This window comes from Dyadobacter sp. AC419, from assembly GCF_979253085.1.
Window position 1 is genome coordinate 229,204 of the sequence record NZ_CEEDCD010000022.1, and the last position, 54,708, is coordinate 283,911.

General features: G+C 43.6%; 60 protein-coding genes and 11 pseudogenes (2 of these 71 cut by a window edge). 22 read left to right on the forward strand and 49 right to left on the reverse strand.

Annotation, left to right across the window (positions count from 1 at the left end; genetic code table 11):
- From AC0IYG_RS19900 to AC0IYG_RS19925, 6 genes are all read left to right on the forward strand, one after another.
- A protein-coding gene (locus AC0IYG_RS19900) for an FKBP-type peptidyl-prolyl cis-trans isomerase (RefSeq protein WP_471712832.1) crosses the window boundary here: on the forward strand, positions 1-95 show its 3' portion. 76 nt of this gene lie to the left of the window's left edge; only the last 95 of its 171 coding nucleotides appear in the window; its start codon lies beyond the left edge, outside the window; it ends in the stop codon at positions 93-95.
- 83 nt (positions 96-178) lie between these two features.
- Positions 179-631: a non-canonical purine NTP pyrophosphatase gene (locus AC0IYG_RS19905; protein WP_471712833.1), complete on the forward strand. Its 453-nt coding sequence runs from the start codon at positions 179-181 to the stop codon at positions 629-631.
- A complete protein-coding gene (locus AC0IYG_RS19910) occupies positions 597-758 on the forward strand; it encodes a non-canonical purine NTP pyrophosphatase (protein WP_471712834.1) in 162 nt (53 codons plus the stop codon). Before AC0IYG_RS19905 ends, AC0IYG_RS19910 begins: the two co-directional genes overlap by 35 nt.
- 141 nt (positions 759-899) lie before the next feature.
- Complete coding sequence (locus AC0IYG_RS19915) at positions 900-1,382, forward strand: polyphosphate kinase 2 family protein (RefSeq protein ID WP_471712835.1); 483 nt, start codon at positions 900-902, stop codon at positions 1,380-1,382.
- Entirely contained in the window at positions 1,345-1,455 is a 111-nt protein-coding gene (locus AC0IYG_RS19920; RefSeq protein ID WP_471712836.1) for a hypothetical protein, read from the forward strand. Before AC0IYG_RS19915 ends, AC0IYG_RS19920 begins: the two co-directional genes overlap by 38 nt.
- 4 nt (positions 1,456-1,459) lie before the next feature.
- Positions 1,460-1,654, forward strand: a complete 195-nt coding sequence (locus AC0IYG_RS19925; protein WP_471712837.1) for a hypothetical protein — start codon at positions 1,460-1,462, stop codon at positions 1,652-1,654.
- Between the two features lie 95 nt (positions 1,655-1,749).
- On the opposite strand, the gene AC0IYG_RS19930 is transcribed toward AC0IYG_RS19925, so the two are convergent.
- The 41 genes and pseudogenes from AC0IYG_RS19930 to rpsL form a co-directional block, all read right to left on the reverse strand.
- Positions 1,750-2,349 carry a hypothetical protein gene (locus AC0IYG_RS19930; RefSeq protein ID WP_471712838.1) on the reverse strand — a complete coding sequence of 200 codons (600 nt, stop codon included), beginning with the start codon at positions 2,347-2,349 and terminating at the stop codon, positions 1,750-1,752.
- A complete protein-coding gene (locus AC0IYG_RS19935; protein WP_471712839.1) occupies positions 2,343-2,699 on the reverse strand; it encodes a hypothetical protein in 357 nt (118 codons plus the stop codon). The genes AC0IYG_RS19930 and AC0IYG_RS19935 overlap by 7 nt, the downstream gene beginning before the upstream one ends.
- A gap of 1,023 nt (positions 2,700-3,722) precedes the next feature.
- A pseudogene (gpmI, locus tag AC0IYG_RS19940) lies at positions 3,723-5,258 on the reverse strand (2,3-bisphosphoglycerate-independent phosphoglycerate mutase).
- 40 nt (positions 5,259-5,298) lie between these two features.
- Positions 5,299-5,631 (reverse strand): FtsB family cell division protein, encoded by a 333-nt coding sequence (locus AC0IYG_RS19945; protein WP_471712840.1) that lies wholly within the window; start codon positions 5,629-5,631, stop codon positions 5,299-5,301.
- Positions 5,632-5,684: 53 nt separating this feature from the next.
- On the reverse strand, positions 5,685-6,956 hold the full coding sequence (eno, locus tag AC0IYG_RS19950) for a phosphopyruvate hydratase (protein WP_471712841.1): 1,272 nt from the start codon (positions 6,954-6,956) through the stop codon (positions 5,685-5,687).
- Between the two features lie 97 nt (positions 6,957-7,053).
- Positions 7,054-7,194, reverse strand: a complete 141-nt coding sequence (locus tag AC0IYG_RS19955) for a glutamine amidotransferase-related protein (RefSeq protein ID WP_471712842.1) — start codon at positions 7,192-7,194, stop codon at positions 7,054-7,056.
- Complete coding sequence (locus tag AC0IYG_RS19960) at positions 7,191-7,646, reverse strand: glutamine amidotransferase-related protein (protein WP_471712887.1); 456 nt, start codon at positions 7,644-7,646, stop codon at positions 7,191-7,193. Before AC0IYG_RS19960 ends, AC0IYG_RS19955 begins: the two co-directional genes overlap by 4 nt.
- Positions 7,643-8,164 carry a carbamoyl-phosphate synthase domain-containing protein gene (locus tag AC0IYG_RS19965; protein WP_471712843.1) on the reverse strand — a complete coding sequence of 174 codons (522 nt, stop codon included), beginning with the start codon at positions 8,162-8,164 and terminating at the stop codon, positions 7,643-7,645. The genes AC0IYG_RS19960 and AC0IYG_RS19965 overlap by 4 nt, the downstream gene beginning before the upstream one ends.
- A 151-nt stretch (positions 8,165-8,315) precedes the next feature.
- Entirely contained in the window at positions 8,316-8,891 is a 576-nt protein-coding gene (gene rplQ / locus AC0IYG_RS19970; RefSeq protein ID WP_471712844.1) for a 50S ribosomal protein L17, read from the reverse strand.
- Between the two features lie 71 nt (positions 8,892-8,962).
- Positions 8,963-9,953 (reverse strand): annotated as a pseudogene (locus tag AC0IYG_RS19975) (DNA-directed RNA polymerase subunit alpha).
- Between the two features lie 125 nt (positions 9,954-10,078).
- Positions 10,079-10,684 carry a 30S ribosomal protein S4 gene (rpsD, locus tag AC0IYG_RS19980; RefSeq protein WP_026631250.1) on the reverse strand — a complete coding sequence of 202 codons (606 nt, stop codon included), beginning with the start codon at positions 10,682-10,684 and terminating at the stop codon, positions 10,079-10,081.
- Positions 10,685-10,769: 85 nt separating this feature from the next.
- Positions 10,770-11,166, reverse strand: a pseudogene (gene rpsK / locus AC0IYG_RS19985) (30S ribosomal protein S11).
- A gap of 41 nt (positions 11,167-11,207) precedes the next feature.
- On the reverse strand, positions 11,208-11,585 hold the full coding sequence (gene rpsM / locus AC0IYG_RS19990; RefSeq protein ID WP_026631248.1) for a 30S ribosomal protein S13: 378 nt from the start codon (positions 11,583-11,585) through the stop codon (positions 11,208-11,210).
- 5 nt (positions 11,586-11,590) lie between these two features.
- Complete coding sequence (gene ykgO / locus AC0IYG_RS19995) at positions 11,591-11,707, reverse strand: type B 50S ribosomal protein L36 (RefSeq protein ID WP_015813811.1); 117 nt, start codon at positions 11,705-11,707, stop codon at positions 11,591-11,593.
- A 42-nt stretch (positions 11,708-11,749) separates the two neighbouring features.
- Entirely contained in the window at positions 11,750-11,968 is a 219-nt protein-coding gene (gene infA / locus AC0IYG_RS20000) for a translation initiation factor IF-1 (RefSeq protein ID WP_015813810.1), read from the reverse strand.
- 12 nt (positions 11,969-11,980) lie between these two features.
- Positions 11,981-12,778, reverse strand: coding sequence for a type I methionyl aminopeptidase (map, locus tag AC0IYG_RS20005; RefSeq protein ID WP_471712845.1), 798 nt, complete (start codon positions 12,776-12,778; stop codon positions 11,981-11,983).
- Between the two features lie 8 nt (positions 12,779-12,786).
- Positions 12,787-14,100, reverse strand: a pseudogene (gene secY, locus AC0IYG_RS20010) (preprotein translocase subunit SecY).
- A gap of 60 nt (positions 14,101-14,160) precedes the next feature.
- Positions 14,161-14,607: a 50S ribosomal protein L15 gene (gene rplO / locus AC0IYG_RS20015; protein ID WP_471712846.1), complete on the reverse strand. Its 447-nt coding sequence runs from the start codon at positions 14,605-14,607 to the stop codon at positions 14,161-14,163.
- 13 nt (positions 14,608-14,620) lie between these two features.
- On the reverse strand, positions 14,621-14,800 hold the full coding sequence (gene rpmD, locus AC0IYG_RS20020) for a 50S ribosomal protein L30 (RefSeq protein WP_031528736.1): 180 nt from the start codon (positions 14,798-14,800) through the stop codon (positions 14,621-14,623).
- Positions 14,801-14,833: 33 nt separating this feature from the next.
- A complete protein-coding gene (gene rpsE / locus AC0IYG_RS20025; RefSeq protein WP_471712847.1) occupies positions 14,834-15,349 on the reverse strand; it encodes a 30S ribosomal protein S5 in 516 nt (171 codons plus the stop codon).
- A 14-nt stretch (positions 15,350-15,363) separates the two neighbouring features.
- A complete protein-coding gene (gene rplR / locus AC0IYG_RS20030; RefSeq protein ID WP_471712848.1) occupies positions 15,364-15,717 on the reverse strand; it encodes a 50S ribosomal protein L18 in 354 nt (117 codons plus the stop codon).
- A 42-nt stretch (positions 15,718-15,759) separates the two neighbouring features.
- Entirely contained in the window at positions 15,760-16,317 is a 558-nt protein-coding gene (rplF, locus tag AC0IYG_RS20035) for a 50S ribosomal protein L6 (RefSeq protein WP_471712849.1), read from the reverse strand.
- Between the two features lie 21 nt (positions 16,318-16,338).
- A pseudogene (rpsH, locus tag AC0IYG_RS20040) lies at positions 16,339-16,736 on the reverse strand (30S ribosomal protein S8).
- A 76-nt stretch (positions 16,737-16,812) separates the two neighbouring features.
- A complete protein-coding gene (rpsN, locus tag AC0IYG_RS20045; RefSeq protein WP_082217004.1) occupies positions 16,813-17,082 on the reverse strand; it encodes a 30S ribosomal protein S14 in 270 nt (89 codons plus the stop codon).
- A gap of 26 nt (positions 17,083-17,108) precedes the next feature.
- Positions 17,109-17,669 (reverse strand): 50S ribosomal protein L5, encoded by a 561-nt coding sequence (gene rplE, locus AC0IYG_RS20050; RefSeq protein WP_026631239.1) that lies wholly within the window; start codon positions 17,667-17,669, stop codon positions 17,109-17,111.
- A 73-nt stretch (positions 17,670-17,742) separates the two neighbouring features.
- On the reverse strand, positions 17,743-18,084 hold the full coding sequence (rplX, locus tag AC0IYG_RS20055) for a 50S ribosomal protein L24 (RefSeq protein WP_471712850.1): 342 nt from the start codon (positions 18,082-18,084) through the stop codon (positions 17,743-17,745).
- A gap of 49 nt (positions 18,085-18,133) precedes the next feature.
- Positions 18,134-18,501, reverse strand: a pseudogene (gene rplN, locus AC0IYG_RS20060) (50S ribosomal protein L14).
- Positions 18,502-18,503: 2 nt separating this feature from the next.
- Positions 18,504-18,767, reverse strand: coding sequence for a 30S ribosomal protein S17 (rpsQ, locus tag AC0IYG_RS20065; RefSeq protein WP_082217005.1), 264 nt, complete (start codon positions 18,765-18,767; stop codon positions 18,504-18,506).
- Positions 18,768-18,782: 15 nt separating this feature from the next.
- Entirely contained in the window at positions 18,783-18,977 is a 195-nt protein-coding gene (gene rpmC / locus AC0IYG_RS20070) for a 50S ribosomal protein L29 (RefSeq protein WP_026631235.1), read from the reverse strand.
- 36 nt (positions 18,978-19,013) lie between these two features.
- Positions 19,014-19,445, reverse strand: a complete 432-nt coding sequence (rplP, locus tag AC0IYG_RS20075) for a 50S ribosomal protein L16 (RefSeq protein ID WP_026631234.1) — start codon at positions 19,443-19,445, stop codon at positions 19,014-19,016.
- 44 nt (positions 19,446-19,489) lie between these two features.
- Positions 19,490-20,347 carry a 30S ribosomal protein S3 gene (rpsC, locus tag AC0IYG_RS20080; protein ID WP_082217006.1) on the reverse strand — a complete coding sequence of 286 codons (858 nt, stop codon included), beginning with the start codon at positions 20,345-20,347 and terminating at the stop codon, positions 19,490-19,492.
- Between the two features lie 19 nt (positions 20,348-20,366).
- Positions 20,367-20,757: pseudogene (rplV, locus tag AC0IYG_RS20085) on the reverse strand (50S ribosomal protein L22).
- Between the two features lie 53 nt (positions 20,758-20,810).
- Positions 20,811-21,089: a 30S ribosomal protein S19 gene (rpsS, locus tag AC0IYG_RS20090; RefSeq protein ID WP_026631233.1), complete on the reverse strand. Its 279-nt coding sequence runs from the start codon at positions 21,087-21,089 to the stop codon at positions 20,811-20,813.
- Between the two features lie 9 nt (positions 21,090-21,098).
- Positions 21,099-21,923, reverse strand: coding sequence for a 50S ribosomal protein L2 (gene rplB / locus AC0IYG_RS20095; protein ID WP_026631232.1), 825 nt, complete (start codon positions 21,921-21,923; stop codon positions 21,099-21,101).
- Positions 21,924-21,964: 41 nt separating this feature from the next.
- The gene (rplW, locus tag AC0IYG_RS20100; protein ID WP_025764313.1) at positions 21,965-22,252 is read right to left on the reverse strand and encodes a 50S ribosomal protein L23; all 288 of its coding nucleotides are present in this window, start codon (positions 22,250-22,252) and stop codon (positions 21,965-21,967) included.
- 2 nt (positions 22,253-22,254) lie between these two features.
- Positions 22,255-22,884 (reverse strand): 50S ribosomal protein L4, encoded by a 630-nt coding sequence (gene rplD / locus AC0IYG_RS20105; protein ID WP_471712851.1) that lies wholly within the window; start codon positions 22,882-22,884, stop codon positions 22,255-22,257.
- Between the two features lie 5 nt (positions 22,885-22,889).
- Complete coding sequence (rplC, locus tag AC0IYG_RS20110) at positions 22,890-23,510, reverse strand: 50S ribosomal protein L3 (RefSeq protein WP_026631229.1); 621 nt, start codon at positions 23,508-23,510, stop codon at positions 22,890-22,892.
- A gap of 281 nt (positions 23,511-23,791) precedes the next feature.
- Positions 23,792-24,097: a 30S ribosomal protein S10 gene (gene rpsJ, locus AC0IYG_RS20115; protein WP_026631228.1), complete on the reverse strand. Its 306-nt coding sequence runs from the start codon at positions 24,095-24,097 to the stop codon at positions 23,792-23,794.
- 140 nt (positions 24,098-24,237) lie between these two features.
- Positions 24,238-26,359 (reverse strand): annotated as a pseudogene (gene fusA, locus AC0IYG_RS20120) (elongation factor G).
- 225 nt (positions 26,360-26,584) lie between these two features.
- Positions 26,585-27,053, reverse strand: a pseudogene (gene rpsG, locus AC0IYG_RS20125) (30S ribosomal protein S7).
- A 117-nt stretch (positions 27,054-27,170) separates the two neighbouring features.
- Positions 27,171-27,584, reverse strand: a complete 414-nt coding sequence (rpsL, locus tag AC0IYG_RS20130; protein WP_026631225.1) for a 30S ribosomal protein S12 — start codon at positions 27,582-27,584, stop codon at positions 27,171-27,173.
- 329 nt (positions 27,585-27,913) lie between these two features.
- Here rpsL and AC0IYG_RS20135 point away from each other — a divergent pair, with 329 nt between their 5' ends.
- The 12 genes from AC0IYG_RS20135 (at position 27,914) to AC0IYG_RS20190 (ending at position 38,054) form a co-directional block, all read left to right on the forward strand.
- Positions 27,914-29,935 carry a CHU_0125 family OmpA-like outer membrane integrity protein gene (locus tag AC0IYG_RS20135; protein WP_471712852.1) on the forward strand — a complete coding sequence of 674 codons (2,022 nt, stop codon included), beginning with the start codon at positions 27,914-27,916 and terminating at the stop codon, positions 29,933-29,935.
- 129 nt (positions 29,936-30,064) lie between these two features.
- Complete coding sequence (locus AC0IYG_RS20140; protein ID WP_471712853.1) at positions 30,065-31,258, forward strand: deoxyribodipyrimidine photo-lyase; 1,194 nt, start codon at positions 30,065-30,067, stop codon at positions 31,256-31,258.
- A 151-nt stretch (positions 31,259-31,409) separates the two neighbouring features.
- Entirely contained in the window at positions 31,410-31,991 is a 582-nt protein-coding gene (locus AC0IYG_RS20145) for a LemA family protein (protein ID WP_471712854.1), read from the forward strand.
- Positions 31,992-32,025: 34 nt separating this feature from the next.
- Positions 32,026-32,469 (forward strand): TPM domain-containing protein, encoded by a 444-nt coding sequence (locus AC0IYG_RS20150; protein WP_471712855.1) that lies wholly within the window; start codon positions 32,026-32,028, stop codon positions 32,467-32,469.
- A gap of 4 nt (positions 32,470-32,473) precedes the next feature.
- Entirely contained in the window at positions 32,474-33,241 is a 768-nt protein-coding gene (locus AC0IYG_RS20155) for a TPM domain-containing protein (protein WP_471712856.1), read from the forward strand.
- Positions 33,242-33,420: 179 nt separating this feature from the next.
- A complete protein-coding gene (locus AC0IYG_RS20160; RefSeq protein WP_471712857.1) occupies positions 33,421-33,768 on the forward strand; it encodes a hypothetical protein in 348 nt (115 codons plus the stop codon).
- 321 nt (positions 33,769-34,089) lie between these two features.
- Positions 34,090-34,314, forward strand: coding sequence for a hypothetical protein (locus tag AC0IYG_RS20165; protein ID WP_471712858.1), 225 nt, complete (start codon positions 34,090-34,092; stop codon positions 34,312-34,314).
- 174 nt (positions 34,315-34,488) lie between these two features.
- A complete protein-coding gene (locus AC0IYG_RS20170; protein ID WP_471712859.1) occupies positions 34,489-34,761 on the forward strand; it encodes a hypothetical protein in 273 nt (90 codons plus the stop codon).
- Positions 34,762-34,763: 2 nt separating this feature from the next.
- Positions 34,764-35,333, forward strand: a complete 570-nt coding sequence (locus AC0IYG_RS20175; protein ID WP_471712860.1) for a POT-type proton-dependent oligopeptide transporter — start codon at positions 34,764-34,766, stop codon at positions 35,331-35,333.
- Positions 35,308-35,727: a POT-type proton-dependent oligopeptide transporter gene (locus tag AC0IYG_RS20180; protein WP_471712861.1), complete on the forward strand. Its 420-nt coding sequence runs from the start codon at positions 35,308-35,310 to the stop codon at positions 35,725-35,727. Before AC0IYG_RS20175 ends, AC0IYG_RS20180 begins: the two co-directional genes overlap by 26 nt.
- Positions 35,728-35,786: 59 nt before the next feature.
- A complete protein-coding gene (locus tag AC0IYG_RS20185) occupies positions 35,787-35,978 on the forward strand; it encodes a hypothetical protein (RefSeq protein WP_471712862.1) in 192 nt (63 codons plus the stop codon).
- A gap of 48 nt (positions 35,979-36,026) precedes the next feature.
- Positions 36,027-38,054, forward strand: coding sequence for a M13 family metallopeptidase (locus AC0IYG_RS20190; RefSeq protein WP_471712863.1), 2,028 nt, complete (start codon positions 36,027-36,029; stop codon positions 38,052-38,054).
- Here the strand turns inward: AC0IYG_RS20190 and AC0IYG_RS20195 are convergent, their stop codons facing one another.
- The 6 genes and pseudogenes from AC0IYG_RS20195 to AC0IYG_RS20220 all read right to left on the reverse strand — a co-directional run bounded on the left by AC0IYG_RS20195 (position 38,055) and on the right by AC0IYG_RS20220 (position 49,714).
- Positions 38,055-39,215 (reverse strand): XylR family transcriptional regulator, encoded by a 1,161-nt coding sequence (locus AC0IYG_RS20195; protein WP_471712864.1) that lies wholly within the window; start codon positions 39,213-39,215, stop codon positions 38,055-38,057.
- A gap of 40 nt (positions 39,216-39,255) precedes the next feature.
- Positions 39,256-40,504, reverse strand: a pseudogene (locus AC0IYG_RS20200) (sugar MFS transporter).
- 36 nt (positions 40,505-40,540) lie between these two features.
- Complete coding sequence (locus AC0IYG_RS20205) at positions 40,541-40,747, reverse strand: chitobiase/beta-hexosaminidase C-terminal domain-containing protein (RefSeq protein ID WP_471712865.1); 207 nt, start codon at positions 40,745-40,747, stop codon at positions 40,541-40,543.
- Entirely contained in the window at positions 40,728-43,148 is a 2,421-nt protein-coding gene (locus tag AC0IYG_RS20210) for a family 20 glycosylhydrolase (RefSeq protein WP_471712866.1), read from the reverse strand. Before AC0IYG_RS20210 ends, AC0IYG_RS20205 begins: the two co-directional genes overlap by 20 nt.
- A gap of 89 nt (positions 43,149-43,237) precedes the next feature.
- Complete coding sequence (locus AC0IYG_RS20215; RefSeq protein WP_471712867.1) at positions 43,238-44,200, reverse strand: nucleoside hydrolase; 963 nt, start codon at positions 44,198-44,200, stop codon at positions 43,238-43,240.
- 108 nt (positions 44,201-44,308) lie between these two features.
- Positions 44,309-49,714, reverse strand: coding sequence for a S8 family serine peptidase (locus tag AC0IYG_RS20220; RefSeq protein ID WP_471712868.1), 5,406 nt, complete (start codon positions 49,712-49,714; stop codon positions 44,309-44,311).
- A 192-nt stretch (positions 49,715-49,906) separates the two neighbouring features.
- On the opposite strand from AC0IYG_RS20220, the gene AC0IYG_RS20225 reads away from it, so the two are divergent.
- Positions 49,907-50,680 (forward strand): shikimate dehydrogenase family protein, encoded by a 774-nt coding sequence (locus tag AC0IYG_RS20225; RefSeq protein ID WP_471712869.1) that lies wholly within the window; start codon positions 49,907-49,909, stop codon positions 50,678-50,680.
- Here AC0IYG_RS20225 and ribD read toward each other — a convergent pair.
- Positions 50,677-51,744, reverse strand: coding sequence for a bifunctional diaminohydroxyphosphoribosylaminopyrimidine deaminase/5-amino-6-(5-phosphoribosylamino)uracil reductase RibD (gene ribD, locus AC0IYG_RS20230; protein ID WP_471712870.1), 1,068 nt, complete (start codon positions 51,742-51,744; stop codon positions 50,677-50,679). The genes AC0IYG_RS20225 and ribD overlap by 4 nt on opposite strands.
- A 92-nt stretch (positions 51,745-51,836) precedes the next feature.
- Here ribD and prmC point away from each other — a divergent pair, with 92 nt between their 5' ends.
- Both prmC and AC0IYG_RS20240 read left to right on the forward strand, forming a co-directional pair.
- Positions 51,837-52,697, forward strand: a complete 861-nt coding sequence (prmC, locus tag AC0IYG_RS20235) for a peptide chain release factor N(5)-glutamine methyltransferase (RefSeq protein WP_471712871.1) — start codon at positions 51,837-51,839, stop codon at positions 52,695-52,697.
- A 16-nt stretch (positions 52,698-52,713) separates the two neighbouring features.
- A complete protein-coding gene (locus AC0IYG_RS20240) occupies positions 52,714-53,667 on the forward strand; it encodes an AAA family ATPase (protein WP_471712872.1) in 954 nt (317 codons plus the stop codon).
- On the opposite strand, the gene yidD is transcribed toward AC0IYG_RS20240, so the two are convergent.
- Positions 53,664-53,873 (reverse strand): membrane protein insertion efficiency factor YidD, encoded by a 210-nt coding sequence (yidD, locus tag AC0IYG_RS20245; protein WP_471712873.1) that lies wholly within the window; start codon positions 53,871-53,873, stop codon positions 53,664-53,666. The two genes, AC0IYG_RS20240 and yidD, sit on opposite strands and share 4 nt — an antisense overlap.
- A gap of 50 nt (positions 53,874-53,923) precedes the next feature.
- On the opposite strand from yidD, the pseudogene lgt reads away from it, so the two are divergent.
- Positions 53,924-54,708 (forward strand): annotated as a pseudogene (gene lgt / locus AC0IYG_RS20250) (prolipoprotein diacylglyceryl transferase) (it continues 47 nt past the right edge of the window).

Sequence of the window (54,708 nt, forward strand, 5' to 3'; positions counted from 1 at the left end):
GAGCAATTCCTGGAAATTCAGTTTTACTTTTCGACGTTGAACTGATCGATTTTGGAAAAGCGCCAGCTCAACCACAAGGTCCTCCAACAAGATAATGAATATGATTTAATTCAACGGCCGCTTCACAAGAGTGGCCGTTTTTTTGTGTAAAATGCATTTTGAACAAATTATTAAGGGAATGAAACTTTGCTTTGCCACCAACAACATTAATAAACTCAGGGAGATCCAGGCATTGCTGGGTGATCAATTTGAACTGGTCACATTAGCCGACATTGGCTGCGATACGGATATTCCGGAACCTTTTGAAACGATTGCTGAAAACTCACTGGCGAAGGCACAATTTGTCTGGGATAACTATGCGATCAACTGCTTTGCGGACGACACCGGACTGGAAGTGACAGCCTTGAACGGTGAACCAGGCGTTTATTCAGCACGCTATGCAGACCCGCAGCGCAATTCGGATGATAACATTGCTTTACTTCTTCAAAAACTGGCAGATCAAGAAGACAAAGCTGCGCGCTTTGTGACGGTGATTACGCTCGTTATTAATGGTGTTTACCAGCAATTTGAAGGAACTGTCGAAGGAGACATTATCAATGAAAGACGTGGCACAAATGGCTTCTGGTTATGATCCCGTTTTTATCCGAAATGGCGACGATCGCACATTTGCAGAGATCACATTGGAAGAAAAGTCCCAGTTAAGCCACCGCGCACGTGCCTTTGTGCGACTGGTCGAGTTTTTGAAACAGCCATTGTAATGTAATTTCACACAAACAGCCAACCATATGTCCGACTTCAATTCAGACGATTACCGCGTTGACGGGACGCAGTAATTTGAGCTTGAAAAGGCAAAGACCCGTTTTAAGGATATTTATAAGGATAAGGACGAATATGAGGCCATGCAGCTGGATATGGCAAAAGAGCTGGACAAGCTGCAAAGCATGATGTATGCGCATAACCGTTATGGTTTGCTCGTGATATTTCAGGCGATGGATGCTGCGGGAAAGGATGGCACAATAAAACATGTGCTTGCGGGCGTAAATCCTGTGGGCGTGAAAATACATTCATTTAAGCGTCCGACGGAAACTGAGCTTGGACACGATTTCCTTTGGCGAAGCAATCTTGTGCTGCCTCAGCGGGGCACAATTACGATTTTCAACAGAAGTTATTACGTAGAAGTGCTCGTCGCAAAAGTGAATCCGGAGATCATTACGCAGTCTCAACGCCTGCCGGCAGAGCTTACGGAAGACATGGATAAGCTTTGGAAACATCGCTATTCGGACATTCGGAACCTGGAAAAATATCTTTATAGAAACGGCATCAGGGTAATTAAATTTTTCCTGAATGCGTCTAGAAGGAGCGGGCTTCTCGAGGCTTATTGAACGCATTGAAGATCCGTCGAAAAACTGGAAGTTTGAGGAGCAGGACGTTCAAGTGCGCGGCCAGTGGGAATGAACAGATGAAGGCTTACCAGGACTGCATTTCGAACACTGCGACAAAGAAATCTCCCTGGTTTGTAATTCCGGCTGATGACAAAAAGAATCTCAGATTGGTGGTGTCGGAGATCATCGTGGAAGAGTTGAAAAAGATGGATATGTCCTATCCTGAATCTGGTCCGGAGCGGACTGAAGATTTCGTCATTTTATTGATGTGATCAATGCGCAAAACGATCCGGAAGCATAAGACACAAAAAAGGCGGCTGAATGTTCAGCCGCCTTAGATAGTTATGCATGGTGTGAAGTCAAATCTTTATTTCTTGATAGTGAAGTTTCCACCACCAATTTTGTATCCTTCTGCATACAATTCAACATTGTATTTTCCAGGACGGAACTGAGAACTGTTATCATATAGAAGCTCAACTTTCTGGTTGTTGTTCTGATATGCAACTGACTCACGTGTTGTGAATTTTGATGGCGCACCGTCCACTTCAAATTCTCCTGATCCTGTTGCATCGTCTGCTACAACTGCTCCTTCTGGGTCAAGCACACGAACATAAATGTCTTTTGATTCTTGTGCTGTCAACTCATTTTCAGGAAGTGTGAAGACCATTTTGATTTTGTCAACACGACTCGCTTTGTATTCTTCTTTATCTTTCACCTTACCTCTTGAATTAACAGTAAGGATTTTCAGATTCGCAGCTTTCAATGCAGCAGCTTTTGTTACTTTGTCGCTAAGCTCTTTGTTTGCAGCAGTGAATGTTGACCGAGTAGTAAGTTCAGCCTGACGTTGCACTAGTTTTTCACGTTCGCTGGTCAATGATCCAACGTGTGTGCTCAAAGAGTCGTTAGATGCTACCAGATGCTCGTTTTCAAGTTTCAATTGAGCAATCATTTCGTCTTTTTCTACCAAGAGCCCTCGTATTCCTTGATTTTGCCAAGATATTTGTTCGTCTCAACTTTCTTGCTTCTGCTGAAAGCCAATTTATCTGCTTCCAGTTTCTCTTTAACCTTTGTAAGCTCCGTAACATCTCCGCCTAATTTTTCAATTTCAGCGATTTTCGCGTCTAATACTGTCGAAATAGAGTCTAATTTAGTTTTGGTAACCGCCAATTCTCTGGCTTTCTCAACCACCATTGTTTCCTGCTGGGTCAACTCGTTTTTCTGAGTTGTAAACAAGTAGCCAAACATGGCTGTTGCAAGCCCAAGGACAACAACCATTGCCCAGGCTATACTTTGCTTATTTTTCTGTTCTTGTTGCATTGAATTAGAGAATTTATGTGATTTAGTTTACATGTGACAGGTTAAAGATTAATCCGGGTCTACATGGTATTTGGTTACAAAAACTCTAATTCTGTGCCGTTATCGCCAATGTCCATCAAAATCCGTTTTCATTTTTGAATCATTTTATACAAATAATACCAAAAAAGAGCCTCAGCGATTAACTGAGGCTCTTTTCAATTTGAGATATGAATGGCGTAAAATAAAGGCTAAACGGCGGTAAGGCGACGTTACTATTTGAAAATTGGGTAATGTTTACCCAATTTATGGCGTAACGAAACAACTGAAATTCATTTCACAACCCCGCTATAATCCTATTTTTGCTGTAATATTGAAAGACTTAGGATCCATGAATATCAATTTTTGAAATCCGTTGATCGAGTAATTTGATATGCCTAGGAGATTATTCTTACACGTACAATTCAGTTCGATGTTTTTGTGTGATTTGTTCTTCATCCTGTTCTCTGATTGTATAACGGCCTTAACCTGCACAGGCTGCTGGGTTGCGCAGTCTCTGATCATCAAATAGCGAACGGGCAAATTCTGTCCCGCCTTCATTTTGTATTCAAAAAGGGTCGAATCGCCTTTAACAACCGTATAACTTTTGTTGTAAGCAGGCTTGTTAATGTCGGCTTGTGCAAAGAGCTCTAATTCCTTTTTCCAATCAATTGACTTTTCTTGCTGACTTTCCTTTTGCCATTTAAGCTCACTGTTTTTGACACTTTCGGCTTGGTCTCATTCAGATATATGATCTGGTTATCGATAAACCCTTTCAGATCATAGTAGACTTTGGCTCATCACTGACTGTCTCGGGATTATTACATGCACTTAACGAAATGCTGACAATGGTAATCAGCAAGAGGGAATGTAACAGTGAAGATTTGATGCAAAGTCCTTTCAAAATAGCACGCATTGCAATGTAAGCTTGGTCTTAAATGATCGATTAAAAAAAACAGAGAGCCCGTAATGGACTCTCTGAAGCAACATCGTTGTGACTGGTTTAGTTTATAAAATACTAACGCCGGTCATTTCCGCTGGTTGCGGAATTCCCATTAATTCCAAAATCGTTGGCGCAATGTCAGCCAGTTTGCCATCTTTGATCGGGTTTTGGTAATTGTTATCAACCAAAACACACGGAACAAGATTAAGCGAATGTGCTGTGTTCGGCGAACCGTCATCATTTAACATATAATCCGAATTTCCGTGATCTGCGATAATGATAGCTGAATAACCATGCTCCAACCCAGTTGTAACCACCGCCTGAACACATTGATCAACGACTTCGCATGCCTTAACAGCCGCTTCAAAAACGCCTGTATGCCCAACCATATCAGGGTTAGCGAAATTCAGACAAACGAAATCAACTTCTTCCTTGATCAACTCGGGAACAATCGAATCTCTGATTCCAAATGCAGACATTTCCGGTTGAAGATCGTATGTTGCAACCTTAGGTGAAGGGCATAGCAACCGACTTTCGCCCTCAAACGGCTTTTCGCGACCACCTGAAAAAGAAGAATGTCACGTGCGGATATTTCTCTGTTTCAGCAATGCGGATCTGCTTTGTACCTGCAGCTTCCAGCACTTCGCCTAACGTATTGTTCAGATTGTCCTTATCAAAAATTACGTCAACGCCTTGATACGTATCATCATAATTGGTCATTGTGATGTAACGCAGGTTGAGCTTGTGCATGTTTTGTTCATGAAAATCTTGCTGGGTCAAAACCTCAGTGATTTCTCTTCCACGATCCGTCCGGGAGTTGAAACAAAGCACCACGTCACCATCTTCTATCGACAGCAACTGGTGTTCCGTACGGATTTACCGCCACGATCGGCAGGATAAATTCGTCTGTAACACCTGTTTCGTATGACGCTTTTACGGCATTAAGAAGTTCACTTGGTGCAACGTGCGCACCTTCGCCATGCACCATTGCATCATATGCGAGCTTAACACGCTCCCAACGCTTATCACGGTCCATTGCGTAATAGCGGCCTGTAATGCTTGCAATTTGTCCGGTTGTCTGGTCCATTGCCTGCTGCAACTCGGTCAGGAACCCTAATCCGCTTCTCGGATCACAATCGCGTCCATCTGTAAAAGCATGAACGAAGACATTGGAAAGTCCTTTGTGAGCAGCGATTTTGCATAAGCCTTTTAAATGATCAATGTGCGAATGCACACCGCCATCTGAAACGAGGCCAATGAAATGGACTTTTTTACCATTCGTTTTGGCAAATTCCAATGCATTGGTCAAAACCGGTTCGATTACCAAGCGTTCCCTCTGTTACAGCAAGATTGATTTTTACCAAATCCTGATAAACAACACGGCCTGCGCCAAGGTTTGTATGGCCCACTTCTGAATTTCCCATTTGTCCGTCGGGAAGACCAACGGCTAATCCGCTTGCAGCAAGTTTGCTGTGCGGATATTTCTGGATAATGCTGTCGTAAAAAGGAGTGTTTGCAGCTAAAACAGCGGAACGGCTTTCTTCACCGGGTTGGGCGATGCCCCAGCCGTCCATGATTATAAGAATTACTTTTTTGCTCAAAATCTTAAAAATTTAAAATTATGCAGGGATACGTCTCAGGTTAATCTCGTTTTTTACTCTCGACGGGCTGATTATTTTCATCCACTATCACATATACTTCCTCATTAGGCCGGCGCATCATGAAATTTTCCCTAGCCCATTTTTCTAGCATTTTCGGGTTACCGAAAACTTCATTGCGCTCTTTCTTAACGTCTTTGATTTTGCCTAAAAGAATTTCTTTTTCCTGTTGCAGTTCTTTCATCTTCATGCGATTGGAGATCACAATGCGCATGTTGTTGTTATCAAGAAAAATAATCCAGACGAACCAGGCAAGAAACGTGGCTATATAGAAATTTTTGAGCGTTTGGATTGACCAGAATGATCCTTTTTTCATGATAAGGCCTTATACAGAAACCGGAGCGTAAAGCTCCGGTTTCAATGTTATAATCAGAATTTCAATCCTGGGAAGTATGCGTTTTCTCCAAGCTCCTCTTCGATGCGAAGCAATTGGTTGTATTTCGCCATACGGTCTGAACGGGAAGCAGAACCTGTTTTGATCTGTCCTGTGTTCAATGCAACTGCCAAGTCAGCAATTGTTGAGTCTTCTGTTTCACCGGAACGGTGCGACATAATGCTCTTATAACTGTTGCGTTTTGCAAGATTAACTGTGTCGATTGTTTCCGTCAACGAACCGATCTGGTTCACTTTAACAAGCACTGCATTTGCAATTTGAGACTCAATTCCTTGCTGTAAACGTGTTACGTTTGTTACGAACAAATCGTCACCAACCAACTGGATCTTCTTACCAACAGATTGCGTAAGCGTTGCCCAACCAGCCCAGTCGTCTTCATCCATACCATCTTCAATTGAAATGATCGGAGATTTAGCAACCCACTGCGTCCAGTAATCAGCCATTTCATCAGAGCTCAATTTGCGTCCGTCTGATTTTTTAAAGTGATACAATCCGTCTTCATAGAATTCAGAAACAGCAGCGTCCATTGCGATGAAAATATCTTCACCTGGCTTGTAGCCCGCTTTTTCAATTGCTTGAATTACGATTTCGATCGCCTCTTCATTGGACTTAATGTTTGGAGCAAAACCACCTTCGTCACCAACGTTGGTAGAATATCCCTTGCTTTTCAAAACCGTTTTAAGCGTATGGAACACTTCAACGCCCATTCTCAATGATTGAGAGAATGTATCTGCTTTCGCAGGCATGATCATGAATTCCTGAAAATCAATAGAATTATCCGCGTGGCTTCCACCATTCAAGATATTCATCATTGGAACCGGCAAAGTGTTTGCGTTCGTTCCGCCAACATAACGGTAAAGTGGAAGATTTGCTTCCTGAGCAGCAGCTTTTGCGGCAGCCAAAGAAACACCTAGAATTGCGTTTGCGCCTAACTTCGCTTTGTTAGGAGTTCCGTCCAATTCCAGCATGATTTTATCAATCAGATTTTGCTCAAATACTGAACATCCGATTAATTCAGGGAAAATAATATCGTTGACATTCTCAACGGCTTTCAAAACTCCTTTTCCTACGTAAACACTTTTATCGTCATCACGAAGTTCAACGGCCTCATGCTTTCCGGTGGAAGCCCCAGACGGAACAGCAGCGCGTCCTAAATAACCATTTTCGGTACGAATATCTACTTCTATTGTTGGGTTTCCTCTTGAATCCAGAATTTGTCTTGCATGTACTGATTGAATCGTACGCATTGGAAGTGCAGGTTGCGGTTTGATTAAAAATAGAAATATGTTAACGATACAAAATAACACAAAAAAATCCTCTGCATTACAGAGGATTTCGATATTTTCAGCTTGCGCTTAACAATTTAATGAATTCATCAAATAGATATCTCGAATCGTGCGGACCAGGTGAAGCTTCTGGGTGATACTGCACTGAGAATGCAGGATAATCCTTTCTGCGAATTCCCTCGATTGTCTTATCATTCAAATTGACGTGGGTGATTTCAATATCCGGATGATTTTGGATCTTCGTCCTGGATTAACCGCAAAACCATGATTTTGGGAGGTTATTTCGCAGAAACCGGTGATCAGATTCTTAACCGGGTGATTCAGTCCTCTGTGCCCGTGATGCATTTTGTAAGTGTTGATACCGCTTGACAAGGCTAGAAGCTGGTGTCCGAGACAGATCCCGAAAAGCGGCTTACTCGTTTTGATCATTTGATTAACACTTTCAACTGCATACACACAATTGCAGCAGGATCGCCAGGACCATTCGATATAAAAGAAGCCATCCGGTTCCCAGGCCATCACCTCTTCAAACGGTGTTTTAGCTGGGAATGCTTTGCAGTAGCAACCACGTGAGGTCAGATTTTGCAGTATGCTTTTCTTAATTCCATAATCCATTACTGCGATCTTCCATTTGCTTCCCCGCTTCCTCACCAACGTAAGTAAGCACTTTCTGTGGTCACTTCTGATGACAATTCAAGCCCATCCATGGAAGGGATCTTTCTCAGTTCTTCCATCAAAAGCTTCTTATCCAAAATTTCAGACGAAATGATTGCATTCATCACACCTTTTTGTCTTACGTGACGCACAAGGTGTCTGGTGTCAACATTGCTTACGCCTACGATATGCGCTCTTTCAAAATATTCCTGCAAGGAAAAGTCAGCCGTATCTCTCGAATAAATCTGTGAAAATGTGTTACACACCATTCCGCGGATTTTGACAGAAGCTGATTCTTCTTCGTCTTCGAGCTGAACTCCATAGTTCCCTATGTGGGAATTGGTGTTGACAATGATTTGACCATAATAGGAAGGATCCGTATAAATCTCCTGATAGCCCGTCATTCCCGTGTTAAAACAAATTTCTCCGCCGGTGGTTCCGCTCATTCCCAGAGCTAGTCCCCTATAAGCTGTTCCATCTTCCAGTAATAACAGAGCTTCCTTTTTCTGACCCATTTTTATTGTTGAATGTTTTATGCTGTTAATGTTTTGGCAAATAGCTTGCCATATGTCAATCGCGGTGCAAAATTATAAAATTTTACCCATAAAAAAAGGGTTAAACGAAACGTTCAACCCTTTTCCATATATTCTTAATGATTATCCAAGATTATTCCTTTACTGGGGATTCTGGTGAATCATTGTTTTCAGCAGCTTCGTCGTTGGTTGCCGCTGGTTCGTCAGCAACAGGTTCCGCCTCAGCAACTACTGGATGATCTTCTTTCTTCACAGGAGCAGCAACAGCCACTTCTGATCCTTCTTTCTTACCACCTCTTCTGCTACGTCTTGTTTTTGCAGGTTTGTCAGCATTTGCAAGAAGCAATGCGTCGTTGAAGTCTACAAGTTCGATAAGCGCAGTTTCAGCAGCATCACCAAGTCGGTTTCCAAGTTTGATGATCCGGGTGTAACCTCCTGGACGAGATGCAATTTTGTCAGAAACAACACCAAAAAGCTCTTTTGTAGACTCTTTGTCATTCAAATAAGAAAATACAACCCTTCTGTTGTGGGTAGAATCTTCTTTTGCGCGGGTTAGCAAAGGCTCAACGTATTTACGAAGTTCTTTTGCTTTCGCTAGTGTTGTTTCAATTCTTTTGTGGATAATCAATGAAGAAGCCATGTTTGATAGCATCGCTTTGCGGTGAGATGCTGTTCTTCCCAAATGATTATCTTTCTTACCGTGTCTCATTGTTTTGTTGTTTAGTTGCTTCGAGCGGCGGCTAGCGCGCTACAGAATCATACTTATTATGGAATATTTAATTAATCCTCGTCCAAACGATATTTTGCAACATCCATTCCAAACGTAAGTTGTTTGTCAGCTACAAGCTGCTCCAACTCAGTCAATGATTTTTTACCAAAGTTGCGGAATTTCATCATGTCCGAAATCTCCAATCTTACTAAATCACCAAGGGACTTAACATCAGCAGATTTCAAGCAGTTGTATGCACGCACAGAAAGATCTAATTCAGACAATGAAGTCTTCAATAGTTTTCTCATGCGCAACATTTCCTCATCAACCTGGTTATCTTCTTCTGCTTTCTGTTTCTCAAACGTCATTGTTTGATCAGAGAACAGCATAAAGTGTTGAATCAGAAATATTTGCAGCACCTTTCAACGCATCTTCCGGGTGGATTGAACCATCCGTCTGAATGTCGATCAAAAGACGTTCGTAGTCAGTACGTTGTTCTACACGTGTATTTTCAACACTGTATTTTACATTCTTAATAGGTGTATAGATAGAATCCACAGCGATGTATCCGAACGGCAACTCATTTGCACGTGGCTCATCTGCTGGAACGTATCCTCTTCCTTTGTCCAAAAGCAGTTCCATTTCGAACTCTTTCTGGTCATCAATATGGCAAATAACCTGATCTGGATTCAATACTTCAAATGCATTGGTAAACTTGCCAATGTCGCCTGCTGTAATAACAGATACATTTTTAAGGTTAACCACGATCCTGCTTTCATTCAGATCAGAAACTTTTTTAAAACGAACCATTTTAAGGTTCAGGATGATTTCTGTTACATCCTCAACTATACCTTCGATAGAAGAAAACTCATGAAGAACACCAGGGAACTTCACGCTCGTAATGGCATAGCCTTCCAAAGATGAAAGAAGTATTCTACGTAATGCATTACCAATGGTTACGCCGTATCCTTTCTCTAAAGGCTTAAACTCAAACAACCCGTGAAAGTCGTCTGCTTTTTCCATGACGACCTTATCAGGCATTTGGAAAGCTAATATTGACATAGTCCTTGCTCCTTTTATAGTAGTAAATGATAGTTGATCACGCTACCGTTACCTTTGCGATCGCAAAATTGCCGTTTCCGGCTAAAAAGCACGCCTGGTAAACTAGGCGTGCTGTAATGTGAAGATTATTTAGAATACAACTCAACGATAAGCTGTTCGTTGATGTTTTCTGGGATTTGCTCGCGTTCCGGGAAAGTAACAAACTTACCGGTCAATTGCTGACCATCCCACTCCAACCAGTTGAACCCTTTTGAACTGTGACCAGCCAAACTTTCGGAAACTGATTCAAGAGACTTGGATTTCTCACGAACCGTAACGATTTGACCAGGACGTAGAGAATAAGAAGGAATATTTACAATCTCACCATCAACAAGGATGTGTTTGTGAGAAACGAGCTGGCGTGCAGCACGTCTTGTAGGAGCGATACCCAAACGATAAACTGTGTTATCAAGGCGGGCCTCGCAGTATTTCAATAGGTTTTCACCAGTGATACCTTCTTTAACAGAAGCTTTCTCGAAAAGGTTACGGAATTGTCTTTCAAGAATACCGTAAATGAATTTCACCTTTTGCTTTTCCATCAACTGTAAAGCATACTCAGATTTTTTTGAGCGGCGACCCTTTCCATGAACTCCTGGAGGGTAATTTTTCTTAGCAAGCGCTTTGCTCGGGCCCATGATGGGTTCTCCGTAACGTCTTGCGATCTTTGATTTGGGACCTGTATAACGTGCCATTAAAAACTTTTTGTTTTACTTAAATTTATTGAAAACCATTCTGTAACCCCAGTGTCCAAATTACGAATGGGCCTTAAATGAGATACTAGACTCTCCGACGTTTTGGAGGACGGCAACCGTTGTGCGGAAGCGGAGTAATATCTCTAATTGTCGTTACTTCGATTCCAGCATTCTGAATCGTACGAATCGCAGACTCGCGACCGGATCCAGGACCCTTAACGAACACCTCAGCCTTACGCATGCCTAAGTCAAATGCCACTTGTGCACAGCTTTGAGCAGCAGTTTGTGCTGCGTATGGAGTGTTCTTTTTAGAACCGCGGAATCCCATTTTACCAGCAGAATCCCCAAGAAATTACTTGGCCGTTGTTGTTGGTAATGGAGATGATAATATTATTAAAGGAAGCTTTGATGTGTACCTGGCCTACCGACTCAACTACAACAACCCTCTTTTTTGCTTTATCTTTTCTTTTATTTTGTGCCATTGCTTATGGAATAAGATGTGGTGTCACCCACCGCTCACTGATTATTTAGTAGCCTTTTTCTTGTTCGCGATCGTTTTACGTTTACCCTTACGAGTACGAGAGTTATTCTTTGTTCTCTGTCCACGTAATGGCAATCCTTTACGATGACGAAGACCTCTATAACAAGCGATGTCCATTAAGCGCTTAATGCTAAGTTGCACTTCTGATTTAAGTGCACCTTCTACTTTATATTCACCCGCTATAACCGCACGAACCGCACCAGACTCTTCATCGTTCCAGTCAATCACCTTTTTATTGATGTCAACTCCTGCTTTTTCTAGAATTTTTTTCGCTGAACTGCGACCAATTCCGAAAATATAAGTTAGTGAGATTTCGCCCCTTTTACGGTCGGGAATATCAACTCCTGAAATACGTGCCATAATGATTAACCTTGTCTTTGTTTATACCGTGGGTTCTTCTTGTTAATAACATACACTTTACCCTTTCGGCGTATAACCTTGCAGTCCTCACTGCGCTTCTTTACTGATGCTTTGACTTTCATCTCGAAATGTTACTTGTTGTTAATAATGAGGTGGTCTTCTCCTTATTTATACCGGTATGTAATTCTTGCCTTTGATAAGTCGTAAGGAGACATTTCCAACTTAACACGGTCACCGGGTAATATTTTTATATAGTGCATTCTCATCTTTCCGGAAATATGCGCAATTACTTCATGCTTGTTTTCTAAAACTACACGGAACATTGCATTGGAAAGCGCTTCTAAAATAACTCCGTCTTGTTCGATTGATGCTTGTTTTGCCATTCGTAGCTTTAATTACTTAACTTCAACCATAAGGCTGGTATTGGCCGTCACTTTTTCTATGTGTTCGAATGTTGTCAGAATTTCCGCTTTACCTTTGCGAACAACTACTGTATGTTCAAAGTGTGCCGAGTATTTCCTATCTGTCGTTCTGATCGTCCAACCGTCTCGTTCCTGCATCACCGTCTTCACTCCCAAATTGATCATTGGCTCAATTGCCAAAACCATTCCTTCTTTTAAACGAATTCCCTTACCACGTTTGCCGTAGTTAGGGACCTCTGGACTTTCATGAAGATCTCGCCCGACACCGTGGCCTACAAGTTCTCGAACAACAGTGTAACCCTTGTCTTCAACATAGTTTTGGACTGCAAAACCTATGTCACCTACTCTTAATCCATCTACCGCTTGTTCAATCCCTTTGTATAAGGATTTCTTAGTAGCGGTCAACAAGTTCATCACTTCCGAACTAACTTCACCTACCGGATAAGTGTAAGCGCTATCACTGTGAAAACCATTCAATTTGACACCGCAATCGATAGAAACGATATCGCCTTCTTTAACTGCATAGTTTCCAGGAATGCCATGAACAACAACTTCGTTCACAGATATACACAATGACGCAGGAAACTTATTAAATCCCTTAAAAGAAGGGATACCTCCATTATCTCTTATATATTCCTCAGCGACGGCGTCTAATTTTTGAGTCGTAACACCAGGTTTTATCCAAAGCGCAACTTCTGCATGAGCCTTACCCAAAACCTGGGCACTTTTCTTAATCAGCTCAATCTCTTCTTCCGTCTTTAAATAAATCATTACACTAATTAAATAGCAACGCTCTCCGTTCTTCCTTTCACGCGACCTGACTTCATCAGGCCTTCATACCTGCGCATTAACAGATAACTTTCAACTTGCTGCAAAGTATCTAGAACAACTCCAACCATAATTAACAGAGATGTTCCCCCGAAAAAGTGAGCAAAATCTGTTGAGACCCCTAGCAAGCTAGCAAAGGCAGGCAATGTTGCAACAATAGCAAGCATTATAGAGCCAGGGAATGTAATACGATCCAAAATGGAGCTTATGTACTCCGAAGTTTGCTGTCCAGGTTTAACACCTGGAATAAAACCTCCACCCCTTTTCATATCATCAGCAATCTGTTGCGGGTTAACCGAAATCGCAGTGTAAAAGAATGTGAAAACAATGATTAGAAAAGCAAACAACAAGTTATACTGCCATGTCGTGTAGTTCGCAAAAATTGTAGCGACATTACTCGCGAAATCACTCTTCTCCGCAAAGTAAGATGCGCCCAATGAAGGGATGAACATCAACGCTTGCGCAAAAATGATTGGCATTACGCCAGCTGCATTAAGTTTTAACGGCAAATATTGACGTTGCCCTCCCATAACTCTGTTGCCTACAACCTGCTTCGCATACTGAATCGGAATACGTCTTACAGCTTGCGTTAACATGACTGCACCCATTATTACAAAATAAAGTGCAACGATCTAAAGTACAAATAGCAAGATACCTCCACTTCCACGAGACACGAATTCTTTATAAATAGCACCAGGAAATCTTGAAACGATACCGATCATTATCAACATCGAAATACCATTTCCAATCCCCTTATCTGTAATTCTCTCGCCCAACCACATGCAGAACATTGTTCCAGCGGTCAAAACGAAAACAGATGAGATAGAAAAAAGACTTCTGGAAACTAATAAAGCTTCATCCGGCACAGTTGTGTTCAGATAAGCCGTTCCCTGTACCAGCGTAACAACAATTGTCGATACGCGTGTAATTTGATTTAGTTTCTTCCTTCCAGACTCTCCTTCTTTTTGCATCTTCTGAAAATACGGCAAAGCCATAGTAAGAAGTTGAATTGCAATAGAAGCTGAAATATAGGGCATAATGCCCAGCGCAAAAATAGACGCCTTACTGAATGCGCCTCCCAAGAAGGTATCCAACAAACCCAGCAATCCCTGAGTGGAAACGTTCATTTGATCCGGCTCAACGCCAGGCAAAGCCACGTAAGACCCCAAACGGAAAATCGTTATAAACAAAAGAGTGTTGAGAATACGTGTTCTCAACTCTTCAATTGCAAATATGTGTTTTATAGTCTCTAAAAATCGTTTCATGTCGTGGGCTTACAATAGCTATTTGTAATAAACAACTTGTGTTTAACTCAAACAGCTAAACTACAATTTAACTACCTTGCCTCCAGCTTTTTCAATCGATTCGATAGCAGCAGTTGAAAAAGCATTCGCTTGAACTTCAACAGCCGATGAAATCTGACCTCTATTTAGGATTTTAACCAAATCCTTTTTTGCAGATAATCCATTCTCACGGATCAAATCCAAAGTGATCAACGATGCACCTGTCTTTTCAGCTAATGCTTGAATTGCGTCGAGATTAAGTGCTTTGTATTCTACCCGGTTAATATTATTAAATCCGAATTTTGGAAGACGTCTTTGAAGAGGCATCTGACCACCTTCAAATCCAACCTTGCGACTGTAACCCGAACGGGATTGAGCTCCTTTATGTCCACGTGCAGAAGTGCCTCCTTTTCCAGAGCCCTGACCACGTCCAACCCTCTTTCCTGTCTTAACAGAGCCAGCAGCTGGTTTTAACGAACTAAGATTCATACTTTAATATATGTTAAATTTCCTCTACTTTAACCAGATGACTTACCTTGCGGATCATGCCCGCAATGGCGTCGCTATTCTCCTTCTCAACTGATCTGTTCAACTTCCCAAGACCAAGAGCCTTAATAGTAAGTTTCTGCCTTTCGGGACGATCAATCGTGCTTTTAACTTGTGTAATACGTACTTTTGACATGGTCACTTCAGGATAAGGGGACAATCCAACGGATTATCCATTGAATACTTTGTCTAACTTAACTCCACGCTGGAATGCTACTTGATGCGGCGCTCTCATTTTAAGAAGCGCATCAATTGTAGCCTTAATAACATTGTGTGGGTTAGATGAGCCTTTTAGATTTTGCAAGTACATCCTTAATGCCCGCACTCTCAGTACCGCACGCATTGGACCACCAGCAAGAACTCCTGTTCCGGGAGCAGCTGGCTTGATCAGCACGAATCCTCCGCTAAACTTTCCTTCCATTTGATGTGGGACAGTATGCTTAAGCATTGGAATCTGAATCAAATTCTTTTTAGCGTCATCGATTCCCTTCGCTATCGCGTCAGTAACCTCATTTGCTTTGCCCAAGCCGTATCCAACAACTCCATTTCCGTCACCTACAACAACGATGGCCGAAAAGCTAAAACGACGACCACCTTTTACCACTTTTGCTACCCGATTGATTGCTACAACGCGCTCTTTCAAGTCAGATTCGTTAACCTTTGAAGGTTTTGTATTTGTAGACATAGTCTTTGTTATACTTAGAATTTCAGGCCACCCTCGCGAGCTCCTTCGGCCAATGCTTTTACTTTACCGTGGTACAAGTATCCATTTCTGTCAAATACGACCGCTTGTATACCTGCTTCTTGCGCCTTCTCGGCAATCTTTTTACCAACTTGAAGGGCCGTCTCTATGTTAGAGTTCTCTTTCCTTCCTCCTAAATCGACTGATGATGCACTAGCAAGTGTAACACCATTGATGTCATCTATGATCTGCGCATAAATACTGGTGTTAGAGCGAAAAACTGATAGTCTTGGGCGCTCAGAACTACCTTTCACCTTCTTGCGAATGTGATATTTAAGGCGTTGTCTTCTATCTACTTTTGCGGTAGCCATTTTTAACTTGTCTTACTTGTTATAAACTAATTCCGTGACTTACTACTTTTTAGAAGCAGATTTTCCAGCCTTACGACGAACAACCTCACCAACGAAACGAATACCTTTACCTTTGTAAGGCTCAACCTTACGCAGCGATTTGATTTTCGCAGCTACGGAACCAATAAGTTCCTTATCAATGCCTTCTAAAATAACTTTCGGATTTTGTCCTTTTTCGGAAGTAGTTGTAAGCTTAATTTCCTCCGGAATAGCCATAAAAATATTGTGAGAATAACCTAGCTGAAGTTCAAGTACATTATTCGCTGCACTTGCCTTATATCCAACCCCAATAATCTCCAACTCCTTTTTATATCCTGCATCTACACCGATAACCATATTGTTTATCAATGATCGGTACAAACCGTGTAGTGCTTTATGACGCTTTTGTTCAGTTGGACGGCTTACTTTCAATTCGCTTCCTTCGATTTCAACACTGATATCGCTGTCAACAACTTGCGTAAGTGTTCCTTTTGGTCCTTTAACCGACACCACATTACCTTCTGCAACTGACACAGAAACGCTTGAAGGCAAAACGATAATTTTATTTCCTATACGTGACATTTCCTGAATAACTTTTAAATATTAATACACGAAACATAACACTTCTCCACCCACATTAAGCGTCTTAGCTTCCTTGTCAGTCATAACTCCTTTTGAAGTCGAAATGATGACAGTTCCTAATCCACCCAAACGCGTGGCAGCGTTGATGAACCTGAATATTTACGAAGTCCAGGCTTACTAACCCTCTCCAATTTCACAATTGCAGATTGCTTTGTCACAGGATTGTATTTCAAAGCTATTTTGATTACACCCTGAGGACCTACTTCGTCAAATTTATAACTCTGAATATACCCTTTATCAAAAAGTACTTTAGTTATTTCTTTTTTTATGTTGGATGCAGGTATCTCAACAACCCTGTGCTTCGCTTTGATAGCGTTTCTGAGTCTCGTCAGATAATCTGCTATGGGATCCGTTAACATTTTTATGCCTAGTTTAAACACCCCTTTGAAACGGGAGTGCAAAGTTAAGTAATTGAAATCAGAATTGAAAGTATTCTTACCAACTTGATTTTGTAACACCCGGAATCTTGCCGTCAGACGCCATATCCCGGAACAGAACTCTGGAAATTCCGAACTTCCGCATGTAACCCCGAGGCCTTCCCGTGATTTTGCACCTATTATGTAGACGAACAGGAGAAGAGTTACGTGGTAATTTATCCAAACCAACCCAGTCACCAGCAGCTTTTAATTTTGTACGCTTTTCAGCAAATTTAGCTACAAGTGCCTCTCTTTTTCTCTCCCGTGCTTTAACTGATTCTTTTGCCATTGTCGGTAAATATCTTATATTAAGAATTATCCTTGTTTGTTCGCATTTGTAAATGGCATACCAAGTGCCTTCAACAACTCATAACTTTCTTCGTCAGAATTAGTTGAAGTAACAAATGTGATATCCATACCGGTAATTTTATTTACCTTTTCTATACTAATCTCAGGGAAAATGATTTGTTCTTTAACACCGAACGTATAATTTCCACGTCCGTCAAATCCTTTGTCACTGATACCTTTGAAGTCCCTTACACGAGGCATTGCAATTGCAGTCAAACGATCAAGAAACTCATACATACGATCGCCACGAAGTGTAACCTTTGCTCCAATCGGCATGTTTTCACGCAACTTGAAGTTAGAAACTGCTTTCTTAGAAATTGTTGCGATTGCCTTTTGACCCGTGATCTGGCTCAATTCTTCAACGCCAGTATCAACCAATTTTTTGTCTGCCACCGCTGCACCAATTCCTTTATTGATAACTATCTTAGTCAAACGAGGAACCTGCATTACTGACTTATACTGAAACTTATCTTTCAGCTGCGAAACAACTTCGCTTACATACTTTTCTTTTAATCTCGGCTGTGCCATCTTTTTGAAGATATTATTGTGGATTACCGACCCACCGTTTATATTCAATTCCAGGTTCTAAACGAACAAGGAATTATAAAATATTTCCTGTCTTTTTCGAAAAACGCTGAAGCTTTCCTTTGTCATCTGCCTTGCGACCAGTCTTGGTTGCTTCGCCAGTTTTAGGATCAACCACCATTAGGTTACTAATATGAATTGCACCTTCACGCTTTTCAATGCTTCCTTGTGGAGTTTGTGCATTAGGCTTAACGTGCTTGGTAATCATGTTAACGCCTTCAACAACAGCTCTAAGCTTCTCAATGTCCACTTTCTTGATAACACCAGTTTCGCCTTTTGCATTGCCTGAAATTACCTTTACAGTATCTCCAGTGCGAATGTGCAACTTAGCTGGTGCCTTTTTATTTTTGCTTTCCATTTTAGATATTCTCTTATCAGTTCAAAGAAATACTAGAAGTCTCGATTTCTTACAACACCTCAGGTGCCAATGAAACGATCTTCATGAATTGCTTTTCGCGCAATTCCCTTGCAACCGGTCCAAAGATACGAGTACCACGAGGCTCGTCATTGTTGTTTAACAAAACAGCTGCATTATCTTCAAATCTGATGTAGGTTCCATCTTTACGGCGTACTTCTTTTTTTGTACGAACCACAACGGCTTTTGAAACCGTTCCTTTTTCATATTGCTCGAAGAAAGAGCTGATTTTACTGTTACGACGATTTTATCGCCTACTGAGGCATAGCGTTTGCCAGTTCCACCAAGTACACGAATTACGAGTACTTCCTTCGCTCCACTGTTGTCTGCTACCGACAGTCTTGATTCTTGCTGTACCATTGTTACTTAGCTCTTTCAAGGATTTCTACTAATCTCCAACGCTTATTCTTACTAAGCGGACGTGTTTCCATCACGCGGATCGTATCACCGATTCCAACCTGATTGGTTTCGTCATGCACCATAAGCTTGGTAGTTTTAGTCATAAACTTACCATACTTGGCATGCTTCACTTTACGCTCCACAGTGATCACGCAGGATTTCTCCATTTTGTTGCTCACTACTTTGCCAACTCTTTCTTTACGTAAATTTCTTTCTGTTGCCTCCATAATTTCTAAACTGATTTACTGTTGGTTACTTTTAGCCGACAGCTCGGTTAAGAGTTTTGCAATTTCCTTACGCGAGGTACGAATACGCAAAGGGTTTTCAATTGGTGAAATCGCATGAGCGAATTTCAATCGCAATAAGCGCTCCCGCTCCTGAGCAATCTGCTCTTTAAGCTGATCTTGCGACAGATCTTTTATTTCTTTACTAGTCATTGCTTTAAATAATTAGCGTTCTTAATAACATTCGGGTTAATTCGCTTCCTGATAATCCCGACGTACAACGAACTTGGTTTTAATTGGCAACTTTTGTGCAGCCAAACGCAATGCTTCGTTAGCGGTATCTAATGTAACACCAGTTGCTTCGAAGATGATTGTTCCTGGCTTAACCGGCGCAACCCAATATTCAGGAGCTCCTTTACCTTTACCCATACGAACTTCCGCTGGCTTCTTAGTAATTGGCTTGTCAGGGAAAACACGAATCCATACCTGGCCTTCACGTTTCATAGCACGTGTTACTGAAATACGTGCAGCTTCGATTTGACGAGCAGTCAACCAACCTGGTTCAAGCGCTTTAATAGCAAAAGAACCAAATGCGATTTCATGTCCGCGAGTAGCCAAACCATTGTATGAGCCCTTGCCTTTTTGTTGCTTGCGAAATTTTGTCCTTTTCGGCTGTAACATGATCTTAATCTATTTGAACCGGTGCATTACCGGAAAATGTCGGATTACTTCTTCTTATTCCTATTGTTGTTGTTGCCACCGCCGCTGTTGTTGCGTTTGCGACGATCTGCTTCACTTCCGCCGCCACCGCCTTCTCCACGAGGTGCTCCACCATCACGACCACCGCCTCTGCGATCTCTTCCGCCACGATCATTTCCACCACGGTCGTTTCCGCCTGATGCGCTTCTTTCAGCACGATCAGATGCAGCTGTTGCAGCACTTGGTGTCAAATCTCTCTTACCGTAAAGCTCTCCTTTGAAGATCCAAACTTTAATACCGATTTTACCGTAGATTGTTTGTGCTTCTGAGATTGCGTAATCGATATCAGCTCTCAAAGTGTGAAGTGGAATTCTTCCTTCTTTATATTCCTCAGTACGAGCCATTTCAGCACCACCAAGACGACCAGCAAGACGAATTTTAATTCCTTGTGTTCCAACCCGCATTGCTGAAGCGATTGATTGCTTCATTGCTCTACGATATGAAATACGAGCTTGAAGTTGTTGAGCGATTGCCTCGCCTACCAATTTCGCATCGATCTCAGGACGTTTGATCTCATAAATGTTGATCTGAACGTCTTTTCCTGTGATCTTTTTAAGCTCTTCTTTGATTTTATCAACTTCGCTACCACCTTTTCCAATTACAATACCCGGACGAGCAGTGTGGATTGTCAATGTGATACGTTTCAATGTTCTTTCAATAACTACTTTTGAGATCGACCCTTTTGGGATACGTGCTTTGATGTAGTTACGGATTTTCTCGTCTTCAACTAATTTATCAGAGAAGTCTTTTCCTCCATACCAACTTGACTCCCATCCTCTAACAATTCCTAGTCTCAGACCTATAGGATTAACCTTTTGTCCCATTCGATATAGATCGTTTTACTTATGATTCGGTGATTACTGATTCTTTGTCTGCGCTTGCGATAGAAGCAGAAGCATCGTCAATCACAATTGTGATGTGATTCGAACGCTTACGGATTCTATGTGCTCTTCCTTGCGGTGCAGGGCGCAAACGCTTTAACATACGTCCACCGTCAATAAATACGGTTTTGACAATAAGATCAGCGTCTTCCAGCTTCGCATCTTCATTCAGTTGTTGCCAGTTAGCAACTGCAGAAAAGCAAAACTTTATGCAAAACCGGTGAAGAAGCTCTCGGTTGAAACTTTAATAGTGCCAACGCCTTGCTGACCTTTTGTCCGCGAATCATGTCGGCTACTAACCTCATTTTGCGAGGAGAAGTAGGCACATCTTTTAATATAGCTCTTGCTTCCATGTTCTTTCAGATATAGGCTCGTTCCTGTGACAGAACCAGCTATCGTCGACTAATTATTTTCTACCTTTATCTTTTTTAGCTGTGTGGCCACGGAAGTTACGTGTAGGAGAAAACTCTCCCAGTTTGTGACCAACCATATTTTCAGTTACATACACAGGAATGAACTTGTTTCCGTTATGCACTGCGAATGTATGCCCGATAAAATCCGGCGATATCATTGAGCGTCGTGACCAGGTTTTGATTACTGATTTCCGAGAGGCGCTGTTCATCACAGTCACTTTGTTCTCAAGACGAAAATCGATATATGGTCCTTTTTTTAATGAGCGTGCCATGTTATACTATTATTTTTTACGACGGCTGATAATCAATTTCTCAGAATGCTTGTTGCGATCACGAGTCTTAAGTCCCTTAGAGAACTGTCCGTTTCTTGATCTAGGCTGGCCCCCTGATGAGCGACCTTCACCACCACCCATTGGGTGATCGACTGGGTTCATTGCAACACCACGAACACGTGGACGGCGACCTAACCAGCGACGACGACCTGCTTTCCCTAATGCAACATTCATATGACTTGCATTAGAAACTGTTCCAACTGTTGCGATACAAGTAGAAAGTATCATACGCATTTCGCCAGATGGCATCTTCAATACCGCGTATTTTCCTTCTCTCGCAACAAGCTGAGCATAAGCTCCGGCGCTACGTGCAAACTGACCACCTTTACCAGGAGTCAACTCGATATTGTGAACGATTGTACCAATTGGCATAGAACCTAATGGAAGCGCATTACCAACTTCCGGTGCTACTGAACTACCTGAAACAATTACTTGTCCCACCTTAAGTCCGTTTGGAGCAATCACATATCTTTTTTCTTCATCTTCAAACTGCACCAACGCAATACGCGCTGAACGGTTTGGATCGTATTCGATTGAAATTACTGTGGCCGGTGCATCGAAACGATTTCTTTTGAAATCAATTACACGATACTTTCTTTTATGCCCGCCACCTATATGTCGCATGGTCCTGTGTCCCTGGCTATTACGACCACCTGTTCTCTTGATGGTTTCCAGAAGACTCTTTTCAGGTTTCGCCGTTGTGATCTCCTCGAATGTAGGAGCGGAGCGGAAACGCTGACCAGCACTTGTCGGTTTTAATTTTTTAACTGCCATTTGCTATTAACTCGTCAAAGATTTGAATCGCTCAACTATTCTTATGCTTCACCGTAGATATCGATGATTTCACCTTCAGCTACTGTTACAATAGCCTTTTTGATAGTTGAAGTTTTTCCACTTACAAACTTACCACCCGATGTACGGGATTTGCTTTTTCCAATGCTGCGCATTGTATGAACGCTTTCTACGGTAACCCCGAACAGTTTCTCAATAGCCTTTTTGATCTCTACTTTATTAGAAGTAAGGGACACTTCGAAGGCATATTTTCCTTGACCACCCTGAGCCGTTACCTTTTCGGTTATAATCGGACGTTTCAGTACACTCATGATTATTTGTTCAATTGGGTTTCCAAAATAGACAGAGCAGATTCACTTATCAAAAGACGGTCTGCATACATCAGGTCATACGTGTTGACCGCGTCCACTGTCGTAACTTTTGCTTTTGGAATGTTACGGCTTGACAGATATACATTGCTGTCAACAGATGGAAGAATAAGAAGTGTTTTGGTGTTCACTAATGCAAGTGAATTCAAAACATTCAAATAAGATTTAGTTTTTGGCGCATCAAATGAAAATGCTTCAAGAACTGAAATCGAATCAGATTTCGCTTTTGCAGAGAAAGCTGACTTACGAGCCAAAACTTTAACTTTTCTATTGATCTTAAAACCGTAGTCACGAGGTCTTGGACCGAAAATACGACCACCACCTACAAACACCGGAGATTTAATGCTACCAGCACGAGCTCCACCAGTTCCTTTTTGTTTCTTGATCTTACGTGTAGAGTGATTAATCTCTGCACGTTCTTTTGATTTGTGTGTTCCCTGACGTTGGTTAGCCAAGTATAACTTCACATCGAGATAGATCGCGTGCGTATTAGGTTCGATGCCAAAAATTTCTTCAGACACACTTACCTTCTTGCCGGTATCTTCTCCTTTTATATTTAATACGGACAGTTCCATCGGTGCTATTTCTCAATGATTAGAAATGAATTCTTTGAACCAGGTACTGAGCCACTAACAACCAGAAGGTTCTGCTCAGGGATCACTTTCAGAATACGTAAATTCTGAATTTTTACACGATTGTTACCCATGCGTCCACCCATGCGAATGCCTTTAAATACACGTGATGGGAATGAACAAGCACCAATCGAACCTGGGTGACGCGCTCTGTTGTGCTGACCGTGAGTCTGACCACCTACCCCTGCGAATCCATGGCGTTTTACAACACCTTGAAAACCGCGGCCTTTGGCAGAACCAACTACGTCAACAAACTCGCCTTCTTCAAAGATATCCGTAACAGATAATGAAGTTCCAAGTTCATGTTCCACTTCGAATTCCTTAAACTCAACCACTTTTTGTTTGGGAGTTGTACCGGCTTTCTTGAAGTGGCCAATCATAGGCTGGGAAGAACTTTTCTCTTTCTTTTCACCAAAACCTAACTGAATAGCTTTATAGCCATCCTTTTCTTCGGACCTAACTTGTGTAACAACACAAGGACCAGCTTGAATTACAGTACATGCCAGAGCCTGCCCGTCAGCATTGTACAAACTAGTCATTCCGATTTTCTTACCAATTAAACCAGACATGTTTTGAAATTAAAATTAGCAGGTAAAGACCCTTATTCTTTAAAACGGACTGCAAAGGTAGGAAATCAAATTCCCTTATCCAACAGTGAAAAAATATTTCTCGCTGATAATCAGCAAAAAAGGTCAGATGATTTAAACCATCTGACCTCATTTTTTGAGAACTGGCGAATAATGCATTAAATGCACGAACATTCGGCTGTTTTCTGAGCTCAGATGTGGTTTCCGTAAACGGACCTTCATCCAATTTATATTTTTGGCTTAATCTAATAAGCCCTTAGTTACTATACTTTAATCTCAACGTCAACACCGCTTGGCAATTCAAGCTTCATTAAAGCATCAACTGTTTTTGCGCTTGTAGAAAAGATATCTACCAGACGTTTGTAAGTACAAAGCTGGAATTGTTCGCGTGATTTCTTGTTAACGTGAGGAGAACGAAGAACTGTGAACTTTTCAGTTTTTGTTGGCAACGGAATTGGACCGCTAACGATAGCACCAGTTGCCTTAACAGCCTTTACAATTTTCTCCGCTGATTTGTCAACCAAATTGTGGTCGAATGAGCGAAGTTTGATACGGATTTTTTGATTCATTTTCTTTTATTATTTCCGGTTCTGAGAATATTTGAACGAAACAAGTTTCGACAATCCACAGGCGAAAGAACCATTGACTTCGCCAGCTTCTATATAAAAATGATCCGTTACCAGCTGCTGCTGATAGCGGACCATTTCATTTATGCTTTAACTAAACCTTTTGCTTTTTCAATTACGCTTTCTGCGATGTTGTTAGGAACGATCTCATAGTAAGCGAATGTCAGAGATGCTGTTGCACGTCCCGAAGACATTGTACGAAGATCAGTAACATAACCGAACAATTCAGAAAGAGGCACATCACATTTGATAACCTGAGCACCATTACGTGAATCCATTCCTCTCATTACACCACGACGACGGTTAAGGTCACCAGTGATTGGTCCTGTATATTCATCAGGTGTAAGAACTTCAACGTGCATAATCGGCTCCATCAATTTCGAACCTGCATGACGCGCAGCTTCTTTGAAACCAATTTTTGCTGCAAGTTCAAATGATAGTGCATCTGAATCGACATCATGGAAAGATCCGTGGAAAATACGCACTTTCAGTAGAGTCCAACGGATATCCTGCAAGTGCACCATTTGACATAGATGCTTCAAAACCTTTTTGGATCGGAGCGATAAATTCACGAGGAATAGTACCACCAACAATTTGATTTACAAACTGCAAACCTGTTTTTGGTTCTTTGCCTTCTTCGTTATCATCACGCGGTCCGATTTCGAATACGATATCGGCAAATTTACCACGACCACCTGTTTGTTTCTTGTAAACTTCACGGTGCTCGTAGTTCTTAGTAAGAATCTCTTTGTAAGCAACTTGTGGAGCACCTTGATTTACTTCTACTTTGAATTCACGACGCATACGGTCGATGATGATTTCAAGGTGAAGCTCACCCATTCCTTTAATAATCGTTTGACCAGTTTCTTCGTTACTTTCAACTTGCAATGTAGGATCTTCTTCGATCAATTTGGTAATTGCTTTTGAGAAGTTGTCGCTGTCAGCAGCTTTCTTAGGCTCGATAGCATAACCAATTACCGGCTCAGGGAACACCATTGATTCAAGAACGATTGGGTTCTTTTCGTCAGATAATGTATCTCCTGTTTTAATATCTTTGAAACCTACAACCGCACCAATATCACCCGCTTCAAGACGATCAATTTGATTTTGCTTGTTAGCGTGCATTTGGAAGATACGAGAGATACGCTCTTTGTTTCCTGAACGGTTGTTCAAAACATAAGAACCTGAATCAAGATATCCTGAGTAAGAACGGATAAAGCAAAGACGTCCTACATAAGGGTCAGTTGCAATTTTAAACGCTAGTGCGCAGAAAGGATCTGAATCCGTTGGCTGGCGAGAAATCTCGTTTCCAGTGCGAGGATCAGTTCCGATGATGCTTTCGCGATCTTGTGGTGAAGGCAAGATAGCCATCACGTAATCAAGCATCGTTTGAACACCTTTATTTTTGAATGAAGAACCGCAAACCATAGGAACGATTTTCATGCTGATCGTTGCTGCACGCAAAGCCGCAAGAATTTCGTCTTCTGAGATTGAAGTAGGATCTTCAAAATATTTTTCCATCAAAGTGTCGTCAAATTCGGCAACAGCTTCAAGCAATTTTTCTCTCCACTCAGTTGCTTCTTCAAGCATATCGTCAGGAATAGGAACTTCTCTGAATGTCATTCCTTTGTCTTCTTCGTTCCATTCGATACCACGGAAGTTAACCAAGTCAACTACGCCACGGAAAGTATCTTCAGCACCGATCGGCAATTGAAGAGGAACTGCGTAGCTTCCTAGCATCTCTTTAACCTGAGTACAAACTTTCAAGAAGTCTGCACCTGAACGGTCCATTTTGTTTACGAAACCGATACGGGCTACATTATAGTTGTTAGCCAGACGCCAGTTTGTCTCAGACTGAGGCTCAACACCGTCAACTGCACTAAAAAGGAATACAAGACCATCCAATACACGAAGAGAACGGTTTACTTCAACTGTGAAGTCAACGTGTCCCGGTGTATCGATAATGTTGATATGATATTTTTCACCACGGTAATTCCAGTCAACAGTTGTTGCTGCTGATGTAATAGTGATACCACGCTCTTGCTCCTGCTCCATCCAGTCCATTGTAGCTGCACCATCATGCACTTCTCCAATTTTGTGGCTTACCCCTGCGTAGTAAAGGATACGCTCCGTTGTGGTTGTCTTACCCGCATCAATGTGCGCAGCAATACCAATGTTTCTTGTTAATCTTAGATCACGTGCCATGACAGATGGTGATGTGTTATTTTATATTCGATGTGCAATTCACTCAGAAGCAATTTGAACTCAAAGAGGATGGCTAAAACGCACCACTTCTAAAAATTCAGAGCGCAAAAGTATAAATTGTTGATTATAAAAACAATTAGTTAAAGGTTAAATTTCAGAAAAATATTAAATAAAAATCGGAAGCCCGGTAAACCGAACTTCCGATCATTTAATATTCTGCAACTACTAGAATCTAAAGTGCGAGAACGCTTTGTTGGCATCTGCCATACGGTGCGTGTCATCTTTCTTCTTAACAGCAGCTCCTTCACCTTTTGCAGCAGCAATGATTTCACCAGCAAGACGGTCAACCATTGTTTTTTCTCCACGCTTACGTGAATAGTTGATCAACCATTTCATGCCCAGAGACTGCTTACGCTCAGGACGAACTTCCGTTGGAACCTGGAATGTAGCACCACCCACACGACGGCTTTTTACCTCAACAGATGGAGTTACATTGTTCAATGCTTTTCTCCAAGTTTCAAGACCGCTTTCGCTGGTTTTTTTCTCAACCAACTCCAACGCATCGTAGAAGATTGTGAATGCAATGCTTTTCTTTCCTTCGAACATCAGGTTGTTAACGAACTTAGTAACCTGAACGTCCCTGAACTTTCGGATCAGGAAGGATATATCTTTTCTTTGGTTTCGACTTTCTCATTTTGACTTAAAATTTTACACGAGGTTTCGTTTTGCAACTTATTCACCCAAGCCAGCAGCCTGGATTACTTCCCTTTTATCAGATTAATTCCTTAATAAAAGCAGAGAGAGTTACTTTTTATTTCTTTTTACCTTTTGTTGGTGCTGCTGCAACTTGTCCTGGTTTTGGACGCTTAGCACCATATTTCGAACGACGTTGTTTACGGCCATTCACACCAGCTGTATCCAATGCACCACGGATAATGTGGTAACGCACACCTGGTAAATCTTTAACACGACCACCGCGGATCAAAACGATCGAGTGCTCTTGCAAGTTGTGGCCTTCTCCTGGGATGTAGGCGTTAACTTCTTTGTTGTTTGAAAGACGAACACGGGCAACTTTACGAAGTGCTGAGTTCGGTTTTTTAGGCGTTGTCGTGTACACCCTGGTGCACACACCCCTACGCTGAGGGCAAGAATCCAAAGCCGGTGACTTTGATTTCCATGTAATGGTCTCTCTACCTTTACGGACTAATTGTGAAATAGTTGGCATTTAACAAATTGATTTTGATCTGGTTAATGCACCAGTCTATTGTTTTGAAAACAGTTTTCCCGAAAAATCGGACTGCAAAAGTAACAGTCTGCCATTGATTTACAAAACGTTACTTTCTTTTTTTAAGAAAACTACGATAACAAATAATTTCCAGCGTGACGAAAAGCCGTGTGAACATGCTTATATTGCTCAACGCAAGCACACTTTATGGGCCAAATAAAAATCTTGGCCCATCATATCCGGAATTTTATTTCCAAACGTTGTTTATTAGTATTGTCTTTCTATAACCCGGTGTGCGCGTCGAAACATTTGATTTTATACTTTACATTATGAAACTTTTTCGGAGTTACTTTACCCTCATAATTAGTCTCGTTACTATATGTGCGTATCTATCCGGCTGCAACTCGGCGATGCAGGCGTACAAGGACGGACAAAAAAAATTCGCAAATGGAGAATATGATCTTGCTATAAAAGCCTTTCAAAAGGCATCTGCTGCGAACGTTGAACCAGTTCAAACGGATTACCTGATTGCTGAATCCTACCGCCTTTCAAACCGTTTCAAAGAAGCCATTCCTTTCTATAAAAAAGCATTGGACGCAGGTTTAACCAATGCAGATGCCAAATTCCAATATGCTTATGCGTTGAAAACGGCCGGCCAATACGAAGAAGCTTCCAATCAATTTGCTGCATACGCTAAGGATTCAGCAGCCTCACAAAACTTACAGCAAAGGGCATTAAGAGAAATCGAAATTTTGCGCATTGCCGACCGGTTGCGTACAACCAAGATGGAGGTTGAGATTAAAGACATTCCACTCAATACAACAGGGTCTGAATTCTCCCCTACTATTCTTGGTAACGAGCTTGTTTTCTCAACTTCCAAAAAAGAAAAGATTTACAAAAACAATGGCCAGCCTATGCTTGGTCTATATAAGGTTTCACTTTCAGAAGATGCCGGGGCAACGCAAGGCACGCCCGTTTTGTTAAGCAATGACATTCTGGACCCGGATGCTAACGAGGCTTCGCCGGCTTTTTCTCCAGATGGAAAAACATTGGTTTTTGCACGCGGTAACACGGGCAAGAAAAATGGTGCATTGGACGTGGACCTTTATTTAAGCCGTAATGTAAATGGGCAGTGGACGGCGCCAGCTATTTTACCAATTAATGATTCCCTTGCATGGGACGGCTCTCCTGCCTTTTCACGTGATGGCAAAACACTTTACTTTGCATCCAATCGCGCGGGCGGCGCTGGCGGAATTGATCTTTACCGAACCAATATGGATGCGTCAGGCCGTTTTAGCAAGCCTGTAAATATGGGAAAAGACATTAATACTGCTGGCGATGAAATGTTTCCCTATGTTGCCGAAGGAGGAAAATTATATTTCGCTTCTGATGGCCACCCGGGTCTTGGCAAACTGGATCTTTTCTCCGCAACGTGTACGCAAGGTGTCATTTCAATCGAAAACATGGGCCTTCCGTTTAATAGTCCTCAGGATGATTTCGGGTTGGTTTTTTACAAAGACTTAAACAAAGGATTCTTTTCATCGAACCGGGAAGGTGGCAAGGGAGATGATGACATTTATTATTTCTCAGGGCCGGAAGAGGAGGATAGCACAACCATTGCGCGAAACAATGATCCGAACGATCCGTTAAATCCTAACAATCCAAAATACATTAATGGTAAGCCGAAAGTCGTAAGATATTTCCTTGCAGGGACCGTTTTGACGAATGGGACATCAACTCCCGTTGATTCGGCGATTATTCATATTTTACCTGACACTTCGGAAACGCAGATTGCTGAATTGCCGTCAAACTCGGAAGGTAAGTTTGGAAAACAGCCTTTGGAAGAAGGAAAATCATACAGTCTTTTGGTGCAGAGAAAGGGTTATATCAGCAAAAGAGAGCCTTTTTCAATGGATGGACGTTCGATCCCTCCTATTTTCCTGACCAAAGAACTTACGGATACGACATTCAATGTGACCATTAAACTGGACAAGTTGGAGCTCAACAAAACCTTTGTCCTGGAAAACATTTATTACGATTTAAATAAATACAACATTCGTCCGGATGCCGCCATCGAGCTGGATAAGCTTGTCCAGATCCTGAAAGACAATCCGACAATGAAGATTGAGCTCAGCTCGCACACGGATGCGCGTGCAACGGATGCTTATAACATGACGCTTTCCCAAAATCGTGCGGAATCGGCTGTAACTTATCTCAACAGCAAAGGAATTGACGCTGATCGGATGGTTGCCAGAGGATATGGAGAACGCGAGCTCATCATTCCAAATGCTAAAACGGAAGAGGAACACCAGCGTAACCGCCGCACGGAGTTTACAATTTTGAGTTACTAAATTTCATTCAGATAAGAGCAGCCCGATCCTTGCATAGCTTGGAACGGGCTTTTTTATTAAGCCCCGGCCCGATTTTCGTATGTTTGCATTTCTAAAAATTGATTTTTCAGATTTATTTATTTTGTATTAATGGCTCAGCGCATCATCTATTGGTTTAGAAATGACCTGCGTTTACGTGATAATGAAGCGCTGTTTTCGGCTGTGGAATCAGCCAGCGAGATTTTACCAGTCTACGTTTTCGATCCCAGACAATTTGACAAGACAAGGCTAGGTTTTCGCAGGACCGGCGCAATGCGTGGTCAATTCCTGATTGACGCCGTAGTTGATCTGCGAAACCGGTTAAGAGAAAAAGGCGGCGATCTGCTTATCCGGGTTGGAGACCCTGAAAAGATCATTGCGAAGCTCGCTGATGATTTTCAGGCGCAGTATGTTTACACAAGCAAAGAGATCGCTCCTGCTGAAACGCGCATTGAATCCTCTTTGAGTAAGCAATTGAAAACAGTGAACATTGACATTAAGCTGTTTTGGATGGATACGCTCATGCATGCCAACGATCTGCCATTTCCTATTGCAAAACTCCCGGCTAACTTTTCAGCGTTCAACGATAAGATTAAGGCACATTTGAATGTCAAGCAGCCATTGCCTGAACCACAAAAGATTACACTTCCGGATGGTTATGACGCTGGATCAGTTCCGACATTGCAGGAATTGGGCATTGAGCCAGATGAAGTCATTAATGAGCTTAAACCAACTCACAATAGCGCAGGCGAAACATTGGCACAAGATATTCTAAGCCAGTATATTGATGGTTATGTCAAAACAGGAAAGCAGTTCGATTCACAGGATCCGCTAACCGACACGCGGCTTTCTGACTGGCTCTCGTTGGGTTGTATTTCAGCGCGTTACATTTATTATCGTATCAAGAAAGAGCTTCCAGCCGGTTCGCAGGATGAACAAATGATTTTCAATCTGCTTTCGCGCGATTACTTTCACTGGACATTGCTGCGCTATGGCCCCCGACTTTTCAAACCAAGCGGTGTGAAACACAATTTCCTGCAACGCTGGGAAAATGACAATGCCGCTTACGAAACCTGGACTAATGGACAAACCACTGATAACCATGTAAATGAGCTGATGAACAAGCTTAAAGAAACCGGTTTTCTCACATCATCAGAACGAACAATATGTGCCAATTACCTGGTGAATGAGTTAGGTGTCAATTGGACTTGGGGTGCCATGTTTTTCGAAAGCCACTTGATGGATTACGAGGTTTCGGTCAATTGGGGAAGGTGGAACAACATTGCAGGCGTCGGGGAAAATTGATGCCAAACCCGCTAAAACATCAAAAAAACCTATTATCCGGTAATTTTAATGTACAAAATCGCCCTATGCCCGGCCATGTAGTTTTTCTTCAGGATTTTGCTAGCTTTGGGCAACTTTGAACAGATTCATTAACTCTAAACTGAATAAAAAAATGTCAAAAGGACTAATTGCAGTTATCGTCGTAATTCTTATTCTTGGATTCGTAGGCTGCGGTAAATATAATGGCCTGGTAAGTAAAGACGAGGTCGTAAAAGAATCATGGGCCAAAGTAGAAAGTCAGTATCAACGTCGTGCAGACCTTATTCCAAACCTTGTAAGCACAGTGAAAGGAGCGGCTGATTTTGAAAAATCAACATTAACAGCTGTTATTGAAGCGCGTAGCAAGGCAACACAAACTACAATCAATGCGGGTGATCTTACACCAGAGAACATTGCCAAATTTCAGGGCGCGCAAGATCAGTTGAGTGGCGCACTTTCCCGATTGCTGGTAACGGTTGAGCAATATCCGCAACTTAAAGCCAATCAAAACTTTCTTGATCTGCAGGCTCAATTGGAAGGCACTGAAAACCGCATTACGGTTGCCCGGAACGACTTCAACACCGTCGTAAAAGATTATAACCAGGAAGTGCGGACATTCCCTAACAACCTGTTTGCAGGCGTGTTCGGCTTTGCTCAAAAAGGTTATTTCACAGCCGCTGCTGGTTCAGAAAAAGCGCCGACCGTACAGTTCTAACACGCAGGTTGCGTTACCATTAAACAGATTTGTCATGGCCACAGATTCGCTCTTTTTTTCTGAAAAAGATCAGCAACTCATTATTGAGGCAATTCAGCAGGCTGAAAACCAGACTTCGGGTGAAGTAAAGGTGCATATTGAGAAGAAGTGCCCTACGCCGGATGTCATGGACAGAGCAAAAGAGGTTTTTGTGTTCCTTAACCTTCACAGGACAGCATTGCAAAATGGTGTCCTGTTTTATCTGGCTTACGAAGACCGCAAATTTGCCGTGCTGGGCGATAAAGGAATTGACGAAAAAGTGCCTGGTGATTTTTGGAACAGCACTAAGGACCTGCTTAGACAGCATTTTGCAAAAGGTCAGTTCAGAGAAGGCCTCGTTAGCGGGATAGCCGAAGCAGGCAATCAGTTAAAGGCACATTTTCCATATAAGTCAGACGACATCAACGAACTTCCGGACGACATTTCGTTTGGACATTGACCCTATGAAGAGAATCCTCATTGTTTTATTGCTGGTCGTCACCGCATTCATTCGCGCGGCCGCCCAGGATATTCCGCCCAAACCCAATCCGCCCCGACTCGTAAACGATTTTGCAAAACAGCTTACAGAGTCCCAAAAAGCGCAATTGGAGCAAAAGCTTGTTGCCTACAATGATTCCACTTCGTCACAAATTGTCATTGTCATTGTTCCCACAACCGGCGACTATCCCATCGCAGACTATGCATTAAAGATCGGACGCGAATGGGAAGTTGGTCAAAAGGATAAGGATAACGGGATCGTCCTGCTTTGGGCACCCACCGATCGCAAAGTTTACATCAGCACAGGTTATGGCTTGGAAGGCGCCATTCCCGATGCGATTGCGAAAAGGATCATTTCCCAGGTTATTACACCGCAATTTAAAAACGGTCAATTCTACGAAGGATTGAACCAGGGCGTTGACACCATTTTCAAATACGCAACGGGTGAATACAAAGCTGATCCCAAGGCAGCCGATGAAGACGGATCATTTCCACCACTTCTGATTTTGGTCATTGTCTTTATTGTTGTTATGATTTTTATGTTTAGAAATCGCAATAATGGCGGCGGACGCGGCGGTTTTGGAGGATTTGGCGGACCGATCATTTGGCCATATACTACCCATTCCGGGGGAGGAAGCTATTCTGGAAACTGGGGCGGTGGTGGTGACTCAGGCGGTTTCGGAGGCTTTGGAGGAGGAAGCTTCGGAGGAGGAGGCGCTGGCGGAGACTATTAATACATCCTCATTATCAATAGGTTAAAACGTATAACATTATATAAATCAAAGCGGCCTGGTGTAAGCAACGACTTGCATCAGGCCGCTTTGCTACGTTAAGCCTATCCATGACGTATAGTAGTGGCATAGTTTTTTGAACATATCATATAATTAATATTATTTAACCTAAACAAATTTCTATGGAAAGGAAAAATAACACCGGTCTCCTGGTCGGTTTGATCCTTATGACAATCCTCGCCGCAGTGTTCGGCTATTTGTATTACAATGAGCGCGGCGTAACCACAAAGCAACAGACCGACATTCAGACAAGAGTAAACGAACTTGCATCGGCTGAAATCAAACTCGATTCCATATCCAAACAACTGGATGCCAGAATACAGGAAGTTCAGGGACTTGGCGGCGACATTGAAGAATTGCAAAAAGTAAAAGCGAATCTTGAAAATGACCGCATTGCATTGCGCAAAGGCAATGTTACAATGGGCAAGAAAGTAAAAAGAATACGAAGCTTTCCTTACCAAAAAAGATGAAGAAATCGCGCAACTAAGAGAAGAAAATCAGCAGCTGATTAGTCAGAATGAAACGTTGGTTCAGGAAAAAACACAGCTTGAAACCACAAAACAAGCTATTAGTGATTCATTAAGCGGCGTCATTACAAAGAATACAGAACTCGAATCGAAGGTGACCATGGCAGCGGCTTTGCGTGCACGTAGCGTTAAGGTGTATGCGGTTTCATCAAAAGGTAAAGTTCGCGAAGGTGAAAATGTGAAAGCAAAAAGAGTGGATAAGGTCAGAGTCGATTTTATTTTGGAGAAAAATCCATTGACCCAAGCTACAACAAAACCATTTACATGCGCATTATTGACCCGACCGGAGCCACAATTTCGGACACAAAAACAGGTTCAGGCGTGTTTGATTACAATGGTCAGGAACAAGGATATACAATTAGTAAGGAGGTAACTTACGGCAACAATAACCAGGACGTAAGCATATTATATGACAGAGAAGCATCATTTCCATCAGGGAAATATACGGTTGAACTTTATGCCGAAGGATTTTCAATCGGCGAGGGCTGATTCTCAGTGAAATAAAGCCTTAGTAAATTAATAATTCGTTAAAAAGCGGTAATTGACCCAAGCGGTCGGTTACCGCTTATTTACCGTTACATTTATATTTCTGCTTATTTCCTATCTTGTGCGATAAAATTTTCAATAAATAACCCCTAAAACCAAATAAAACACTTCTCTTCTATGTCTGGGCAGATTTCTCAAAAACATCCCACAGGTTTGTACGTGCTATTCTTTGCTGAAATGTGGGAGCGTTTCAGTTACTATGGAATGCGCGCAATCCTGTTACTATTTCTACTAGATTCCGTGAGAGGAGGAATGTCCATGAATGCCGGAGAGGCCGCCGCAATCTATGGACTTTATACAGCTTCCGTTTATTTGCTGACATTGCCTGGAGGCTGGCTTGCTGACAACATTCTCGGCCAGAAAAAGCCATTTGGTACGGAGGAATCATAATCATGATCGGCCACATTATTCTGGCCATTCCCGGCGGTTCAGCCTTATTTTTTCTGGGGCTAACAACGGTTGCAGTCGGAACCGGATTATTGAAACCCAACATCAGCTCAATCGTCGGAGAGTTGTATCCCGAAGGCGGAGCACGCCGAGATGCAGCATTCTCCATTTTTTATATGGGCATTAATCTTGGCTCATTCCTTGGAATCGCCATTGTTGGTTACCTGGGAGAGCGCGTAAGCTGGCATATGGGCTTCGGTGCAGCTGCAATAGGCATGTTACTTGGCCTTGTTGTATTCCGCATCGGCAGTGCGCGTCACCTAATTGGAATGGGCGATGTGCCGCCTGCCAAAATTTCCACACCGGAATCCGTTGCACAATCCGGAACAAACAAAAAGCTTGGTTACGGTCTGATTGGCGCACTTGTTGTGCTTCTGTTCATTTTGCAAACTACCGGTGTCATCGATATGACTACCGCACAAGGATTAGCCAAAGGAGCAGGCGTTATCATCGTCATCATTTCCGCATCTTACTTCTTGTTTATCCTCATTGCTGGCGGACTTACAGCGTGTTGAACAATATCGCGTTCTGGTTTTGATCATTCTGTTTCTGGCCATATCGCTCTTCTGGGCGGGTTACGAGCAGGCCGGAACTTCCTTACAGATCTTCGCCGAGCGGCATACGGATAGAATGCTGGGCGGCTGGGAAGTGCCTTCGAGTTGGTTCCAGAACTTCCAGCCAACATTTGTACTGCTTTTTGCACCCGTCCTGGCCAGTCTCTGGATCTATCTTTCGGCACGCAACCGCAATCCCTCAATTCCGGTTAAATTCGCTGCCGGTTTAATCTTACTTGGGCTTAGTTTTTTCGTGATGGTCGCCGCTTCCAAGATCGCGGTTACAGGCCAGCTCACCTCTCCCATTTTCCTGACCCTTACTTATTTCCTGCATACGATGAGGAATCTGCAGTAAGTCCTGTTGGGTTAAGCTCTTACACCAAACTGGCTCCAAAGCGATATGTAAGCCAGCTTATGGGAATCTGGTTTGTAGGCGCATCGCTTGGAAACCTGATTGCAGGCATATTTGCAGGAGGATTTGATGAAGAGAACATTATGCAAATGCCGGCGCTGTTTAGTCAGGTTGCCATCATTACCACTGTATTTGGACTTATCCTTTTGGTATTCTGGAAACCGATTAAAGGTTGGATGGGCGGAATTTCCTAAATCAACAACTTAACTTATAACAAATCATTCAATGAAATTAGCCGGTTTATGTTACGCTGCGGTCGCTATTACGCTCGTGGTAACAGGTTGCAAAAAGAAAACGACAAAGAATCCGCCGCTGAAACGGTGCCAGGGTTCGATTTAACATCCATTGATTCCACCATTAAGGTCTGCGACGATTTCGACAGTTATGCCAACGGAGGCTGGAAACGCAACAATCCAATCCCAGGCACGGAAAGCCGCTGGGGTGCATTCGGCATTCTTGACAAGGAAAACAAAGAAGTCAGGTTAAAAGGCATTATTGAAGAAATTGTCAAGCTGGAAGATCGCAAAAGCGGAAGTGAGGAGCAGCAGATTGCAGATTATTACCAGTCGTTTTTGGACACAGCAACAATTGAAAAGCGTGCGATCGCACCATTAAAGCCATATTTGGACAAAATCAATGGTGTTCAATCCCTGAAAGATCTCGCATCTGTTTCGGGAGAATTGCAGAAAGTTGGTGTTTCATCCGTTGTGGGCTTAGGCGTTGATGCCGATTTGAAAAACAGCAAAGTTAATGTGTTGTATCAAGGCCAGGACGGACTTAGCTTAGGCGAAAAAAGTTACTACGAGCGCACAGATTCCAGCACATTAAAGGTTCGCAGCGAATTTGTAAAGCACGTGGACAAAATGTTCTCCCTTGCCGCATTCACAGATCCCAAGCCGGGACAGACTATTCTTGACTTTGAAACGAAGCTTGCGAAACTGCAATTGACCAATGTTGAATTGCGCGATCCGGTGAAGACTTATAACAAAATGTCTTTCGAAGGATTTCAGGCGCTGACTCCGGCTTTTGATTTGAAATCGTTCGTAGACAAGCAAGACATAAAAACCGACAGCATTGTCGTTCAAAATAAGGCCTATCTGCAAAATCTGAACACATTATTAAAGGCGACTCCGATAGAGACATTAAAGCTTTATACAAAATGGCAGTTGCTCACCCGCTTTGCAGGCTATCTTCCAAAAAGCTTTGACCAGGAAAACTTCCGCTTTTTCAGCACAGTAATGCGTGGAACGAAACAGCAAAAAGCCCGCTTGGAGCGCGCAATCCGGTCGACAGATGGACTTTTGGGAATGCCTTTGGGAAAATTGTTTTCTAAAAAATACTTTCCGGAAGAAGACAAAAAGAAAGTTTCTGACATGATAGAAAACGTGCGCACGGTTTATGGTGAGCGCATCGATAAGCTGACCTGGATGAGCGATTCAACAAAAGCAAAGGCGCACAAAAAGCTCAAAGCATTTACCTATAAAATCGGTTATCCTGACAAATGGAAGGATTATTCATCCATTAAAGTTGAGAAAGACAAGCTGTTTGAGAACGTGATTGCAGCTTCCCTTTTTGCGCATAAGGAAGAAATCGAGAAAATCGGAAAGGATGTTGACAAAGCGGAATGGCTGATGACGCCGCAGACTGTGAATGCTTATTACAACCCGCTGAACAACGAAATCGTATTCCCGGCCGGAATATTGCAGCCACCGTTTTACAACCGAAATGCAGACGACGCCATCAATTATGGAGGCATTATCGCCGTAATCGGTCATGAATTCACGCATGGTTTCGATGACCAGGGATCGCAGTTTGATGATGAAGGAAACCTGAAAAACTGGTGGACAGCCTCTGATCGCAAGAATTTTGATCAATTGACTAAGAAATACATTGATTATTTCAGCGGAATTGAAGCATTGCCCGGTTTCAAAATCAATGGTGCACTAACAATCGGCGAGAACGTGGCTGATTTGGGTGGACTAACGCTTGCTTACTACGCATTAGAAAAATCGTTGAAAGGCAAAGCAGAGCCTGCTCCTATCGACGGCTTCAACTGGAAACAGCGGTTTTTCCTGGGCTGGGCGCAAGTTTGGCACATGAACACAACCAATGAAGCATTGCAAAACCAGATTCAAACAGATCCGCACTCACCTGCAAAAGATCGCATTAATGGTCCTATGCCGCATTTGAAGGAGTTTGAAGCAGCCTGGAATTGCACGCCGGGAAGTAAAATGATCCTGCCAGATTCTGCGAGAATTGTGATCTGGTAATTATTTACCGGCAACGTATTTGTTGCGATAAACACTTGGACTACACCCCTTAGCCTGCCTGAATTGGCGGGCTATATTTTTGCTATCCGTAAGGCCCATATCAAGCGCAATTTCAAAAACAGACATGTCCGTATCCAGCAGTTTTTGGGTGAATTTTTCGATTCGCAGGTTGAATATGTATTTGTAAATCGGGTAACCTGTTATTTCCAAAAACCGCTTTTCCAATGCACGACGCGACAATGGGACTTGTTTTACAACTTCGTCTACGTGTAGATTTTTATCAATGTTCTGGTGAATGTATTTCAGGGACGAAGCGATGTGGTCATCATTCGTCGCGTAAATGTCTGTTGAATGCCGCGTAATGACTTGCACGGGCTTGACGATAATATCATAGTAGTCTTTGGTGCCGTGCTTGATCATGTGATCCAGCAATTTGGCGGCATCATAACCGCCCCTTTCAGCGTCCAAAGCAATGCTGGACAACGGTGGATCAGACAAATCACAGATCATTTCATCATTATCAACACCCAAAACAGCCACTTCTTCGGGAATGCGGATGCCCAATTGCCGGCAAGCCTCGGTAATGTGCTGCCCCTGGTTATCGTCACAAGTCATGAGTCCGATGGGCTTAGGAAGTGATTTTAGCCAGCGACTCAGCGAACTTGGTTTGTAATACCAAAGCTCCGTCGACCTCGCCTTCTTGTGTTCGAAATAATGAACCTTATGCCCACGCTTTTTAAGGCTTTCCTCAAATCCCTCAGCTCTTTCGCGCGACCAGACAATGTCATTAAATCCATAAAATGCAAAATTGGTAAAACCCTTTTTCAGGAAATAATCAGCACCCAGTTGCCCCGCTTCATGATATCCGCCCGTAATGTTGGGAATTTCCGTAAAGCGCTCCTTGAAATCCTGCGCAATAACCGGAATGCCCGCTTGGATAATTTTTTCAATGTCCTTATTATAAAGCTGACCCACAATCCCGTCGGCACCCCATTCCAATGCCCATTTTAAAATGCCGTCAATTCCCACCGTTTCGCGGTGAAACAGCGGCATACGACAAAAAATCCACGGTCCGAATTCCTTGGAATAGGTGTTAATCCCCTTCATAAGGCTCTTGCTGTATTCTTCGGCAAAGTCGAGGAGCAGGATGATTTTATACATTAAAACAGCCTTTTGGAAGTGAGCTATGCCATTCAGACTTTTAGAAAATGTCTTTCAAACCGGAAATGGTGTCGTTATTGACCAGGGGTTTTGCCCAAAGGCCAATGCTAAAGATATAGCCTAATGGAATAAAAAGAAACAGCATAGCAAGCTGCAACCCGACCAATTCCCCCAGCCCGCCGACAATCAATGGCACAACCGCGCCGCCCGCAATGCCGGCACACAAAATCCCGGAAAATGTCCCGTGATGCCTTGGAACCGAGTTTAATGCAAGTGAGAAAATGACCGAATACATGACAGAAGCAAAAAAGCCCGTAACCGGAAAAGCATTCACAGCAACTTCTCCTGATCCGAATAATGCAAAAGCAAGTGCCAGGATTGCGCCGGATGTGAAAAAGACAAGCACTTTTCGGCTGTCAAATATTTTCAAAAGGATAAGCCCAAGAAAACAGCCTACGGTGAGCAAGCCCCAAAAGTAAGAAATGACCGTAGCGCCTTCCGTCGCCGGATCAACATTGTGGTAAGTTTGCAAAAACTGAGAAATCCAGTTCGCTATGCCCTGCTCTGTTCCTACGTAAGCAAATATGCCTAAAACGAACAACCACACCGACCTGTTCGCAACCAGCTCTTTGAAGGAACTCCCCACATCAATGCGTTCATCTTCGAGCAGATCCACTTTTGGAAATTTCACCATGGCAATCACCAAGATCATCACAAAAGCGATCACCGCAAACACCCAATAAAGTGAAACCCATTTCAGATCTTCGGGCACAAGTTTGTTTAATAAATCAATCAAAAAACCCGAACGGCTCGAATGTACGTTGAGCACCAGATAACTGTAAAGCATCGGACTCAGAAAGGAAGCGCCGCCAAAGAAAAGCTGCGCTAAAACAGAAAAGAACGCAAATTTCTCTTCTCCGCCAGCAACTCGCAATAAGGGATTGATCACGACTTGCAGCATTGCCATGCCAATTCCAATCAGGAAAAGAGAGGTTAACGCAATGGCAAAGCTGGGAATGAATGCAAAAAGAAGCGCGCCGATAAAGGCCAAAAAGAAAGCCAGCATTAACACTGGCTTTTCTCCATATTTTTCAACCATAAGCCCCGCAGGGATCGACATAACGCCGTAAGCCACAAAAAACGCAAAAGGAAGGAATCCCGCAAGCCCGATGCTCAGACTGAAACTCTTCACAATATCCGGGATTATGGGTCCCCAGGATATTGGTCAGAAAAGAAATGACAAAGAATATCAGCAGGATCAGAACGACTATAAAAATATTCCTTTGCATGAGGGCGGTGTCTTACTTTAAATGTATTGCAACTGCTTATTGCGCAGTCACCACGCTGGTGCGGCTCGACTTTCCAGCCATATCAAAGCTTTTCAGTTTGATCGTCCCGGACACCTTAACGGGCGCTTCAAAAGCGGGTGACTTTGCAGTTGGCTCCGAACCGTCGGTTGTATAGCGAATTACAAGTCCAGGCAGTTCTGTGTTGGCTTTCAGCATGCCGTTTTCAACAATGGCACCCGGCATAGGAAGTCTGTAATTGTAACCGCCATTCTGGAAACTTAACCTTCGGGATATGCTTTTGCGCAATGCTGTTTGCAAACAAATTCCAGCCTTCATCGATCATTTTCTTTCTTGCCGCATCGTCCTCCACGTTTTCCCACTTGCGCTCAGCAGCCCAGGCACTTTCCGCGAAGCCCATTAATTTGGGTAAAATGGAATATTCCATCATATCCCGTCCCTTGATGGTTTCACTCCAAAGCTGCGCCTCGATGCCGATAATGTTTTTTCTGGCTTCCGGTTTCAATGCTTGCTTGCCTACGAATTCCTCTTTCATCGGTTTGCCCAATGCTGTTTCCTCCGTTGTTCTAAACATATGAAAAGGTGCGAAAGCCCAGTTATCACACGTGTCTACAAATCCGCCCCAGTACAAGCCCGGTTCTTTCGGATCCTTATTGTAAGACATGTCGAAGTAAAAATTGGTCACATTGCAAAGCACAACCTGATAACCCGCATTGGCAAGACGGTTCCCAAGATCCACGTCATACACATTGTTCCAAACATAAGGAACCACGGGATGGCCCACAAACTCAGGATTTGCGTTATAAGCGCCTGCATTGGTTTTGGTCAAAGCAACTTCTTCCCATCCGTGCACTTTAAGATTCCGCTTTTCTAACCTTGGAAGCAGTTTTCTGAAAAAGTAAGTCTGCAAGTCCCGGAATTCTTTGATGTCCGGATTTTCACTTTTCAATTTAATAGCCATCGGGGATTTGGTCCAGGCGCCTTCGGCAACCTCGTCTCCACCCGTATGGAATGTGTCCATTGTCAGGCCTGCTTCTTTGTACATTTTGGCAAATTCATCGACCACTTTTTCGAAGAAATGGTAAGTCGATTCGCGCGCAACGCTTACGGTGTTGTTTTTATAAGCCTGCGCAGAAAGATAAACAGACTTGTCTTCCGGATCGATCAGGCGATATTCATTCGCCTCTTTTTCTTTGCCTTCTTTCATCAACCGGTCATAACGCGCTTCCATGGATTTGATCGCGGCCAATGCGTGTCCAGGAAAATTCACTTCCGGAATCACCTTAATGTGCCTGTCATTCGCATATTTCAGGATCTCGATGAAGTCAGCTTTGGTGTAATAACCGCTTCCATATTTGCCCTCATCATTAGCCACCGGACCGGATCCATAACTTGGATGCAGAGCAGAAGCGCCCATTCCGGAAGTGTGTGCACGATGCGCTCCCACCTCAGTTAACTCGGGTAAGCCGTCGATTTCTACACGCCAGCCTTCGTCCTCAGATGTATAAAACAGGAAATGATTGACTTTATAAGAAGCAAGCAGATCCAGCACACGTTTGATCGATTCTTTGGTCTGGAAATTCCTGCCGACATCCAAATGCAAGCTTCTGAAATGGAAACGTGGCGCATCCTCAACCTGGACATGTCCAAGCAATATTGAAGCAGCTGGTTTTTGATATAATTCGGTTGGAATCAGCTGCAACAGACTTTGCACACCATAAAATACACCGGCTGCATCACTTCCCGTAATACTTACACCGCCGGCATTCACACCCAGCTTATAGGCTTCTTTTGCAATGCCATTCACTGAAACGGTTCCTGTATTCAGCACAATCGAAGGCGCTTCTGGCGTCGTGGTTGTTGGTAAGCCTTCCCGGATAGGAAAGTCCGTTCCTGTAACCGATTTCAACTTTTCGATTAAATATTTAGCCTCTTTTTCAAGGCCTTTCTGATAATAAACGGTCGCCTTGTTATCCAATGAGAATGTTTCCGTTCCGGCACTCATCTTCACCGGGCTTGGAATGATCTTCAACGATTGCTCTGTGCCAAGTTTGGTAAATTTGAGATTGTCTTTATAACGCTGTTCGGGTGATTGCAATGGCACCAGATCGTCTTTGCTGCGCATCAGCTGCTCTTTCGCGACAAACGGCTCTACTGTAAGATCAGCAACCTGAACGATCTCTTTTTCTTTGCCTTCTTTGTCATAAAAAACAAAATACAGCCCCATAGGAGCATCAGTTTCCTTTATAATGCCTTCTGTTCCTGTGTATTGAATTGTTATCGAATCACCAGGGGCAAGCTTAAAATCCTTTGCAGCGACCATTTTATACCAGTCGCCATTGATATGCTCCACGACAGCCGGCTGCGGCGTTTTGTTACTTTGAATAGGCCGTGGCGACATGTTGAAAAACAGCGCCCAGTTACTACCGTCCAATGTAAAATCGCTTCCGTTTTTAATGGTAAATTTTGCCTGAAAACTATGCGGTGGCTCAATCAGGTTGGAAATCAGCTTCCAGGAAATGCCGATCTTTTGCGCCTGCTCATTGGAAATGTCATTGGTTCCTGCGCAAGCGGATAAAAGCAAAATACAAATGACAAGCAGCTGATAAGGGAATATTCTCTTCATTGGGTCAGGATACAAGGATTTTGAGTTCAATATTTAAGTTGTAGGTGGAATTTAGCGCATTAATATTACTGATAAACTTGCAAAAAATACTAGTTTTTGCCTTCCCACATCATTAACCCCTCAATAAGGGCAGTCAATTGTGGAACAGGCATGTTAGGCGTCAGATATGCGTGCGGGCCCATCGGGTCATCCTGCCAGGAATTGTTTCCGTCTTTAATAATGATCTTGCCGCGCTTTAAACCAAAATAGGGCTGCACACCACGAACGCCAACCAGCACGGCGGTCTGGTCCCAGCTCTGACGGCCCGCTGCGTCACTTTCACTTTTGGACATCGCCAATTGGTAAACATCCTTAACCGGACTTTTCAGTCGTTCATTGGCAACCACTTTTAACCCTGTCCGTATTTCCTGACCAATTTCGAAACCACTGAAAATGATCTCTGTCGGCCATTCTGCAAACACTTTTTGCGAAGCCAGCGAATCGGCGTAGACATTATACTCGCGCCCGCCCGGAAAGTTTCCAGCCATGCTCACCAGCCCGGCCACCTTCTTACGCACGAGGTTAAGGCCCGATAATGGTGAGTTTTCATCTGGTTTTGAATCCAGTAATGCTGCCAGATTGGTCAAAAATCCAATGGTCACAATCGTCACGCTCTGATCTGGCTGCTTGGCTAGCACTTTGCGGTAAACCTGCACTGCATCTGGCAAATCCGCCGTTTTCGAAACTTTGTGCGGATATTTTTCAACCAGCATTTCCGGCCATTTCTGAATTGCACCAAAATCCGGGGCACCAGCGCCTTTCGGTGCACCAATCGGCAATTCCGGACGACCGAAATAGTTGTTCAATATTTCAATAGTCGGCCCGACCAATTCATTTTTGTTACAAGCAATCACCGCCAGCGGCTTCACTTCTCCTTTATCCGCCAATGCATGCATAACCGCCATTGCCCCCACATCATCATAATCCGGGCCTATATCGGTGTCCAGTATCAAAGTTTTCGGAAGCCTCGCTCCGGTTTGTGAATGTGCCAGTGAGGATATAAAGAGGGACATTATCAGTAATGTTTTGCGCATGACAATCATTGAAAAAGCACTTTTGTAATATGGGTCTATTCGTTGCAATCACTGTATTTGCTGCAAAATTGCGCATTTTTTGCGGCTTTAATCCTTAAAAACCTGAAACACCTGCTTTTCTTTGCCACTCACGATTTCCAGCAAGTAAATTCCGGACACATATTCCGGTCCGGTCAAATCGAGCTTGTGTTTTTGGACAAAGCCGGTTGCGGCTGATCTGGAAGTTTGATATTTGCGCCCGCCGTTGTCATATACATTCACAACCACTTCCACGCCCGTCCCGGCCTGATAAAGCATATAAAACATTCCCGCAGAAGGATTTGGATAAACCTGCCACAAAGGCTTTTCATCAAAATGGACTGGCTTAACGCTCGAATATTGGAAAGTGCTGTCCAGATCGATCATTTTCAGACGGTAATAAAGCACACCCGATTTGCCAATTCGCTTATCGACAAACACATAATCCTGCGCATGATTTACGCCGCCATTCGAAGCGACAGCGCCAATTTTGACAAAGTCATTTTGCCGATAAGCATCATTTCCTGCCGCCACTTCTATTTCAAACCGGTCAAAATGCTCTTCTGACGCCGTTTTCCAATCGAGTAACACAGTCGGTTCGGCTCCATCTGCGGGTTTCTTCTTTGCTGAAAAACTGATCAGCGAAACGGGCAATGCATCCCCGGACCCGATGTAATTTTTGGCCAGCCAGAACTCTGAAAAGTTCTTCACTTTCAGTTCGGCATAATAACCTTTGTCGTAAGGCACCTTCACCACTTTTTTGGGCGGATAATAGGCCCAGCTTCCCGAAACGCTGTTTTCAATGTTACCGTCTTCATTGGCAGCATTGTTGCCCCGATATTTGGTAACGCCCAGCTCGTAAGCATCCCGAGGCTTGTCGCACGTGGCGCATCCGGTTGCACCAGTAAGCGCTAAGGCCTCAGAGTCCAGGAAATAAAACCGCACAATCGCCGAATCTCCCAGATTTGCATTTTGTGGTTTAATGGTAAAATTCCTGTCGAGATAATAACTCTTATTAAAATTCCGGACGCCGCCGCTATTCACGTAAGTTTGCACCTGCGTATTGCCCAGGTTTTGTCCTTTCGGATTAATGGACGCAACCAGTTTGTTATTTTGTAAAATGTTCACCCAATTGCCAGCCGACGGAACATTTTGCGTCACAGGCGCACCCATGCTGCTTTCATCGTAAATGACATGCGCCTTATCATATATATGAATGTCATCAATCGCTATGCCCTCCCGATTGGTAAATGAATCTGAAACAAACACAAACCGGAGTTTCAGACTGGTAAAACCTTTTGGCAGCGGGATCGTTGCCACATGCCACCTGACAAAATCCTGAATGCTCCAGACTGCAACCGGCGGATAGGTTTTGTTAAACCAATTGGTGCCGTCGCCCTGAGCACCCAGCCATGTCCACTCGCCGCCGTCCCCGGAATATTGCACATAAGCATAATCGCACGGAAGCGGGTCGCAAACTTCCATATCCATGGCAACGCTGAAACTCAAAGTGGGCGTTGCAAGCCCTGAAACAGCGAAACACGGCGAGTACAAATACGAAAGCTCTTTATCATTATATGATCCCGAAAGGTTTGTTTTCCAAATGTTGTTTCCACTTGGCGCAGCATTGATCCTTGCCGAAACCGGCTTTCCGTGTTGCCACGAGCTATTTGTTCCTTTGGTATACCAAAATCCGTTGTGAGCCTCAAAATTTTCCAGATAAGGAAAGGAAGCAATCGTCGGCGCATTGTGGATTTCGATTTTCGTCGTGTCGTTTAAGCGGTAACTGTCTGTCGGCAAGCCAGTCCATACTTTAATGACATGCCAGCCATAGGAAGCAATATTCAGCTTGTTGTTAAAAGTGTAATCGAATGTGGTCCGCTTGGCAATGCTCGCGATCGTTTCCTGAACGACTGCTCCGTTATCGAGCTGAACGAAAATCGGGACGTTAGCAATAGTCCGGGCCGAGCTGTTGCGGAGCTGAACAATAAGCGGCTGTGCATTCCCCAATCCGCAGTTTTCAAGCTTCGGATGCACAACGCTCAGCAACTGTATGTCGTCCGTGACCACGTGCAAACTAATGTCATCAAAAGTGTAACCTGCACCGGATTCCGCATCCGCTGCAATCATATTTCCGGATTGGCCCCAGCGCACCTGAAAACTCGATGAAAAGTTTTTACCATTAATCGCCAGCAGATTACTCAGCTCAATGCCTTGCTGCGTCTTATAACCTTCCTCAGGCAAATTTTGGTTGGCAAAAAGATCGTAGGCCGCAATCCACGGGTCCGTATCTTTCGCCCTTATCCAAACGCTGTTGTCGGGATGGCTTCGTTGACCGTGATTTTTGTATTTAAAGTTCAACCGGACATCAACTTGCTCAATGTCATAATTTGACAAATTGAATGTTGCATCCAGATAATTGGTGTTACCGGCTGCGAAATAGCGGTTCGCATCCAGCGTAAATGCTGTTTGTCCCGAAGCCGCAATGCCGGAGTTGAGAAATGTGCGCAAACGTCCGGCATTCGTTGTCGAGCTGAAATCATATCTGCTCCCGCCTGTCACTCCCGCTTGGTCCTTTACCCACGTCTGTGCAGGCAAATTTTCAATATCATCCAGAAAAGGCAATGCAATTGCATCATTGGGCAACTGCCGAAAAACCTTGGTCAATGTATCATTCGCAGTCGCCAGATCGGTCGCGCTATGCACAAACACACGCAAAGTATAATCTTTCACCTGGCTAAAATCCGCGCTTACATTGAAAGAGTGATCGTATGTTTTTCCTTTTTCGATCAAAGGCGTAATGGTCTGCAAAGGAATGGACTGACCATTCAGCACATAACCCACTTCAATGGGCTTATTGGAATCAGCGTCGTCGAGGTTCTTGATGCGGATTTTTACCAAAATTGCATTACCGAGTGCAGAAGAAGTGTTTTTCCTTCCTGAGGCAGCAGGCGTCAAAATAGATTCAATTTTCAAATCGTTGTCTGAAATTGTGCCTGCGCAAGTTCCTGTATCAGGTTTTCGGGAAACAGCCAGCGCACGCCGTCCCGGATGTCCGTTCAATCTTGCCCTCACAGAAACCGAGTAAGTTGAATCTTTTGAAAGGCCACTCAAAACATATTTATTCTGCGTAGCAATGCCCGCCGGCACCATTTCGTCGCCTTTTAGAATCATCACTTCATAATCCGTCGCACCTGCAATCGCCGCCCAGTCCATAGAAATATAACCTTCACATTGCACAGCTGAAAATGTCACGACCGGAATGCCAATGATCGTAAATGGTTCACTAATGCTTTCTGCAATAACGTTTCCGTTTTTCTTCTGAATGATCTTGACCCTCGCCTGATCTGTAGCGGCTGTTCCGGCCGGGATTGTCCAGTTGAGTTGCCTTGTGTTTGCCGCCAGATTAGTCCCTATTTCGGTCCAGATGCCGTTTTTAAATGAAGTCTGAACGCTGTAAGTGCTTTGTGCGTCTGCATACGAATCCCAGCTGATAATCAGCGACTCGCCATCCCTTAACCGCTCGTTTCCAATCGGAAATGTGATCGCCGTAGTCGCCGGAATGAAATCATACACGACGAAATATTCCTGCGTCGGATTTTGCGGAACGGCATTTCCCAGCACGGAAATGGTGTAAGTGCCCGCAGCCGGATTGTTAATGATCACCTGCTCCATGTTGTTAATGTGGTCGGGACCGGTCGTTGCGACCACATTGACTTTGGATGGAGTTGCATCAAGTAATCTGGGCAATGTAATGCTGTTTGACGGACTGCTGACTTTCAGGTCCAGGTCGTTCACCAGATTTTGGGACGACAAAACCATTGCAGCCGGATCATTATAATAGAGCATTACTTTAACCTGTGCGGTGCCAGCCGGAACATTGATCTGATGTGTTGCAGTTTGTCCGTGAGCCACGATGCCATTTACATATTGTTTGTCATCCAGCATTTTCAAAGAGCGCGACAAGTCCATCCAACCAAAACCAAATTTATAATCAGGTCCATCATTTCCTTTGTCCGTTGCGCCATTGCAAATCAGAGCCTTCATCAATGCATTTTTTGGATTCGGGTCATTGTTAATCTGCCTGAAACGCTCATATAGCAACGCCAGTCCGCCCGCAACGGCAGGACACGACATGCTTGTTCCGCTTCCGTTTGTGTATGAATTGGTAGGAATTGTTGAGCGCACCGAGGAACCCAGTGCTGTGATTTCGGGCTTAATCCGGCCGTCGCGCGTAGGCCCTACGCTCGAAGTTGCTGCCAAAAGTCCTGTGTCAAACGTATTCCCTACGCTGATTACATTTTTCGCGCTTTGATAACCGCTTAAAACATTGGCAAAACCAGCCGGAAACGGTGCACAGGCAACATTACCGCCGCTATTTCCGGCTGAAAAAACATGCTGCAAATAAGGCAGCTGAAAAGCCTGATCATCCAGAATCCGTGAATAAAGATCGTAAACCCCGTAAGTGTCGCAATTATTGATTTCGCCACCATAAGAATTGCTGGTGAGCACCATTCCAAAATCCTTGACATATTCGGGTGAGTACAAAATGATATTCGAGAACATTTGCGAAACGACAGTCGCCTTAGGCGCATAACCTGCATAAAGCTCATTCACAATCCCCGCACCAGCCAGCGTTCCGAGTGTATGCACGCCGTGCTGGCCGCCTTCAATCGCCGCCCGGTTGATAATGCGGTTGTTAAAATCAATGTGCTGCAATGGATTTGAATTATCTCCGTGACCGACCACGACGCCCTTTCCCGTGAGCTTGCGTCCATTAGGCAAAGACGATTGCAGCACATTCGCGCGGCTGTTGGTAAGGCTGCGGTTGTTGAATGGCTTGTCGCCGGGAGGTGCCGCCTGCACATATTGGATAAAAGGCAATGCTGCCAGTTCATGAACGCGCGTATCGGGAATCCGCAATGCAATGACCTGATAATCTTTGTATTGCTCTGAAATAACCTCAAAACTCTTAGCTTTCAGCCCGTCTTTAATTTCGGCTAATGTGAATGATCTCGGATAGTTGATCCAGACGTCAATTGTTCCCGGCAATTTCACTGCATGAACGGGAAGCTGCCTTTTTGCAAGCGCAGGCTGTAATTTTTGTTCAGCCGTTAGTTCAAAAATAGCCCGGCCCTGCACTTTTGCAAGTGACCTCAAATCAGGATTTTGGGTAATGGTTGCCGTGTAAGCATTGTTTGGAATATAATCGAGCAATTCAATGCCTTGCTCTTTCAGCTCAGATCGCTCTGCTGCCGTTGGAATTTCTTCAAACTGAACGACGACAAGCGTTTTCGAACCATCCGAAACGGTGCGCAAATTAGCATTGGCCTTACCGCCAACGGTGATATTTTTTGCAGGCGTAAATGCTCCGCTTTTCAGAAGGATTTTATAGTCTTTGCTGGGTTGCGCCATGACGGACGCGGAAACCAAAATGAGCAAGCATAGTGTGTTGTAAAGTTGTTTCCATTCCATGATTTTAAAATAAGGTGCATGAGGTAATTCTACTTCATTAATGCATTATTTACAAATAATTCCTTTTATACTTCCTTGTTTACGGATTGGTCGAGAATCGGTCACATTATTTTTGTAAATGCGTAAGGCGGACGTAACTTCGCACCTTTAATTTCTCTTCGCAATCGCGTCGTCATCAGTGCCCCCAGAACTATGAATTTATACGGTTTAATCGGATTCCCCCTTACGCACTCTTTTTCCAAGCGATATTTTACCGACAAGTTTGTCCGTGAAAAAATCAAGGAAAGCAGCTACGAGCTCTTCGAAATGAGTTCGCTGGATGGGTTACCCGCATTATTAAAGAAAAAAACCGAGCTCCGGGGCCTGAATGTAACGATTCCTTTTAAAAAGGATGTGATCCCGTATCTGGACGATCTGGACGATGCATCTGCCGAGCGGATCGGAGCAGTGAACACCATTAAAATTTATGCTGACGGCAGCACAAAAGGCTTTAATACAGATTATTACGGCTTTCGTCAGTCGTTGGAAGAATGGCTGGACAAGCGGGGTGAAAAGTGCAGCAACTTCAAAGCGCTCGTTCTGGGAAATGGCGGTGCGGCAAAAGCGGTGCTCGTAGCATTGCAGGATCTGCACATGGAATATATTCTGGTTTCCCGTCAAAAAAGTGACGATTCCATTCCTTATGAGTCAATTACGGAAGAGATCATGAGCTCGCATTTGCTGATCATCAACACAACGCCTTTGGGTATGTTTCCCAAAACGGACGAGTGCCCCGCGATCCCATATGACCTGCTTACCAAGAAGCATTATCTCTACGATCTCGTTTACAATCCGGCTGAAACATTATTTCTGAAAAAAGGCATTGAAAAAGGCGCCGTTATCCAAAATGGCCTGAAAATGCTCGAACTTCAAGCAGAAAAAGCTTGGGAAATCTGGACTGCGGAGGAAAACCTTTGGAGTGTTTAAACTCTTGAATAAAACGTCCAAAGATCCTGTTCAACCTTTTCGGAAGACCTTAATATTCCCTGCGGAATAGGCGCTTTAACACCATTTCCAATGATAATGGTGCCCTGACATCTGCGGATTTCGTCCCAAAGTCCTTTTTGTAAAAAAGCATTGATCACCGCCGCTCCACCTTCAATAAATACGGACTGAATTCCCCTGGCAAGCAAAGCCGTCAGCAATTCATCGATTTCATCAGCGCCTGGCGTTACTTTAATATATGCAATGTCGGCCACTGCTGCGTAACGCTCAGGAGAAGTTGGTAATGCGCTCTCCTGATTATAATTAACAACAATAGTCGGCTGCGTTTTGCTGAATAAATTCAGATTTCCCGGAAGCTGCAAATGCCTGTCCAGTACAATTCTAACTGGATTTCGCCCCGACCAGCTTCGCACATTCAGGCGCGGATTATCCATCAGCGCAGTTTTATAACCAACCAAAATCGAATCTTCTTCCGTCCTCCACTGGTGCACACGCATGCTTGAAAGCTGTCCGCTGATCTGCAATGCTCCACCTGTTTCCGGCCCTAAAAATCCGTCAGCCGTTTCAGCCCATTTCAATATAACATACGGCCTTTTTTGCTCCATTGCGGTAAAAAACCGCTTATTAAGGCTAAGCCCCTCATTAGCAAGCAGCCCGCATTTCACTTCAATGCCGGCAGCTTGTATACGCGCAATGCCTCTTCCCGAAACCAATGGATTCGGATCATTATTACAAATGATTACTTTCTTGATTTTTTTCCGAATGATCAGGTCTGCGCAGGGTGGCGTCTTGCCTGTATGCGAGCAGGGTTCGAGCGTAACATAAGCCGTCGATTCCGCCAGCAAATGTCCGTTTCCTTTATTTTCGGCATCGTCAATGGCCCAGACTTCGGCATGTGGGCCGCCGTATTGCCGGTGCCAGCCTTCGCCGATAATGCGGTCTTCGCAGACAATCACACAACCAACCATCGGGTTAGGACTCACGCTTCCGCGGCCATTGGCGGCAAGTTGTAAAGCCCGGCTCATCCATAAATTATCTGCCTCCATGTGGCAAAAATACAAACCTGCTTTTAAACTCAACTTTCGTGAGTTCCTATTATTTGCTAACTTTCCGACATTGCAATAAAAAACACCTGAAAATGACTTCGGCACGTCAGCTATATCAATACATTTCAAAAAGCATTAAAGTATATCCGGAAAAAGAGGCTCAGGCAATCACTTTCATGTTGCTTGAACATTATATGCGGCTTCGCAACATTGATGTGCTGGTGGACAGACCGGTTGCCGAAACGACCGCTCAGCCTGACTGGGAAGGCATAATCCGTCGGCTCAATGATAATGAACCCGTTCAGCATATTATTGGCTCCACTGAGTTTTGCGGACTTGAATTCCGGGTTTCATCTTCCGTATTAATCCCACGCCCTGAAACAGAGGAACTTGTACGCATGGTGACGCGCGATTATGCAGAGCCCGACAAAAATATTTCTATTCTGGACATTGGAACGGGAAGCGGCTGCATTGCCATTGTTTTGGCGCGCTTTCTGCCACACGTTTCCGTTCACGCCTGGGATGTTTCTGATGAAGCGCTGGAAGTTGCCAAAGAAAATGCACGTCAGCTGATTGCAGATGTCACTTTTGCAAAACAGGATATGCTGAATGTTACTTTCCCATTGCCCGGAGACATTGTGCAGTTTGACTGTCTGGTGAGCAATCCACCGTATGTAACTTACTCAGAACAAGAGCATATGCGCCCAAATGTGCTGCGCTTTGAGCCGCATGAAGCGCTTTTTGTGGAAGACAGTGATCCGCTTTTATTTTACAAGGCAATTGCAGATTTTGGCATTCACCATTTAAAACAAGATGGCAAATGTTACGTTGAAATTAACGAGCATTTCGGTGCCGGGACGAAACAGGTTTTTGAAGAAAGGAATTATAAAAACGTTGAAATCCTGCGGGATATCCACGGAAAAGACCGGTTTGTAAGGGCCATTTGGAAATAAAAAGGATCATTCTTCAATGTATATAGAGAAAATAAGGGAAGTGCTGGATGAGATGGGCAAGGTGGTCGTGGGGCAGGACAAGTTGCTGAACAGACTGCTTATCGGCCTCTTTACGGGAGGTCATATTTTGCTTGAAGGCGTTCCCGGGCTTGCTAAAACACTTACGATCAATGTGATGGCCAAAGTGCTGCACCTTGATTTCAAACGCATTCAATTCACACCCGATTTGTTGCCTGCCGATCTGATCGGAACAATGATTTACAAGCCAAAAATCGGTGATTATGAGGTTAAAAAAGGTCCGATTTTCTCCAATATCATTCTTGCAGATGAAGTAAACCGTTCCCCTGCCAAAGTGCAGTCCGCATTGCTCGAAGCGATGCAGGAAAAGCAGGTTACCATTGGCGACGAGACTTATCTGCTGGACCGCCCGTTTGTCGTGCTTGCAACGCAGAATCCGGTTGAGCAGGAAGGAACTTATCCACTTCCCGAAGCGCAGATCGACCGCTTTATGATGAAAGTCTACGTTGATTATCTGGATAAAGCGAAAGAGCTGGAAGTCATGCGCCGCATGTCGGACATTAATTACGATTATCAGATCCGGCCTATTCTGAATAAAGAAGACATTTTTGCGATCCGCGACAATGTTAATAAAGTAAACATTTCAGACACGCTCGAACGCTACATTATCGAACTCGTTTTCGCCACCCGCCGTCCCTTGGACTACGGACTTCGCGACGAAGCGCGTTACATTCAGTTTGGTGTTTCACCCCGCGCAACTATTTACCTTAACCGCGCTGCAAAAGCACTTGCTTATCTGGAAGGACGTGATTATGTGTTGCCCGAAGATATTAAGGAGCTCGCACCGGACATTATGAACCACCGGATTTTGCTCAATTACGAAGCAGAAGCAGACGGCGTGCGCACGATGGCCATCATTGATTCCATTCTTCGAAAAGTCGCCATCGGTTAAGGAACCGGGTCGTGGCCATGCCCACCCCACGGATGGCATCTCGAAAACCGCTTTAAACCCAATCCTGTGCCTTTTATGACGCCATGCTTCTGTATGGCTTCGATCATATATTGCGAGCAAGTGGGCGTATAACGACAAGAATTAGGCAGGTAAGGAGACAGCACTCCCTGGTAAATCCGCACCAGCCCTATGAGTAAAAATTTCATTTCGCTTCTTGTGTCAAAGTAGTATATTTGGCAATTAACATCATAAAAGCATGATTTCGTATATAATATGGAATGCCAGTCCTGAAATTTTCACTATTCCGGAATTTCTTGGCTTCGGCCCCTTCCCTGTCCGCTGGTATGGCCTGCTGTTTGCAGCCGGCTTCCTGATCGGACAACAGATAATGATCCACATTTTCAAAAAGGAAGGAAAACCGCTCGAAGACATCGACTCGCTTACCTTATATATGGTGCTTTCCACGGTGATCGGTGCGCGCGTAGGCCATTTCCTTTTTTACGAGCCAGAAGTGCTTTTCAAAAATCCGCTCGAAGTAATTATGCCGCCTTATGCCGGCCTCGCCAGCCACGGCGCGATCATCGGCATTATCACAGGCTTGATCCTGTATTCACGTTCAAGAAGGGCTTCCGGGCAAACATTCCTTTGGGTTGCTGACAGCAATGGTGATCACCGTTGCATTAGCCGGTGCATTTATCCGTTTTGGTAACCTGATGAACTCAGAGATCGTGGGTAAGCCTACGGATGTGCCCTGGGGTTTTGTTTTTGTTCAAAATACGGAGTTCAGACAAATTCCACGTCACGCTGCACAGCTTTACGAATCTATTTCCTGCTTCATTCTCTTCTTTATTTTGCTATGGATCTGGAACAAATATAAAGCTGCTACGCCCCGCGGGTTAATGGTCGGTGTTTTCTTTGTCTGGGTGTTCACATTGCGGTTCATGTATGAGTTTTTGAAAGAAAACCAGGAAGCGTTCGAAGCAAACTACGCACTGAATATGGGCCAGATCCTCAGCATTCCAGCCGTTTTACTTGGAATTT

What these genes read in the sequence shown, in the direction of transcription:
- ykgO (WP_015813811.1), bottom strand. Translation starts at nt 11,707, where the DNA reads ATGAAAGTCAAAGCATCAGTAAAGAAGCGCAGTGAGGACTGCAAGGTT.
- AC0IYG_RS19925 (WP_471712837.1), top strand. Translation starts at nt 1,460, where the DNA reads ATGAAGGCTTACCAGGACTGCATTTCGAACACTGCGACAAAGAAATCT.
- rplD (WP_471712851.1), bottom strand. Translation starts at nt 22,884, where the DNA reads ATGGAACTGTCCGTATTAAATATAAAAGGAGAAGATACCGGCAAGAAG.
- infA (WP_015813810.1), bottom strand. Translation starts at nt 11,968, where the DNA reads ATGGCAAAACAAGCATCAATCGAACAAGACGGAGTTATTTTAGAAGCG.
- rpmC (WP_026631235.1), bottom strand. Translation starts at nt 18,977, where the DNA reads ATGACTAGTAAAGAAATAAAAGATCTGTCGCAAGATCAGCTTAAAGAG.
- AC0IYG_RS19905 (WP_471712833.1), top strand. Translation starts at nt 179, where the DNA reads ATGAAACTTTGCTTTGCCACCAACAACATTAATAAACTCAGGGAGATC.
- AC0IYG_RS20145 (WP_471712854.1), top strand. Translation starts at nt 31,410, where the DNA reads ATGTCAAAAGGACTAATTGCAGTTATCGTCGTAATTCTTATTCTTGGA.
- AC0IYG_RS20190 (WP_471712863.1), top strand. Translation starts at nt 36,027, where the DNA reads ATGTTACGCTGCGGTCGCTATTACGCTCGTGGTAACAGGTTGCAAAAA.
- AC0IYG_RS20210 (WP_471712866.1), bottom strand. Translation starts at nt 43,148, where the DNA reads ATGAAGAGAATATTCCCTTATCAGCTGCTTGTCATTTGTATTTTGCTT.
- AC0IYG_RS20170 (WP_471712859.1), top strand. Translation starts at nt 34,489, where the DNA reads ATGTCTGGGCAGATTTCTCAAAAACATCCCACAGGTTTGTACGTGCTA.
- AC0IYG_RS20205 (WP_471712865.1), bottom strand. Translation starts at nt 40,747, where the DNA reads ATGCCGGGTGCCATTGTTGAAAACGGCATGCTGAAAGCCAACACAGAA.
- yidD (WP_471712873.1), bottom strand. Translation starts at nt 53,873, where the DNA reads ATGAAATTTTTACTCATAGGGCTGGTGCGGATTTACCAGGGAGTGCTG.
- AC0IYG_RS19935 (WP_471712839.1), bottom strand. Translation starts at nt 2,699, where the DNA reads ATGCAACAAGAACAGAAAAATAAGCAAAGTATAGCCTGGGCAATGGTT.
- rpsM (WP_026631248.1), bottom strand. Translation starts at nt 11,585, where the DNA reads ATGGCACGTATTTCAGGAGTTGATATTCCCGACCGTAAAAGGGGCGAA.
- AC0IYG_RS20140 (WP_471712853.1), top strand. Translation starts at nt 30,065, where the DNA reads ATGGCTCAGCGCATCATCTATTGGTTTAGAAATGACCTGCGTTTACGT.
- eno (WP_471712841.1), bottom strand. Translation starts at nt 6,956, where the DNA reads ATGCGTACGATTCAATCAGTACATGCAAGACAAATTCTGGATTCAAGA.
- rpsN (WP_082217004.1), bottom strand. Translation starts at nt 17,082, where the DNA reads ATGGCAAAAGAATCAGTTAAAGCACGGGAGAGAAAAAGAGAGGCACTT.
- prmC (WP_471712871.1), top strand. Translation starts at nt 51,837, where the DNA reads ATGACTTCGGCACGTCAGCTATATCAATACATTTCAAAAAGCATTAAA.
- ribD (WP_471712870.1), bottom strand. Translation starts at nt 51,744, where the DNA reads ATGGAGGCAGATAATTTATGGATGAGCCGGGCTTTACAACTTGCCGCC.
- AC0IYG_RS20160 (WP_471712857.1), top strand. Translation starts at nt 33,421, where the DNA reads ATGGAAAGGAAAAATAACACCGGTCTCCTGGTCGGTTTGATCCTTATG.
- AC0IYG_RS19945 (WP_471712840.1), bottom strand. Translation starts at nt 5,631, where the DNA reads ATGAAAAAAGGATCATTCTGGTCAATCCAAACGCTCAAAAATTTCTAT.
- rplC (WP_026631229.1), bottom strand. Translation starts at nt 23,510, where the DNA reads ATGTCTGGTTTAATTGGTAAGAAAATCGGAATGACTAGTTTGTACAAT.
- AC0IYG_RS19910 (WP_471712834.1), top strand. Translation starts at nt 597, where the DNA reads ATGAAAGACGTGGCACAAATGGCTTCTGGTTATGATCCCGTTTTTATC.
- rpsD (WP_026631250.1), bottom strand. Translation starts at nt 10,684, where the DNA reads ATGGCACGTTATACAGGTCCCAAATCAAAGATCGCAAGACGTTACGGA.
- AC0IYG_RS20155 (WP_471712856.1), top strand. Translation starts at nt 32,474, where the DNA reads ATGAAGAGAATCCTCATTGTTTTATTGCTGGTCGTCACCGCATTCATT.
- rpsS (WP_026631233.1), bottom strand. Translation starts at nt 21,089, where the DNA reads ATGGCACGCTCATTAAAAAAAGGACCATATATCGATTTTCGTCTTGAG.
- rpmD (WP_031528736.1), bottom strand. Translation starts at nt 14,800, where the DNA reads ATGTCAAAAGTACGTATTACACAAGTTAAAAGCACGATTGATCGTCCC.
- AC0IYG_RS20175 (WP_471712860.1), top strand. Translation starts at nt 34,764, where the DNA reads ATGATCGGCCACATTATTCTGGCCATTCCCGGCGGTTCAGCCTTATTT.
- rplE (WP_026631239.1), bottom strand. Translation starts at nt 17,669, where the DNA reads ATGGCACAGCCGAGATTAAAAGAAAAGTATGTAAGCGAAGTTGTTTCG.
- AC0IYG_RS20220 (WP_471712868.1), bottom strand. Translation starts at nt 49,714, where the DNA reads ATGGAATGGAAACAACTTTACAACACACTATGCTTGCTCATTTTGGTT.
- AC0IYG_RS20150 (WP_471712855.1), top strand. Translation starts at nt 32,026, where the DNA reads ATGGCCACAGATTCGCTCTTTTTTTCTGAAAAAGATCAGCAACTCATT.
- rpsQ (WP_082217005.1), bottom strand. Translation starts at nt 18,767, where the DNA reads ATGGAGGCAACAGAAAGAAATTTACGTAAAGAAAGAGTTGGCAAAGTA.
- rplQ (WP_471712844.1), bottom strand. Translation starts at nt 8,891, where the DNA reads ATGAGACACGGTAAGAAAGATAATCATTTGGGAAGAACAGCATCTCAC.
- AC0IYG_RS19920 (WP_471712836.1), top strand. Translation starts at nt 1,345, where the DNA reads ATGCGTCTAGAAGGAGCGGGCTTCTCGAGGCTTATTGAACGCATTGAA.
- rplB (WP_026631232.1), bottom strand. Translation starts at nt 21,923, where the DNA reads ATGGCAGTTAAAAAATTAAAACCGACAAGTGCTGGTCAGCGTTTCCGC.
- rplF (WP_471712849.1), bottom strand. Translation starts at nt 16,317, where the DNA reads ATGTCACGTATAGGAAATAAAATTATCGTTTTGCCTTCAAGCGTTTCT.
- AC0IYG_RS20240 (WP_471712872.1), top strand. Translation starts at nt 52,714, where the DNA reads ATGTATATAGAGAAAATAAGGGAAGTGCTGGATGAGATGGGCAAGGTG.
- AC0IYG_RS20165 (WP_471712858.1), top strand. Translation starts at nt 34,090, where the DNA reads ATGCGCATTATTGACCCGACCGGAGCCACAATTTCGGACACAAAAACA.
- AC0IYG_RS20185 (WP_471712862.1), top strand. Translation starts at nt 35,787, where the DNA reads ATGGGAATCTGGTTTGTAGGCGCATCGCTTGGAAACCTGATTGCAGGC.
- rpsE (WP_471712847.1), bottom strand. Translation starts at nt 15,349, where the DNA reads ATGTCTACAAATACAAAACCTTCAAAGGTTAACGAATCTGACTTGAAA.
- rplX (WP_471712850.1), bottom strand. Translation starts at nt 18,084, where the DNA reads ATGGAAAGCAAAAATAAAAAGGCACCAGCTAAGTTGCACATTCGCACT.
- rplO (WP_471712846.1), bottom strand. Translation starts at nt 14,607, where the DNA reads ATGAATCTTAGTTCGTTAAAACCAGCTGCTGGCTCTGTTAAGACAGGA.
- AC0IYG_RS20225 (WP_471712869.1), top strand. Translation starts at nt 49,907, where the DNA reads ATGAATTTATACGGTTTAATCGGATTCCCCCTTACGCACTCTTTTTCC.
- rplR (WP_471712848.1), bottom strand. Translation starts at nt 15,717, where the DNA reads ATGGCTACCGCAAAAGTAGATAGAAGACAACGCCTTAAATATCACATT.
- AC0IYG_RS19915 (WP_471712835.1), top strand. Translation starts at nt 900, where the DNA reads ATGCAGCTGGATATGGCAAAAGAGCTGGACAAGCTGCAAAGCATGATG.
- rplP (WP_026631234.1), bottom strand. Translation starts at nt 19,445, where the DNA reads ATGTTACAGCCGAAAAGGACAAAATTTCGCAAGCAACAAAAAGGCAAG.
- AC0IYG_RS20135 (WP_471712852.1), top strand. Translation starts at nt 27,914, where the DNA reads ATGAAACTTTTTCGGAGTTACTTTACCCTCATAATTAGTCTCGTTACT.
- rpsC (WP_082217006.1), bottom strand. Translation starts at nt 20,347, where the DNA reads ATGGGACAAAAGGTTAATCCTATAGGTCTGAGACTAGGAATTGTTAGA.
- rplW (WP_025764313.1), bottom strand. Translation starts at nt 22,252, where the DNA reads ATGAGTGTACTGAAACGTCCGATTATAACCGAAAAGGTAACGGCTCAG.
- rpsJ (WP_026631228.1), bottom strand. Translation starts at nt 24,097, where the DNA reads ATGAATCAAAAAATCCGTATCAAACTTCGCTCATTCGACCACAATTTG.
- AC0IYG_RS19965 (WP_471712843.1), bottom strand. Translation starts at nt 8,164, where the DNA reads ATGGGTCAGAAAAAGGAAGCTCTGTTATTACTGGAAGATGGAACAGCT.
- map (WP_471712845.1), bottom strand. Translation starts at nt 12,778, where the DNA reads ATGATTTATTTAAAGACGGAAGAAGAGATTGAGCTGATTAAGAAAAGT.
- AC0IYG_RS20215 (WP_471712867.1), bottom strand. Translation starts at nt 44,200, where the DNA reads ATGTCCCTCTTTATATCCTCACTGGCACATTCACAAACCGGAGCGAGG.
- rpsL (WP_026631225.1), bottom strand. Translation starts at nt 27,584, where the DNA reads ATGCCAACTATTTCACAATTAGTCCGTAAAGGTAGAGAGACCATTACA.
- AC0IYG_RS20195 (WP_471712864.1), bottom strand. Translation starts at nt 39,215, where the DNA reads ATGTATAAAATCATCCTGCTCCTCGACTTTGCCGAAGAATACAGCAAG.